Origin of the sequence: Psychrobacter sp. CCUG 69069, assembly GCF_021023115.1 — a bacterium.
GTDB classification, from domain to species: Bacteria; Pseudomonadota; Gammaproteobacteria; order Pseudomonadales; family Moraxellaceae; genus Psychrobacter; species Psychrobacter namhaensis.
On the sequence record NZ_QQAI01000006.1, the window covers coordinates 1 to 57,671 of the forward strand.

Annotated in this window: 47 protein-coding genes (1 of these 47 running past the window's edge); 25 read left to right on the forward strand and 22 right to left on the reverse strand. The window is 44.6% G+C overall.

Features of this window, described 5'->3' with window-relative positions:
* Window positions 1-492: 492 nt before the first annotated feature.
* The 3 genes from DVY93_RS05650 to DVY93_RS05660 form a co-directional block, all read right to left on the reverse strand.
* Complete coding sequence (locus tag DVY93_RS05650) at window positions 493-1,110, reverse strand: flavodoxin family protein (RefSeq protein ID WP_193004811.1); 618 nt, start codon at window positions 1,108-1,110, stop codon at window positions 493-495.
* 116 nt (window positions 1,111-1,226) lie between these two features.
* Window positions 1,227-2,201: a polyphenol oxidase family protein gene (locus tag DVY93_RS05655; RefSeq protein WP_193004812.1), complete on the reverse strand. Its 975-nt coding sequence runs from the start codon at window positions 2,199-2,201 to the stop codon at window positions 1,227-1,229.
* A 98-nt stretch (window positions 2,202-2,299) separates the two neighbouring features.
* On the reverse strand, window positions 2,300-3,523 hold the full coding sequence (locus DVY93_RS05660; protein ID WP_404671871.1) for an RluA family pseudouridine synthase: 1,224 nt from the start codon (window positions 3,521-3,523) through the stop codon (window positions 2,300-2,302).
* A gap of 735 nt (window positions 3,524-4,258) precedes the next feature.
* Between DVY93_RS05660 and DVY93_RS05665 the strand changes: the two genes are divergently transcribed.
* From DVY93_RS05665 to yfaE, 14 genes are all read left to right on the forward strand, one after another.
* Window positions 4,259-5,443: an outer membrane protein assembly factor BamD gene (locus DVY93_RS05665; RefSeq protein WP_198334711.1), complete on the forward strand. Its 1,185-nt coding sequence runs from the start codon at window positions 4,259-4,261 to the stop codon at window positions 5,441-5,443.
* Between the two features lie 191 nt (window positions 5,444-5,634).
* Window positions 5,635-7,803 (forward strand): DNA primase, encoded by a 2,169-nt coding sequence (locus DVY93_RS05670; protein ID WP_230709688.1) that lies wholly within the window; start codon window positions 5,635-5,637, stop codon window positions 7,801-7,803.
* Window positions 7,804-8,329: 526 nt separating this feature from the next.
* Window positions 8,330-10,252 (forward strand): RNA polymerase sigma factor RpoD, encoded by a 1,923-nt coding sequence (gene rpoD / locus DVY93_RS05675; RefSeq protein ID WP_193004815.1) that lies wholly within the window; start codon window positions 8,330-8,332, stop codon window positions 10,250-10,252.
* Between the two features lie 281 nt (window positions 10,253-10,533).
* Window positions 10,534-11,460, forward strand: coding sequence for a bestrophin family protein (locus DVY93_RS05680; protein ID WP_230709689.1), 927 nt, complete (start codon window positions 10,534-10,536; stop codon window positions 11,458-11,460).
* A gap of 262 nt (window positions 11,461-11,722) precedes the next feature.
* The gene (locus DVY93_RS05685) at window positions 11,723-12,100 is read left to right on the forward strand and encodes a YbeD family protein (RefSeq protein WP_193004817.1); all 378 of its coding nucleotides are present in this window, start codon (window positions 11,723-11,725) and stop codon (window positions 12,098-12,100) included.
* Window positions 12,101-12,614: 514 nt separating this feature from the next.
* On the forward strand, window positions 12,615-14,891 hold the full coding sequence (nrdA, locus tag DVY93_RS05690) for a class 1a ribonucleoside-diphosphate reductase subunit alpha (RefSeq protein WP_230709690.1): 2,277 nt from the start codon (window positions 12,615-12,617) through the stop codon (window positions 14,889-14,891).
* A 120-nt stretch (window positions 14,892-15,011) separates the two neighbouring features.
* On the forward strand, window positions 15,012-16,412 hold the full coding sequence (locus tag DVY93_RS05695; RefSeq protein ID WP_230709691.1) for an SIR2 family protein: 1,401 nt from the start codon (window positions 15,012-15,014) through the stop codon (window positions 16,410-16,412).
* On the forward strand, window positions 16,412-16,888 hold the full coding sequence (locus DVY93_RS05700; RefSeq protein WP_230709692.1) for a TIR domain-containing protein: 477 nt from the start codon (window positions 16,412-16,414) through the stop codon (window positions 16,886-16,888). The genes DVY93_RS05695 and DVY93_RS05700 overlap by 1 nt, the downstream gene beginning before the upstream one ends.
* A 35-nt stretch (window positions 16,889-16,923) precedes the next feature.
* Window positions 16,924-17,703 carry a toll/interleukin-1 receptor domain-containing protein gene (locus tag DVY93_RS05705; protein ID WP_230709694.1) on the forward strand — a complete coding sequence of 260 codons (780 nt, stop codon included), beginning with the start codon at window positions 16,924-16,926 and terminating at the stop codon, window positions 17,701-17,703.
* A gap of 273 nt (window positions 17,704-17,976) precedes the next feature.
* A complete protein-coding gene (locus DVY93_RS05710; protein WP_075102948.1) occupies window positions 17,977-18,228 on the forward strand; it encodes a type II toxin-antitoxin system Phd/YefM family antitoxin in 252 nt (83 codons plus the stop codon).
* On the forward strand, window positions 18,218-18,505 hold the full coding sequence (locus tag DVY93_RS05715; RefSeq protein WP_071001399.1) for a type II toxin-antitoxin system RelE family toxin: 288 nt from the start codon (window positions 18,218-18,220) through the stop codon (window positions 18,503-18,505). Before DVY93_RS05710 ends, DVY93_RS05715 begins: the two co-directional genes overlap by 11 nt.
* Window positions 18,506-18,541: 36 nt before the next feature.
* Entirely contained in the window at window positions 18,542-18,934 is a 393-nt protein-coding gene (locus DVY93_RS05720; protein WP_230709696.1) for a hypothetical protein, read from the forward strand.
* Window positions 18,935-19,021: 87 nt separating this feature from the next.
* Window positions 19,022-20,155, forward strand: coding sequence for a class Ia ribonucleoside-diphosphate reductase subunit beta (gene nrdB / locus DVY93_RS05725; protein WP_198334704.1), 1,134 nt, complete (start codon window positions 19,022-19,024; stop codon window positions 20,153-20,155).
* Window positions 20,156-20,205: 50 nt separating this feature from the next.
* The gene (gene yfaE / locus DVY93_RS05730; RefSeq protein ID WP_198334703.1) at window positions 20,206-20,472 is read left to right on the forward strand and encodes a class I ribonucleotide reductase maintenance protein YfaE; all 267 of its coding nucleotides are present in this window, start codon (window positions 20,206-20,208) and stop codon (window positions 20,470-20,472) included.
* Between the two features lie 89 nt (window positions 20,473-20,561).
* On the opposite strand, the gene DVY93_RS05735 is transcribed toward yfaE, so the two are convergent.
* Window positions 20,562-21,890: a S1C family serine protease gene (locus tag DVY93_RS05735; RefSeq protein WP_193004825.1), complete on the reverse strand. Its 1,329-nt coding sequence runs from the start codon at window positions 21,888-21,890 to the stop codon at window positions 20,562-20,564.
* Window positions 21,891-22,221: 331 nt separating this feature from the next.
* On the opposite strand from DVY93_RS05735, the gene DVY93_RS05740 reads away from it, so the two are divergent.
* Both DVY93_RS05740 and DVY93_RS05745 read left to right on the forward strand, forming a co-directional pair.
* Window positions 22,222-23,055, forward strand: coding sequence for a Nif3-like dinuclear metal center hexameric protein (locus tag DVY93_RS05740; protein WP_193004826.1), 834 nt, complete (start codon window positions 22,222-22,224; stop codon window positions 23,053-23,055).
* Window positions 23,056-24,084: 1,029 nt separating this feature from the next.
* A complete protein-coding gene (locus tag DVY93_RS05745) occupies window positions 24,085-25,293 on the forward strand; it encodes a transglycosylase SLT domain-containing protein (RefSeq protein ID WP_230709703.1) in 1,209 nt (402 codons plus the stop codon).
* Window positions 25,294-25,412: 119 nt separating this feature from the next.
* Here the strand turns inward: DVY93_RS05745 and DVY93_RS05750 are convergent, their stop codons facing one another.
* From DVY93_RS05750 to DVY93_RS05760, 3 genes are all read right to left on the reverse strand, one after another.
* Window positions 25,413-28,376: a LysM peptidoglycan-binding domain-containing protein gene (locus tag DVY93_RS05750; protein WP_230709705.1), complete on the reverse strand. Its 2,964-nt coding sequence runs from the start codon at window positions 28,374-28,376 to the stop codon at window positions 25,413-25,415.
* A gap of 279 nt (window positions 28,377-28,655) precedes the next feature.
* Window positions 28,656-29,150, reverse strand: a complete 495-nt coding sequence (locus DVY93_RS05755) for a nuclear transport factor 2 family protein (protein ID WP_193004829.1) — start codon at window positions 29,148-29,150, stop codon at window positions 28,656-28,658.
* A 429-nt stretch (window positions 29,151-29,579) separates the two neighbouring features.
* A complete protein-coding gene (locus tag DVY93_RS05760; protein ID WP_414706622.1) occupies window positions 29,580-30,758 on the reverse strand; it encodes a CNNM domain-containing protein in 1,179 nt (392 codons plus the stop codon).
* 468 nt (window positions 30,759-31,226) lie between these two features.
* Between DVY93_RS05760 and yajC the strand changes: the two genes are divergently transcribed.
* From yajC to DVY93_RS05790, 6 genes are all read left to right on the forward strand, one after another.
* Window positions 31,227-31,556, forward strand: a complete 330-nt coding sequence (gene yajC / locus DVY93_RS05765) for a preprotein translocase subunit YajC (protein ID WP_193004830.1) — start codon at window positions 31,227-31,229, stop codon at window positions 31,554-31,556.
* Between the two features lie 369 nt (window positions 31,557-31,925).
* Window positions 31,926-33,803: a protein translocase subunit SecD gene (gene secD, locus DVY93_RS05770; protein ID WP_193004831.1), complete on the forward strand. Its 1,878-nt coding sequence runs from the start codon at window positions 31,926-31,928 to the stop codon at window positions 33,801-33,803.
* 9 nt (window positions 33,804-33,812) lie between these two features.
* The gene (secF, locus tag DVY93_RS05775) at window positions 33,813-35,084 is read left to right on the forward strand and encodes a protein translocase subunit SecF (RefSeq protein WP_193004832.1); all 1,272 of its coding nucleotides are present in this window, start codon (window positions 33,813-33,815) and stop codon (window positions 35,082-35,084) included.
* 219 nt (window positions 35,085-35,303) lie between these two features.
* Window positions 35,304-36,716, forward strand: coding sequence for an MATE family efflux transporter (locus tag DVY93_RS05780; RefSeq protein WP_193004833.1), 1,413 nt, complete (start codon window positions 35,304-35,306; stop codon window positions 36,714-36,716).
* Window positions 36,717-36,734: 18 nt separating this feature from the next.
* Window positions 36,735-37,463 carry an AzlC family ABC transporter permease gene (locus tag DVY93_RS05785; RefSeq protein WP_227670173.1) on the forward strand — a complete coding sequence of 243 codons (729 nt, stop codon included), beginning with the start codon at window positions 36,735-36,737 and terminating at the stop codon, window positions 37,461-37,463.
* A complete protein-coding gene (locus DVY93_RS05790) occupies window positions 37,456-37,815 on the forward strand; it encodes an AzlD domain-containing protein (RefSeq protein ID WP_193004834.1) in 360 nt (119 codons plus the stop codon). The genes DVY93_RS05785 and DVY93_RS05790 overlap by 8 nt, the downstream gene beginning before the upstream one ends.
* 129 nt (window positions 37,816-37,944) lie before the next feature.
* Here DVY93_RS05790 and purF read toward each other — a convergent pair whose 3' ends face one another.
* The 11 genes from purF to DVY93_RS05845 all read right to left on the reverse strand — a co-directional run bounded on the left by purF (window position 37,945) and on the right by DVY93_RS05845 (window position 48,954).
* Window positions 37,945-39,480 carry an amidophosphoribosyltransferase gene (purF, locus tag DVY93_RS05795; RefSeq protein WP_193004835.1) on the reverse strand — a complete coding sequence of 512 codons (1,536 nt, stop codon included), beginning with the start codon at window positions 39,478-39,480 and terminating at the stop codon, window positions 37,945-37,947.
* Between the two features lie 321 nt (window positions 39,481-39,801).
* Entirely contained in the window at window positions 39,802-40,299 is a 498-nt protein-coding gene (locus tag DVY93_RS05800) for a CvpA family protein (protein WP_230709707.1), read from the reverse strand.
* A 140-nt stretch (window positions 40,300-40,439) separates the two neighbouring features.
* Window positions 40,440-41,474, reverse strand: a complete 1,035-nt coding sequence (locus DVY93_RS05805; RefSeq protein WP_193004837.1) for a quinone-dependent dihydroorotate dehydrogenase — start codon at window positions 41,472-41,474, stop codon at window positions 40,440-40,442.
* A 212-nt stretch (window positions 41,475-41,686) separates the two neighbouring features.
* Window positions 41,687-42,301 (reverse strand): DUF4870 family protein, encoded by a 615-nt coding sequence (locus tag DVY93_RS05810; RefSeq protein WP_226949364.1) that lies wholly within the window; start codon window positions 42,299-42,301, stop codon window positions 41,687-41,689.
* A 39-nt stretch (window positions 42,302-42,340) separates the two neighbouring features.
* A complete protein-coding gene (gspM, locus tag DVY93_RS05815) occupies window positions 42,341-42,910 on the reverse strand; it encodes a type II secretion system protein GspM (protein WP_230709709.1) in 570 nt (189 codons plus the stop codon).
* 48 nt (window positions 42,911-42,958) lie between these two features.
* The gene (gspL, locus tag DVY93_RS05820; RefSeq protein WP_193004839.1) at window positions 42,959-44,269 is read right to left on the reverse strand and encodes a type II secretion system protein GspL; all 1,311 of its coding nucleotides are present in this window, start codon (window positions 44,267-44,269) and stop codon (window positions 42,959-42,961) included.
* Between the two features lie 49 nt (window positions 44,270-44,318).
* Complete coding sequence (locus DVY93_RS05825) at window positions 44,319-44,777, reverse strand: SixA phosphatase family protein (RefSeq protein ID WP_193004840.1); 459 nt, start codon at window positions 44,775-44,777, stop codon at window positions 44,319-44,321.
* 131 nt (window positions 44,778-44,908) lie between these two features.
* Window positions 44,909-46,204, reverse strand: coding sequence for an NAD(P)H-dependent glycerol-3-phosphate dehydrogenase (locus tag DVY93_RS05830; protein WP_193004841.1), 1,296 nt, complete (start codon window positions 46,202-46,204; stop codon window positions 44,909-44,911).
* 113 nt (window positions 46,205-46,317) lie between these two features.
* Entirely contained in the window at window positions 46,318-46,977 is a 660-nt protein-coding gene (locus DVY93_RS05835; RefSeq protein ID WP_193004842.1) for a nitroreductase family protein, read from the reverse strand.
* A gap of 131 nt (window positions 46,978-47,108) precedes the next feature.
* On the reverse strand, window positions 47,109-48,209 hold the full coding sequence (gene zapE, locus DVY93_RS05840; RefSeq protein ID WP_198334044.1) for a cell division protein ZapE: 1,101 nt from the start codon (window positions 48,207-48,209) through the stop codon (window positions 47,109-47,111).
* 85 nt (window positions 48,210-48,294) lie between these two features.
* Window positions 48,295-48,954 carry an alpha/beta hydrolase gene (locus DVY93_RS05845; RefSeq protein WP_193004844.1) on the reverse strand — a complete coding sequence of 220 codons (660 nt, stop codon included), beginning with the start codon at window positions 48,952-48,954 and terminating at the stop codon, window positions 48,295-48,297.
* Window positions 48,955-49,226: 272 nt separating this feature from the next.
* On the opposite strand from DVY93_RS05845, the gene DVY93_RS05850 reads away from it, so the two are divergent.
* The 3 genes from DVY93_RS05850 (at window position 49,227) to xseB (ending at window position 51,818) form a co-directional block, all read left to right on the forward strand.
* Window positions 49,227-49,595 carry a hypothetical protein gene (locus tag DVY93_RS05850; RefSeq protein ID WP_193004845.1) on the forward strand — a complete coding sequence of 123 codons (369 nt, stop codon included), beginning with the start codon at window positions 49,227-49,229 and terminating at the stop codon, window positions 49,593-49,595.
* Window positions 49,596-49,824: 229 nt separating this feature from the next.
* A complete protein-coding gene (gene xseA / locus DVY93_RS05855; protein ID WP_230709711.1) occupies window positions 49,825-51,327 on the forward strand; it encodes an exodeoxyribonuclease VII large subunit in 1,503 nt (500 codons plus the stop codon).
* 245 nt (window positions 51,328-51,572) lie between these two features.
* A complete protein-coding gene (gene xseB, locus DVY93_RS05860; RefSeq protein WP_230709713.1) occupies window positions 51,573-51,818 on the forward strand; it encodes an exodeoxyribonuclease VII small subunit in 246 nt (81 codons plus the stop codon).
* Window positions 51,819-51,823: 5 nt separating this feature from the next.
* On the opposite strand, the gene pncB is transcribed toward xseB, so the two are convergent.
* The 4 genes from pncB to DVY93_RS05880 all read right to left on the reverse strand — a co-directional run.
* A complete protein-coding gene (gene pncB, locus DVY93_RS05865; RefSeq protein WP_198334047.1) occupies window positions 51,824-53,050 on the reverse strand; it encodes a nicotinate phosphoribosyltransferase in 1,227 nt (408 codons plus the stop codon).
* A gap of 288 nt (window positions 53,051-53,338) precedes the next feature.
* Entirely contained in the window at window positions 53,339-55,132 is a 1,794-nt protein-coding gene (msrAB, locus tag DVY93_RS05870; protein WP_230709715.1) for a bifunctional peptide-methionine (S)-S-oxide reductase MsrA/peptide-methionine (R)-S-oxide reductase MsrB, read from the reverse strand.
* 483 nt (window positions 55,133-55,615) lie between these two features.
* Window positions 55,616-56,548, reverse strand: a complete 933-nt coding sequence (locus DVY93_RS05875; RefSeq protein WP_193004850.1) for an ATP-binding cassette domain-containing protein — start codon at window positions 56,546-56,548, stop codon at window positions 55,616-55,618.
* 103 nt (window positions 56,549-56,651) lie between these two features.
* Window positions 56,652-57,671 carry the 3' portion of a glycine betaine ABC transporter substrate-binding protein gene (locus DVY93_RS05880; RefSeq protein WP_230709718.1) on the reverse strand. Its footprint extends 912 nt past the window's final position, so 1,020 of the gene's 1,932 nt are visible here — the last part of the coding sequence; its start codon lies off the right edge, out of view; its stop codon occupies window positions 56,652-56,654.

A 57,671-nucleotide genomic window follows, 5' to 3' on the forward strand; every position in this document is an offset into this window, starting at 1 on the left:
TTTGAGTTCGATTGAGTGACCACGGATCATAATGCTTTTTTAACTTCTTTTGGTTGATAGATGAATTGCTTATTTTAATTATAAATAATTAAGATTAGATAGGTTTTAGGTAACTGTTTAATAACCCTCTGCTACTGAGAGGTTTTTATATATAATGGTTCAAAACCCACTTTATTCCTTACCGTGATCGTGTTTGCTCATACGCAATAGCCACTATATTGGGTCAAACTGCCTTCTGAGACACCATTATGAAATCGTTAACCGTTATCTGTTTAGCTACCACAACCATGCTATTTACAGGCTGTCAATCATTTCAATTCGTTGAAAGTCCCATTCCTGTCAAAAATCTCCCTGCTACCACCATCGTGGTTCAAAGTGGCACTCCATAAAATAAGAAAAACAAAAAAGGCAGATATCGGTTTGATATCTGCCCTCTAACTTCTATAAAACATTGTTAATGACTTAATAACAGCAACTGAATCATAGGCTACGTTAGCTTTTTGAAGCGGCTGGCTGATGCTTAATAATGGTTTTGGCCAAATGATCACCAAACCAAATGGCCGTATCGATATCACCAGACCCAGGTGTTTCTTCAGGTGGCCCATCAAGTGACTGGGTCATTAAGCCCAAAAAGCTAGATAGACGGTTCAAATCATGTTCCTCATGACCTGTTGGCATCAGTGGTAAGCCAATCCAGTTCATGCCATGCTGCATAGCATATAGAGCAATCTGCTGTAATACCGCCAGTTTGTCACCGCTTAATCCACCTGAATTGGCAAAAGCGGCGGCCCACTTACCTTCCCATTTACGGTGATACCAGCGCTTTGAAGTCTCATCCATAAAAGTCTTAAATTCAGCCGTCACGCTACCCATATATACAGCACTGCCGAACACCAACAAATCGGCCTGATCGAGATAGTCCCAATCGACATCATGGACATCCACGGCTTTAGCTTGGGTTTCTGGCAGTTGCTGGTGTGCACCTTTGACTATTGCTTCGGCAACGCGCTTAGTATGACCATAGTTACTGTGGAAAATAACAGCAATCGATACATTGGGCACGTGGTCAGTGGTTGTGGACGTGAAAGACGGCTCGGTAGATTTATTCATACAAACTCTAATAATGGCTATAAATGATGGGATAAAAATAATACAAATGAATGGGCGAAGTCAGTTAGACAGGCTCAGCGTTTGCCTAAAACCTCTACACAACACATCGCATACTCTCATACAGAAGCAGCGCGTGCAATAACCAGCGCCATACGCCCCGTAGCAGGCTGCTGTAAGTGTGTCTGACGCCGATAGGAGTAATAACGGTCATCGGCATAACTACAGTGTATAAGTGACTCATGAGCTAACCTCACACCAGCGCTACTTAACTGATCTGCTGCCAACTTTGGTAAATTCAGCTTAATTTTTTTTGCGGCGCTTGTCGCGTGAATTGTCGCTTTATCAACTGTCTCAGGTAAATGCGGCGCCTTGCTACCATTCTTGCTGACATCATCCGAATGGATAGCATATCGCTGATCAAAACTATCAATGCTCGCTTTAGTCAGTGATGTATTTTCTATGCACCCTTTTAGTAGCTGATCGCGCACCTGAACACCAACTTCATAGTTATCCTGACTAATGCAAACGCCAATCCAAGCCTTGATCTCCCCAGACTCCTTAAAGCGTTTTACCGTTGCTGGAATAATTCCAGCAGCCAGCCCCTGCCAGCCTGCATGAATCGCTGCAATCTGTCCACTCGTAGGTTGATACAAGACAATGGGGACACAGTCCGCTGTCATAATCGCCAGTCCAAGACCTGTCTGTTGACTGATCATCGCATCTGCGGCCACTGGCTGCATACTGAGGGCAGTGGCATCGACATCATGGATTTGCTTACCATGAATCTGATTGACCCAGTGTAAGCGTTTGATAGGTATGTCTTGGAAGCGCTGCGATGATAGGGTGAAAAACTGCTCATTAATGGCAGCCAATAGGCGCATGCGATTGTCCAGCACCTTTGTTGCCTCATCACTAACATGCAACCCTAAGTTCAGCTCACCATAATTGGCGCCATTGTGCGGCTCTAACTGCTGATTTTTTAAGTCAAAATCGCTAGCACTCACAGTCTCAACATTAGTAAAAGCGGCCGTCTGAAAAACAGCCACATCATCAATTTGCGTGAGCAATGTTATTGGAAGTTTATTTATCATGCCAATTTACCACTTAGTGAGTCGTCTTTGTCTCATTGACAGCTGTCTACTGCTTTTCCTATCCGTGACGAGAGCTTTTACCGTACGGTTAAAGATGGCTACTCGTCATCATAGCCATCGCTAAGCACTGCTATTAATTGCAGCATATCTTCAGGGAGGGGCGTTGTCACTTCAATATCCTCACCTGTCGTCGGATGAACAAAGCCTAGGGTATAAGCGTGCAAGGCTTGACGGGGAAAGTTACTAATCGCTTGACGCTGCGCTTCTGTCAGACCTGCACGCAATTGGCGACGGCCACCATAGACACGGTCACCTACTATCGGATAAGTTACATGACTCAAATGCACACGAATCTGATGGGTACGCCCAGTCTCAAGTCCTACGTCTAATAGACAGTAGTTTTCGTTCAGAGGTGTGACGTTTAATAAATGCGTGACGGCCTCACGTCCTGCCGTCATTACGGTCATTTTGGTACGCTGATTGCGATGTCGACCAATCGGTGCATCAATGCGGCGATGACGTAATAAGCTTGCTGCATCCCCTGCCACCACACACTGGTAATGGCGATAGACTGACTTGTCTTTTAGCTGCTCCATCAGTGCCATTTGAGCAGGCTTGGTTTTACCAATCAGTAGTAGCCCTGAGGTGTCTTTGTCAATACGGTGCACCAGCCCTGCACGCGGCAAATGATGCTGCTGTGGATAGTGATACAGTAACGCATTGACCAAGGTGCCCGTCTGATTACCAGCGCCAGGATGTACGACCATACCAACAGGTTTATTAATCACCAATACATCATCATCTTCATAGACGACGTCGATATCTATATCTTCTGGCTGATCTTCGCTATGCTGCTCCAGCGTGGTCGATAGATGCAACACATCGTCTGCCTTGACGCGGACCTTAGGTCTTTGCACACTACCGTTATAGAGTAAACTGCCATCACTGATCCAGCCTTGTAGCTGTACACGCGAAAAGTCTGTAAACACCTGCGACGCTACCTTATCAATACGCAGACCTGACTGATCTTCTGTGACAGTGTGCGTCATATCCACAATCACCGGCACTGCTTGACCGGCTACTGTGGTCTCGTCATCATCGCTATCATCAACGTCTTCATTAATGTCATCGCTACCCTCTTCGAGCACGTCGTCATCATCGAGCACCTCATCTTGCCTTTGCTCATCAAGCGCTGTCTGATTATCGTCAGGTAACTCACTATTCTTTAAAACATCATTTGGCATTGGTGACTCTTGTGCTGATGAATCAATATCTAATGATTGATTCGGTGGTAAATGGGTAGTTATAGCATTATTATTCATAGCTAGATATATACATAAAAAAGCCCCTGAAATCGTTTGGTCAGGCAACTTTTGAGAAAATGGTTAAAGAAACTGTCATCGCAACTTTATAAAAAACACACTGCCCTTCGCGGCTTAATGGCACATGATAAACATAATCGTTGCCAAAAAAAGTGGAGCCAGTCCTGCGATAGTGTACCATGCTGAGCGCTTAAGCCCTATAGAAGCTGTGTGTTATCTGTCATTTTTTGATGATAACGTCATGTCTCAAACACTCATGGCTAAAATGACTAACTCTCTAAAATATGACATTGCTGTAATTTACTGTATATTTATCAGTGGCAATGACATTCGACATCGCTCATGATAGTCGCCCATGTTAAAATACCAAACGTAAATGAAATATGACTATCACGTAGCTTGCAAGCAGTAGTCTGTCGAGGCAAAAAATAGACGAAACAAACGTTATTCTATAAAGTTTCGCCATATTTTGCTGTATGCTATGGCATTGTATTTTTAAAACAACTGTATTTTAACGTTAGCTGTGGTGATGTGGTATTGACCCAAGGCCCGAGTAACATGAACGGGGGCAAAACCTCATTAGATAAAAATCACGTTGATGTCGCGTCCGCTTCATGATGAACGTACTCAATAATAGACAGTTAATTGATACCATAAGCATCGTTTTTTATTATTAACCTTTTATATAGCATAGTAGCGCTGCTGCTATTGTGCGTCTTGTGTCGGAGAAGAAGTATGCAAGCTGTTGGCAATACGTTTATCAAACTGTCCTCAATAACCCTACTAGCGCTAAGCGTCAATCTCGTGGGCTGTCAGACTTTTAAAAATTTAACCGGCGGTGCAGACGTCGATGCGGTAGAGACGGCCGAAAAGTCAGAGCAAGGTTATTATAACGATGCGATCGCCCAGATTGATAAAGGTCGCTATACCCAAGCCATCGAAGATCTGACCAATCTACGCACTTTCTACCCTACTGGACAATATGCCGAACAGGCGTTGCTTGATATAATGTATGCCCAATATGAAAGTGGTAAGTATGAAATGGCAGCGGCCAGCGCTGAGCAGTTCATCAATCTCTACCCTTCTAATCCACAAGTCAGCTATGCCTACTATGTGCGCGGCGTGGCCAATATGCAAGGCTCATCAGAGGGCCTAAAACTGTTTAAGCTAAACCAAGCTGAGCGTGATACAGCGTACTTACGCATTGCCTTTGCAAACTTCCAAGAGCTTATCAACAAATACCCTAATAGCCCTTACACACCAGATGCCGCTCAGCGCATGACCTTTATTTACAATCAGTTTGCTGAAAGTGAGATGAGCGCTGCCAATTGGTATATTGAGCGCGAAGCTTACGTGGCCGCTGTCAATCGTGCCAAATGGGTGTTTCAGTACTATCCACTCAGTGAATCTATTCCTGAAGCCATCGCTGTTCTCGCTTATAGCCATGACAAATTAGGTCTGACGGACTTGGCAAATGAGTACAAAACACTATTACAAATTAACTATCCAAATTGGCTAACCAGTGACGGCCGTGTGAGATTAGAGACCAAACGTGATCGCACTTGGCTTAACAAATTGACTTTTGGTCAGCTTGGCCGCTCAAGTATGCAAGACACCTCAGTCGCAACGGGCGAGTACAATGGTGCCACCAAGACGCAGATGATTCGTAACGTCAACCAATTAAGACTGCCTAGCGACAACACTACCAATGCGCCTGCGGTCAATACCTCGGCTGTACGTAACGCCGGCATCAATGTGGGCTTAGGTCTGCCGGAAGCGTCTACAGAACGAGTCACCAGCCAATCAAGCACTGGCTCTACTGCTCGAGAAGCGACCGTTGATCCGCAAAACATGAATCCTACGCGCCGTACAACGCTACCTGAAACGAATACGGATACAGATGTGGGTGATGAGGACTAGTTAAATCAGATTAAGTGACTTTTTTTGATTTTATACCGTCGATTGCACATCATAAATAATAAGGTCAACGCTCTGTTGGCCTTATTTTTCTGTTTTTACTCTACAATGAATTCAAAGTAAAAGAATGATGTAAAAAAGCACGGTACTGTCTATGCCCCAACATAATTGACCTATGGTAAACTGTTTTTTGTATGAGCATTCCTAATCATATCCTCGAGCAACTAAATAGCCAAGCTGATTTAATCAGCATTATTGGGCGACATACCACGCTTAAACGGGCGGGGAGTGAATTTAAGGGCTGCTGCCCTTTCCATGGGGAAAAATCGCCGTCTTTTTATGTCAATCCACAAAAAAATATCTACCATTGCTTTGGCTGTAGTGTCGGTGGCAACGCCATCAGCTTTTTGCGTGACTATGAAAACTTAACGTTCATCGAGGCGGTCAATGAGCTGTCAAAGCAGACTGGTATTGAGGTACCACAAGAAGAGCGACAAAATGTCAGTTATCAGCGTAGCGCCCCTAAACCCATTGTCCCACCTGTGCCTAGCCCAGCTATAGCTCAAGACAACGTCAATCAAAGCAGTGTCAATCAAGACAAGGTTAATCAAAGCAATATTGACCAAACTCCTCAAGCGTATGCAGACGCCCCTGCCTACAACGATAATGCAAGCTATGGGGAGTATCCACCGCTAGATAACTACGCCTCTGCGCCTTACCCCCCTGATACTTATGATGCAGACTATCAAAGCGGTAGTGACCACCACAGCGATAATGGGTATCCGCCACCATGGCTAACCGACACCAATGGAATGAGTGACCCACATGGTGTGAGTAGCCAGTCTGAAGAAGACGGCAACCTGTATGAGCTATTGGCGCAAATACAGCAGTTTTATCAGCACAATCTCACAACCCACCCTCATGCCAAGCATTATTTTTTATCGCGCGGTATTACCGAGGAGATTTTTGAGACTTTTGGTTTGGGTTATGCACCGTTTGGTTGGCAGCATCTTGAGCATCAGTTTCCGCAAGATATCGCGGGACTAAAGGCACTCGGTTTAGTGCGCCAATCAGAGTCTGGGCGAGACTATGATTTACTGCGTGATCGCGTCATTTTTCCTATTCGAGATAACCAAGGCCGTACTATTGGTTTCGGTGGTCGTGCGCTCGATGACGAGGTAAAGCCCAAATACATCAACTCCTCAGACTCGCCAGTTTTTCATAAGCAGCATGTGCTGTACGGTTATTATGAGTCGCGCCAGCAGCGTGCCGATAGCTGGCTTGTGGTCGAAGGCTATATGGATGTCATCGCCCTTTATCAAGCCGGCGTTTATGGCGCTGTCGCCTCTATGGGTACAGCGATTAATGAAAGTCAGATATCACGGCTATTAACGCTAAACCCTACTTTGACATTGAGTTTCGATGGCGATAGTGCGGGACAAAAAGCCGCTTGGCGTACGCTTGAGGTGGCCCTGCCTGTGCTGGCGGATGATAAAGAATTGCGGTTTTTAACCTTACCCAATAATCATGACCCTGATACTTTTATCAAAAGTCAGGGCGGCGATGCCATGCGCGAGCAAATCGCTAATGCCATGCCGTTGTCCCAGTACATTTTTGCCTATCTAAGTGAGCGTTATGATTTGACCTTGGCAGAAGGCAAAGCCAAGCTGATGTCGCAAGTGCGCGCCTTAACCACCGCCTTACCCAAAGGCAGTAGTTTTCGTTATTTGCTCAACAATGACATTTATCAAAAGCTTGGCGGCAAGCGCAGTCAAAACGTCGAGGCCAAAGATGCACTGTTAGATTTTGACGGTGACATGACCATCAGTCAGCAACTGCAACTTTGTTTTTTATTCCAGCCGCGCGCCCTCACCGAGGACCCGATTGAGTCTATTTGGCGACAGGCAGGTATCCATGATTTACACCTGCCTGCCCATATTAAACAAAAAGCGGCGCCCGACATCCTACGTCCACTTGCTTGGGAGGATCTGCAAGACACCGCCTTACTTGACATCGTCAGCACCATCAAACGTTGTCTTAACTATTTGCCAAAAGACGCCAATGCGTCCGCGCATTTTGTCTTATCGAATGTAAAGCCGCTTACCCAACAGATGCTTAGCCGTAGCTGGGGCGGATTTTATAAAACCTTGACGGCAAGAAATGTTTTAAGCTTGGATGAGCTCATTGAAAACTTAGTGATGCAGCTACTTAAACTACATTTGCAAAAAAAGATGCAAGAGCTGATAAAAAATCCCGATCATATTAAGCTGGCGATTGTCCGTAAGCAGTCGCAGTTATTAAATGACTGGTTACGCGCCCAGCAAGCCGAGCAGTCAGCACAAATGGTCACCGTTCAATCTTAGGTCTTACGCTTAATTTTTATTTCTCAAACGGTCGCCCTTTAAAAGTGTCAATGCTGCCCCCACTACTAGTGATTATACCCAGTAGTCATGGCCCCATTTAAAAGCGTGCCAAACAGGCAACTGATCGTAAATAAACCGCAAAAAACGGTCGGTAGCTATCACTACCTCGTGCTTGATTACGGTGGTCTGTGTTAAACTGTGTCGCTGTGTATTGACAGCACTGCTTAACGACGGTAAGCAGGCAGCATTAAGCGCAAGTTTTGGGTGTTATTTTTAAGTATCAGTTTTTAGATCCTATGATTTTTTAGATATTGTTATTTTGAAGACTTTTTAGCTTTTCTAATTTTTAGCTGTTTTTTAGCATTGTTATTGTAGTGTTTTGAGCCTTTATTCATATCAACTCATTTTTGATATTATTGACAACCTCTACGCCCCATTTTGATCAATCGATTGATAAGATCAACGCAGCCAGCAAGCGATAGCGAGTCACAATATAAAAATGTCCGATGCAAGTAAGCGAGTATTTATGAACGATAAGTCAGTTTCTAAGTCCACATCTCAACTGGCCACCTTAATCCAAATGGGTAAAGAGCAAGGGTATCTTACCTATGCTGAGGTGAATGACCAACTGCCCGACTCTATTACCGAAAGCGATCAGATCGAAGATATTGTGCAAATGCTGACGGATGTTGGTATTAAAATCTTTGAATCTGCTCCCGATGCCGATGACATCTTGATGAACGATGATTCAAGTGATGATGACATGGCAGCGGACGAGGCGGCAGCCGTTTTGGCGTCTGTTGAGACTGAGCCGGGTCGCACCACCGATCCTGTCCGTATGTATATGCGTGAAATGGGTACGGTTGACCTACTTACCCGTGAAGGTGAGATCGCCATTGCCAAGCGTATCGAAGAAGGTATTCGTGACGTGCAGCACGCCATGGCCTACTGGCCAGGTACGGTGCAGTTCGTCCTTGATGAGTATCAAAAAGTACAAGAGGGCGAAAAGAAACTTTCTGACGTCATCACAGGCTTTTTAGACCCTGAAACCGAAGAAGACAAGATTGCCGCGCAAGAAGCCAAAGAAGCGGCGAAAGAAGAGCGCGAGCGGATCAAAGAAGAGAAAGAAAACCCGCCTGTCATCAAAGCAAAAACCAATGCCAAAGCGGCCGTGCTTGACGATGATGACGAAGATGACGACGACGTTGAAGAAGAAGCCGAAGAAGAAACCAGCGGCCTTGATGCAGAAGAAGTGCGTTTGCGTTTAGAAGAAATCGAGAACCTATTTATCAAAGCCAAACAAGCCTTGCTAGATTATGGCCGTGGTAGCGTACAAGCTGACGACGCTTACGCCCTACTCGCAGAACGCTTTATGATGCTAAAGCTAAACAACCGCTTGTCTGACCAAGTAATGGCCATCATGCATGATGTCTATGATGATGTGCGTAAGCAAGAGCGTCAAATCATGCGTTTGGTCATTCGCCGTGGTCGCATGCCGCGCGAAGAGTTTCGTAAGACCTTCCCAAGTAACGAAACCAACGTTGATTGGCTCATTGAGCGCATCAAGGGTAAGCCCGCTTTTGCTGGTACACTAGAAAAAGTCACCGATGATGTTATTTTGCTACAACGCAGAATTCGTGATTACGAGCAACAGCTCGACATGAAAATCCACGACATGAAAGATGTGGCACGCCGTATGGCGGTTGGTGAAGCAAAAGCCCGCCGCGCGAAAAAAGAAATGGTTGAAGCCAACTTGCGTTTGGTGATCTCTATCGCCAAGAAATATACCAACCGTGGTCTACAGTTCTTAGATTTGATCCAAGAAGGTAATATTGGCCTGATGAAGGCGGTCGATAAGTTTGAATATCGCCGTGGTTATAAGTTCTCAACCTATGCCACGTGGTGGATTCGTCAGGCAATCACCCGCTCTATCGCTGACCAAGCCCGCACTATCCGTATTCCTGTGCATATGATTGAGACCATCAATAAGATAAACCGTGTCTCACGTCAGTTGCTACAAGAAATGGGACGCGAGCCAACCCCTGAGGAATTAGGCGAACGCTTAGAGATGGACGAAGTCAAAGTCCGTAAAGTGTTAAAAATTGCCAAAGAGCCTATCTCAATGGAGACACCAATTGGTGATGATGAAGACTCACATCTAGGCGATTTTATCGAAGACTCGACTATCTCAAGTCCTGTCGATGACGCAACGTCTGCTGGTCTACGCGAAGCCACGCGTGATGTGCTAGGTAACCTCACTGAGCGTGAAGCGCGTGTGCTAAAAATGCGCTTTGGTATCGACATGCCAACTGACCACACCCTAGAAGAAGTCGGTAAGCAGTTTGATGTAACGCGTGAGCGTATTCGTCAGATTGAAGCAAAGGCACTACGTAAATTACGTCATCCTTCACGCTCTGAGCATCTGCGCTCTTTCTTAGAGAATGACTAAATTTACTGGTCAGTTCTAAGCCTATAGAATGGGTTTTAAATACTAGACAGTAAACCCCATAAAAAAGCTGAGCCTGTCTCAGCTTTTTTTATGTCAACGACGCTTCTACTTTTAGACAATTACTTTTAAAATACAATCGTTTTTCACCCATAGTAATCTATAACAAATAGTAGTCACTAACAAATTGATGGCAGCTTAAGCTTTATAGGTTTTGACTGTCTCTTGGAAACCTACTATACACTTAACAGCGCATATATGTACTCCATCGCTAGGAAACTGACATGATTGTCCGGCAAAAACCCCATCCTTTTAAAATATTTTTCACATTCCGTGGCTCAATCATTCCAAAAATCTATCCACAAGTTTTGCTGATTACCCTGCTCAGTACTTTAATTACGATTATTCAGCACTGGATTCCCAACTCTTTCCCCTACTATGGTACGGCGACTTTTACTTTATTAGGGATCGCCCTTTCGTTGTTTCTCGGGTTTCGTAACAACGCGAGCTATCAGCGTTGGTGGGAGGCGCGCAGCTTATGGGGACAGCTGGTTTATGAGTGTCGCAGCCTAACCCGCCAAATGCTCTCTTTTATAGATGACGAGTCCGATAATGGACAGCGTACCCAGCAACGTATGGTGTACCTGACCATCGCCTTTACACACGCTGTGCGCCATCGCCTTCGTGATACTGAGCCTTGGCAAGACATCGAGCGTTTTGTTGACCCAAAGCATCATGCCAGCATGCGCCAATCGCATAACGTACCCAACTATCTGATGCGTATGATGGGTAAAGAGCTTGGAGAGATTCGACGTCAAGGGCTAGTGTCAGATCACATAATCCAGAATATGGACGAGCGCCTGACCTCTATGACGATTGTTTTGGCGGCCTGCGAACGTATTCATAACACGCCGCTGCCTTTTGCTTATATGCTATTGGTGCATCGCACAACCTACTTGTATTGCATCATGTTGCCTTTTGGCTTGGTGGCATCCCTAGGTTGGGCAACGCCTTTGATTTGTGCTGTGATTGCTTATACTTTTTTTGGTTTAGATGCCCTCAGTGAGGAGCTTGAAGAGCCTTTTGGCTTGGCTGCTAATAAACTGCCCCTGACTGCATTGTCACGCACGATCGAAATCAACTTATTAGAAGCGCTGGGAGAAACGGACATTCCGCCTGATATCGCGCCTATCAATGGTTATTTGCCATAATCGATTGACTTGATAGGGTTGGTCCTACATAAAAGAAAAGACACCCTCCCATTCTTGTCAACAATCTATTGCCATAGCCCTCACGGCCCTTGAATAATCGCCCATATGCCACTATAAACAGTGAATAAAGTGACTACCCTTAACAAAGATACTCGTCCAGAATTAAGTCCGTCCATTAAAGACTGAGCACGGCAGCGATTCTTAGTTGGGTTAAGCCCACTATTTCCATATTTAATATTTTCATAAAAATGAGGCACGCATCATGAGTGATGATCCAAAAGACAACAGCCAAAATCCAGTAAATAAAAAATCGGTCAACGTGACCGAACTGACCCCCAATGCAAGCGCGTTACGAGGCAAAAAGACCGACATTCAAAACCCTGAGCTTTGGGATTTCCCAATGAACTATCCGCTAAGCATCATTGGTCACGAAGGCGAGCATGACAACTTGCTCAATGAAGTGAAGCTTATCTTGGGTAGTCAGTTCCCAGATTTTGACTTGGCTTCCATCGAAGTCAAACCGTCTAGAACGGGCCGTTTTCACTCAGCACGTGTCAATTTATACCTCACCACTGCCGATCAGGTGAACACGCTTTATGCATCGCTTGATAATGCCAAAACCGTCCGCATGGTGGTTTAAATAAATAATGGTTTTTAAAAAATAACCAGCCCCTTTTTCGTCCAAATCGTCACTCGCTAGTAATAACATACGGGTGGCGATTTTTTGTGGTTTGCTGTACAATCTGCGCCCGCATTGTTACTCCGGCGACCTGTGTTATTAGCCAACAATAACTGAGAGAATAAAAACAAATCGTCACGATATTTTTACAAAAAATTTATTATTTGAGTCAATCGCGCCTAACCCTTGCCCCATCGTCCTTTGCCAAAATATGGGCCGTCTACAACCTCGCAGCAACATAGTTTTGGTCTAAAATCAATATAGCATTTTCAAAATTTTCCCGCTATATTGTGCCTACCTACTAACAAACACGCTATATGTAGTACTCAGTGATTTTAATCATTATTATGAGTAGCGGTCGCTTTTTGCCTAAAGAAAATCATCTACCGCAGCAGAACGTACTAGCGTTATAAAGCATGCCTGCCAATTATGAACCGTGCAGCATCATTATAAGCAATCCAATTAAGAGGACAACATGACACATATTGATAACATCCAAGTGACCAAACGTGATGGACGTTTAGAGCCTATTGATTTAGACAAAATTCACAAGGTAATAGCGTGGGCAGCTCACGGCTTGGACAACGTATCTGTGTCTCAAGTTGAGCTAAAGTCTCACATCCAGTTTTATGAAGGCATCAAGACTCGTGACATTCACGAAACCATCATCAAATCTGCCGCCGACCTAATCTCTGAAACCACGCCTGATTATCAATATCTGGCTGCGCGTTTGGCCATCTTCCATCTACGTAAGATTGCTTATAACAAATTTACCCCGCCGCACCTATATGACCATGTCAAAACTTTGACTGACGCTGGCAAATACGATCAGCACATCCTAGCTGACTATAGCCGTGCTGAATTTGATGAGTTAGAAGAGTATCTTGATCACTGGCGCGATATGAACCTTGCTTATGCCGCTGTTGAGCAAATGGCTGGTAAGTACTTGGTACAGGATCGTGTGAGCAAGACTGTCTATGAGAGCCCGCAGTTCTTGTATATGCTGGTCGGTATGTGCTTGTTTAGCCAATACGACAAGTCAGACCGTCTTGATTTCGTCAAACGCTTCTATGATGCGACTTCAGAATTCAAAATCTCACTACCAACGCCTATCATGTCAGGTGTGCGTACGCCATCGCGCCAGTTTAGCTCGTGCGTATTGATCGAATGTGGTGATAGCCTAGACTCTATCAACGCGACCACCAGCGCCATCGTACGCTATGTGTCACAGCGTGCTGGTATCGGCATCAACGCAGGTCGTATTCGCGCCCTTGGTAGCCCTATCCGTGGCGGCGAAGCGCAGCATACTGGCTGTATCCCATTCTACAAATTGTTCCAAACGGCAGTGAAATGCTGCTCGCAAGGCGGCGTCCGTGGCGGTGCTGCGACTCTATTTTACCCACTATGGCATTTAGAAGTTGAGTCATTACTGGTACTGAAAAACAACCGCGGCGTCGAAGACAACCGTGTCCGTCATATGGATTACGGCGTACAGTTAAACAAGACAATGTACACGCGCCTAATCAAAGGCCAAGACATCTCGCTATTCTCACCAGGCGATACGCCAGGCTTGTATGATGCGTTCTTTGAAGATCAAGACAAGTTCGAAGAGCTATATACCAAGTACGAAAATGACCCTGCTATTCGTAGCCGCCAAATCCCAGCAGCAGATTTGTTCAGCCTGATGATGCAAGAGCGTGCTAGTACTGGTCGTATCTATATCCAAAACGTCGATCATTGCAATACCCATAGCCCATTTGACGCGACGGTTGCTCCGATTCGCCAGTCAAACCTATGTATGGAAATCGCACTACCAACCAAGCCACTGGATAACATCAATGACGAAGAAGGCGAAATCGCCCTTTGTACGCTATCAGCGGTCAACTTGGGTAAAGTCGAAAATGTCAGCGACATCGAAGAGCCAGCTGAGCTAATCGTGCGTGCGCTTGACGCCCTGCTCGACTACCAAGACTATCCAGTAAAAGCCGCTCAAAACGGTAGCATGCGTCGCCGTACGCTAGGTGTGGGCGTGATTAACTATGCTTATTACCTTGCTAAGAATGGCGCACGCTACTCAGATGACAGCGCGCTTGGTCTGACGCATCAAACGTTTGAAGCATTGCAATTCTATCTCTTGAAAGCGTCAAACAAATTGGCAAAAGAGCAAGGCGCGTGCCCTGCATTCAATGAAACCACGTACTCGCAAGGCATCTTGCCAATTGATACGTACAAAGCCGACTTGGATAAAATCTGCCAAGAGCCGCTACATCTCGATTGGGAAACGCTACGCGGCGAGATCACTGAGCACGGTCTACGCAACTCTACCCTAACTGCCTTGATGCCGTCTGAGACCTCTAGTCAGATCGCCAACGCGACCAACGGTATCGAGCCACCACGTGGTCTGGTCTCTATCAAAGCGTCAAAAGATGGTATCTTAAAGCAAGTCGTGCCTGAGATTGACAAGCTAAAAGATCAGTACGAGCTACTATGGCAAATGCCAAACAATGACGGTTACCTAAAGCTGGTCGCTATCATGCAAAAATTCGTCGATCAAAGTATCTCTGCCAATACCAATTACGATCCCGTTCGTTATGCTGGTGGCCGTGTACCGATGAAGATATTGCTAAAAGACTTGCTAAACGCTTATAAAATGGGTGTGAAGACGTTGTACTACCATAACACGCGTGATGGTGCGAACGATGCCCAAGCGGATATGGAAGATGATTGTGCTGGTGGAGCTTGTAAGATTTAGGACTGCAAGAGGAATTCTTTAAATAGAATTTCTGACGGATGGCGGGTTTGGCTTTTGGGTTAAGTCCGCTGTTACTAATTCAATTTTCACCTCACGTACTACAAAAGGATTTGAAAGGTCATGATTAAAAAACAAACTTTAGTTAAAAAATTAGTAGAAGAAATAGAAAATAACAACCTAGCTATTTTTGCAGGTGCTGGATTATCTGTTGGTGCTGGATTTGTTGACTGGAGAAACTTACTAAGAGATTTAGCAGATGAAATTGGCTTAGACGTCGATAAAGAATACGATTTAATTTCTTTAGCTCAGTATCATACTAACGAAAAAGGAGGTAACCGTTCTGAAATTAACAAACTTATCCTTAACGAGTTCTCTCATAATAAAAACATCACAGAGAATCATAAAATACTTGCTAGATTACCGATAGATACTTATTGGACAACTAATTATGATTCATTAATTGAAAAATCATTAAAAGAATCTGGAAAAATAGTAGATATAAAACACAACGTAAATCAACTACCTATTTCTATAAGAAATAGAGATGCTGTACTCTATAAAATGCATGGTGATTATACAGATTCAACCAATGCAGTTTTAATAAAAGATGACTATGAAAAGTATCATCTAAATAGAGGGGAGTTCTTCACAGCCCTTAGAGGCGACTTAATTACTAAGAGATTTCTATTTTTAGGATTAAGCTTTTCTGATCCAAATATTGATTATATCTTAAGCCGTATTCGATCATCTTATAATGAAAACCAACCACAACATTACTGTATTTTAAAGAATACTAATAAACTAAAAGATGAGCAACAAGCAGATTTTGATTATAGAAAACGAAAACAAGAGTTGTTTATTGGAGACCTAAAACGTGTAGGAATACAAACTGTACTAGTAGATGATTATCAAGAGATTACTGAAATACTATTAGAAGTCGATAAATCGCAAAAACGAAAAACCATTTTTATTTCTGGCGCTGCCGAAGATTATGCTCCTTACTCTCAAAAAGAAGTAGAAAGTTTCGTTTCTTCTCTCACGCAGGAAATCCTTAAACTTGGCTATAGAGTTGTAACTGGTTTTGGACTTGGTATTGGTAGCTCTGTAATCTCTGGTGCAGTGAAGCATTTATTAGAGAATCGTTTAAAAATAAATGAAGATCATCTAATCCTTCGACCCTTTCCTCAAAATGAAGAAGGGAAGCAGTTATGGACACTATATCGAAAAGACATGATCAGTTATGCTGGTATTTCAATATTCCTTTTTGGTAATAAAATTGACTCTGAAGGTAAAGTGATAGATTCAAATGGTATGCAGGAAGAGTTTGATATTTCGAAAACCAATGGCAATACTTTGCTTCCAGTCGGGGGAACAGGTTTCATGTCGAGAAATCTATGGGAAAATGTGTCAGATAACAAAGATAATCATCAAACAATAGATATAAATAGTCTTGCACCTTCAATCACTGATCTAGAGACTATTAAAAACAATATTCTGACTATTTTAAAAGGAATAAAATAATGACTAGAAAAGTTTTTTATAGTTTCCATTATAAAACCGATGTCACAAGAGTACAAATGGTTAGGAATATTGGCGTACTTGACAAAAACCCTCTTGTTGCTCCTAATAAGTGGGAAGAATTAAAAAGAAAAGGTGATAAAGCTGTCAAAGACTGGATTGATAGTAATCTCAAAGGTAAGAGCTGTCTAATTGTTTTGATAGGTGAGGATACAGCAAATAGTAAGTGGGTAGATTATGAAATTCGACAAGCGTGGGATAGTGGTAAAGCTGTTGTTGGAATATACATTCATAACTTAAAAGACTTGAATGGTAATAGAGCTAATAAAGGACAAAGTCCTTTCGATAATATTGATCTTAAGAATGGAAATAAACTTTCAAGTTATATTACTTGCCATAGCCCTTCATTTACTAATACATATCAAGATATTGCCAATAATTTGGAGGACTGGATTGAAGAGGCTATTACTTCAAGATAATTAATTTTTTCTATAACAACTATGAGAGAAATACTATGTATAGAAGTATAGAAGTCACAGACTTTCATCTTTTTAATCCACCTGAAAATATTAATGATTTTGATGTAACGTTATATAAATCTCGAAAAAAAGAAGCTTTAAATGATTTAAAGGATTATTTACTAATTGATGGTAGTAGTTTAGATGGTAGTGAAATACAAAAATATTTATTCCCTGATGATGACGTTGATATATTTTTATCTCACTCGCATAGCGATGCTGATAAAGCTATAAGACTAGCAATTGCTTTGGAAAGGAAAGGTTTGAAGGTTTTCATTGATTCATGTATTTGGGGCAATGCGTTTGATTTATTAAAAGTTATAGATGACCAGTATTGTCGTAATTTCGACGATAGTATGTATGATTATAATAAGAGAAATCATTCAACATCTCATGCATATATGATGCTGAATACCGCTTTACATAAAATGATAGATAGATGTGAGATTTTCCTATTCTTAGGTACACCGAACTCTATATCAGTAAAAAATGGTATTGAAAATCAAGAATCGTTAAAATCACCATGGATTTTTTCGGAGCTTGCTTTTATACAACATGTTCGTAGAAAGAGTTCGTTAAAATCTACATCTCTAACAGAAAGTTTAGAAAGCAGAGAAAAAATGGCAATGGACTCGCTAGAAGTTCATTACGATAAACCTAGACTAGATTATAAAATTGAAAGTTATGTGTTGGAAAATCTATTAGCAGGATACTACTCCGGAAGTAAACTGGCATTGCAACATTTATATAATCACTTAAGTAGCAGATTTAATTAGAAAGACCATCAATACTATAACGAGGTCGTTTAGCCGCGACTATAGCGTATCCTGCTGACGACGATGGCGATGCAGTCCGTGACTGGACGTAGTATCGAGACAACAGGAATGCGGCCAGACACGATAGGCTGCACGCCAGCGGCAAGGCAGATACAAGCGGTAGGCGGGATTGGCTAACCCAATATTTAAATTTAATATAGTAGTAATTAAGACCTAATTTTCGTGCTAAAATTAGCCCTATATTTAGAGCTTAATTTTAACGGAGAATGCGTCATGCAACCAATATTTGCGACACAAACAGCCAGTATCTCAGAGCTAAAAAACAATCCTTCTGCATTGATCAAGCAGTCAGATGGTGAGTCGATTGCGATTTTGAACCACAACAAACCCGTGGCTTACTTGGTCTCATCAGACGTGTTTGAGCGCATGATGGAAGCGATGGACGATATGGCACTCAGCCAAACCGTAAACGCACGGATGAATGATGGGCAAACGCCTATCAAGGTCACGTTAGATGACTTATAGTCTTGAGTTTCACCCGTTAGCATTAAAAGAATGGAAAAAGATAGCGCCAAGTATCCAGCAGCAGTTTAAGAAAAAATTACAGCAGCGACTCTCAAATCCTCATGTGCCTGCGTCAAAACTCTCTGGACACACTGATACTTATAAAATTAAATTACGCACCATAGGCTATCGTCTGGTATATACCGTCAAAGATGACGTGGTGGTGGTTTATGTATTGGCAGTTGGTAAAAGAGAAAACAACAAGGTATATGACAGTCTGGCGACGCGTCAGCCATAATCAAAACCTAGACAAAACTAAAACGACGGAGGTCATGTGCAATATACCGCAATCATCAAAGACGGTGGTTTGTTTATCCCAAACGTATTTTCAGACCTAAACGATGGTGGCTCGCATATCGTACAAGTCGAGGTTGATATTGCAGAGGTGCGTGAGCAGTTAGACGCAAATGCTGACGCTAAGACAGACGCCGCAAAATCAGCTAAGAAGCCGCTAAAAAGACAGCCAAAAAAAGACACACAGAAGCTGTCCGCTAAACAAACGCCCAAGCCATCATCCAAGCAATCCCCAGACGTGGATTTGGATACGCTACGCCAGAGTGCTGTTGACGAGCTAGAGGGATTGGACGATAGTGAGCTGAGCGAAATTTTTAAAGCCTATATGAACGATGGACAAGCACCAACCCAGATATCACTAGAGAACCTCTAATCTAAAAAGCTATCAACCAAAAATTTGTAATATAATCACATCAAATCCATTTAAATCAATAACTGTAACAATGATAAAGGCAGTCCCATGACTTACTCGATTTTTTCTCAAACGCCAAACAATGCGCTAAAAGAGCCGATGTTCTTTGGTCAGCCCGTCAACGTGGCGCGCTATGACCAACAAAAGCACCCGATCTTTGAGCAATTGATTGAAAAGCAGCTGTCGTTTTTTTGGCGTCCAGAAGAAGTCGATGTGTCGCGCGACCGTATCGACTTTAGCAACCTGTCATCGCACGAGCAGCATATATTTTTGAGCAATCTTAAATACCAGACCCTACTCGACTCGATCCAAGGTCGTAGTCCCAACGTGGTGCTACTGCCGCTCGTGTCTATTCCTGAGCTTGAGACGTGGATTGAGACGTGGTCTTTTAGCGAGACCATTCACTCGCGCAGTTATACCCATATCATTCGTAATATCGTCAATGACCCCAATATTATCTTTGATGACATCATGCAAAACGAACACATTCTAGAGCGTGCCTCTGATATCGCTCAGTACTATGACGAGCTGTACCGTAACTCGCAGCTATATAGCTTGTACGGTGCGGGCACGCACAACATCAATGGCGAGCAAGTCACCGTCGATCTAAAGTCTCTGAAAAAACAGATGTATCTGTGCATCATGGCGGTCAACGTTTTAGAAGCCATCCGTTTTTATGTGTCGTTTGCTTGCTCGTTTGCCTTTGCCGAGCGTAAGCTGATGGAAGGCAATGCTAAGATCATCAAACTCATCGCGCGTGACGAAGCGCTGCATTTGACAGGCACGCAGCATATGCTGAATCTTATGCGCAACGGCCGTGACGATCCTGAGATGGTTGAGATTGCCAATGAGTGCTACGGAGAAAGTATTGAGATCTTCCGTAAGGCCGCCGAGCAAGAAAAAGAATGGGCAGGTTATCTATTCAAAGACGGCTCGATGATTGGTCTAAACAAAGACATTCTGTGCCAGTACATCGAATACATCACCAACTTGCGTATGGAAGCAGTTGGCTTGCCAGCGGCATTCCCGAACTCAAAATCAAACCCGATTCCGTGGATCAATACCTGGTTGTCGTCTGATAACGTGCAAGTGGCGCCGCAAGAGACAGAGATTAGCTCATACTTGGTGGGTCAGATTGACTCTGATTTATCAGACAGCGACTTTGATGACTTTGAATTATAAGAGCTTTGAATTATAAGAGCTTTGAATTATAAGAGCATAGGATTAACACTATGACTTGGGTAATGACCAGTAAAAAGCAATTTTACTTGCACGATGATGAAAGTCTGCTCGATGGGCTACTACGCACAGGCCACGAGGTCAATTATCAATGCCGCGAGGGCTACTGCGGTAGTTGCCGTGTCAAGCGTATTGCCAGCTCACACACCATTGATTATCCATTTGCGCCACTTGCCATGATTGAAGAAGATGAGATCCTTCCTTGCTGTTGCCGCGTGCGAGGGGTGATTTACATCAATCATGAGCCAATCATAAAATAAGGCTAAAAACAAAAGCGCGTTATCTCTTAGATAACGCGCTTTTTTCTTGTCTATAAAACGCTCAGCGTCCCTATTTATTAAAACAGTCCTTATAAGGGTGCGCCATTTCTTTCAAATAACTGTAGTAGCTCTTCGCGCATACGGTCACGCTCTGCTTCTGACATCATAGGCACCTCTTGTCTCTGATCTTGTAGATTTGGTTGACCTACGCCCCCAAGCGTTTCGTCATGAATCACCACTGGCCGCTCAACAGGCTCTTGCTCTGGTCGCTCTTCTAACAAAATAGTGACCTGCTTATTTTTACCATTACGCAATACCTGAGCATCAAGTTCAGTATCTGGTGATTTACGAGCAACGTATTGGATTAGCGTATTGGCATCCGTCATCTCAACACCATCAATAGTCAAAATGATATCGCCAACTCTCAGACCACTTTTGGCAGCAGGGCCTTGCTCAATCACGTGTAGCACCTCTACACCCGTTGACGTTTCAAGTTGTGTCGGATCGCGCAATTGTGACTGTATCTCGATACCCAACCAACCACGACTGACTCGGCCATCTTCAATTAAGGCGTTCATCACTTGTTCAACCAGTGCCGTTGGAATGGCAAAACCAATACCCATCGAGCCACCAGAGCGTGAGAATATGACGGTATTAATGCCGACCAATTCACCACGAGCATCAACCAGCGCCCCACCCGAATTACCTGGGTTAATCGCCGCATCGGTTTGAATGAAATCCTCAAACTTATTGACACCAAGTCCCGTACGCCCAGTCGCCGAGATAATACCTTGGGTCACCGTTTGACCCACACCGAAAGGATTACCAATCGCTAGGGCCAAATCACCCACACGAATAGGATTTTCACGGAAACCCAGCGGCGTTAGCCCCGTCATATCGACTTTGATGACGGCCAAATCACTATCAGGATCGGTACCAATAATACTGGCCCGGCTTTTACGGCCATCATTAAAGGCGACGGTAATCTCATCTGCCTTTTCGATGACATGAGCGTTGGTCACGATATACCCATCCTCTGACACAATCACACCAGAGCCTAAGTTAGTATTGCCCTGCTCTTGTGACGGACCACCATGAAATTCAAAAAAACGGCGTAAAACCGGATCATCCATATAAGGGTGCTCTGCCATCGTTTGCGTGGTATAGATATTCACGACCGACTGCGACGCACGGGCGACCGCATTATGATAAGAAGAGATAGGCGCTGGCGTATCAGCCACAGGCTTCGATGCTTGCTGTTCAGCAGTCGAGGTCCTCGGCGGCTCCCACGTGGCCTCCGATGTCGTCTTCATACTCGTAAACAACCAGATAAATGCTGCAACCAGTATCAGCAATAAAATCCAAGGTAACCATTTTAATAAAGACGCCTTGTTGCTGGTGTTCCGAGATGACGACATATAAAACCTCTATAAATTTGAGACAAACAGACGAAGATAAAGACGGCAAACAGCGTGTTATTGACTAAATATAACGCAACCAGTCTAACACTTAACTAAATACCTACGGTTTACCGATTTGACAGGCTCGCGCTCTTAAATTATAACGCCCCGCACGGCTAAGTGGTAACGTATCGTGTACCATTTCAGTTATTCGCTTTCTCTCCTCTTTTACAGCACCATGTTAAAATAGCGCTATAAAGACCATTCATTATGAGCAACCATCTATAATTTTTGATGTTTGCTCCAGTACCATCACAACAAGAACATAACGACAAAAAAAGGGAAAACCATGAGCGCCACTCGTATTTTAACCGAATCCACCCCTTCTACCATTAGCGTACAAGAATTAACGCGATTTTGCGACGATTACTTATCGGCTGATGCTTTTAGAGACTACGCGCCAAATGGTTTACAAGTCGATGGTGGACGCGCTATTCAGCGTATCGTCACTGGTGTCACTGCTTGTGAAGCGTTGATTGACGCGGCCATTGCCGACAAAGCAGACGCCATTATGGTGCATCATGGTTATTTTTGGAAAGGCGAACCTGCGCCCATCACCGGCATGAAAGGCCGGCGTATACGCAAACTCATGCAGCACGGTATCTCTATGATTGGCTACCACCTACCGCTTGATGCCCATCCGCTGATCGGTAACAATGCCAAACTGGCCGACATGCTAGGCATGACCATCACGGGTGCCCTATATCCTAATGAGGCGCATCCTGTTGGTAACATAGCCACTTGCCCACCGCAGAGCGCTCAAAATCTCATTGCCCACATCACCCAGGCCCTAGGACGTGTACCACTACATATTTCTGCTAACGATAGCGCCCACAACAGTACAGACGCTAACATGGAGCATAACAGACTGATCGAACGTGTGGGTATTTGTACTGGCGGGGCCCAAGACATGATTGAGCAAGCCGCATTGATGGGCTGTGATGCGTTTATCTCGGGTGAGATATCTGAGCGTACCACTCATATTGCACGAGAGCTTGGCATTGATTATTTTGCTTGTGGGCACCATGCAACAGAACGGGGCGGTATAAAGGCGCTAGGAGATCTTATTGCCCAGCAGTTTGGGTTGCCAGTGACTTTCATTGATATTGACAACCCCGCCTAACAGGACTCCCCCACACCGCTATTTTTGCCTTTATTGTTTAGATATTTACGCCAAACTTATTTAGTTTATTACCTATATTAGACAACTTTGACTGGTTTTTGCCATTTCTACTTATTAATAATAGCGCTATTTTTAACCGTCTATAGTGCTATTGTTAAGTTTTATCGCTAATTTCTTAACCACACTTGAATAATCTAGGGAGTATCCGCATATTATTACCTGAAGAAAGAAAGAATGTCTTGTCATGAGACTTCCCATTTATTACAGCCTCCGGTTATGGCGCTTAAATGATGGTAAATATCCAAAACGCCTTGTTTTAAAAGGTACAAGAGATTTTGGATTGTCTGCCAAATAGTGTGTTGTGTTTGCACAATATGTGGTTAATAGCATAGTACACCTTCGTTTTAGTGGCTCAATAACGGTATTGCATCACTTGATTGATAGCTTATTTTATAAGCATTTTTTCACTATCAAACAAGATTCCTTGCCTGCCCTTATTGCGGAACAATGCAGTGTTAGTACCTGTTTATTCAGTTATAAATGAATGAGTCGGCAGGTACTGACGTTAGCGTAGTAATGATTGAACGACTGTCTAACGAGTATGAATAAAAAATTACTGTGTCGCTCAATTTATCTACGGCTTTGTTTTGTTAACTTATTCATGACCTTACCTGTGTTTAATCTGACGTTGTTTTACTATTAGCAGTATCTACCATCGATGAAGGAATCATCTGATTTATACCCTTCGCGTTGTTTTGCACCCAAATTTTGGTATTGGTGCTTTGAGAGCCGTATTTTCGCCCTCTTAAGTGACACGCCAGTAGATAATGAGCTAATAAAATACGCCACCGCTGCCTTTTATAAAGGGTTTATGAGCGGCACTAGGGTTAAACAAAGGATGTCACGCTTTTATTATGAATGAAGCAGCGTGATGTTCTCTAAAATGTAACAGTGATGTGTGTGTCTCTAGTAAACGTACACTCATTCGCATTTTACGGTAAGCAGGATGGCTAAAATCAGGAGACATCCATGCAGCGTATTACTTATCGTGTAAAAGTATCTGCGCAAGGGGCAAAACGCCGTATTTCTTATTTACTGCGTCCATCTAAGCGCCTACTGAACACTAAAAGTAACATCGTTTCATCCGTTACCCCGACGACATCGTCGCGTTTTGCCCGAACCAAAAAGCTGGCGCAGGTCTCTAGTATCGCGCTGCTTTCTCTACCTGCCCAAAGTCTCACGACAATGGGAACGCAGGTGCGAACCTATGACAATGTCATGCTACAAAACACCTTAACCGTAGCCGCGGTTCCAGGCGACAGTACTTATTTTGCCACTGATGGTTTCCAACATGGTTTTGGCTTTGATTTGGTACGTACTTATGCGGACGAGCTTGGTGTTGATATCGATCTAAAAGCTTATGCCAATGAGGAAGCGGCCCTAAAAGCCATAAGATCAGGTGAAGCAGATATGGCTTTGACCACGGCCAGTACCAAATTAAAAAGCCAGCTTAATTTGTCGTCTATTAATGTCAGTTGTGGTTATGATGCCAGCTTAACAAAGAACGGCTTGCACCCAAAGGTTAGCTGGACATTTAGCTCATCCAATGACCCACTCTCAAAAAAAGCCAGTTATTTCTTGTGTGATAGCATCAAATTACAAAACACGCAAAAGCTGGCTGCCTTCTATAATCAAAACTTATTGAAAGACGCTTACAGTCAAGATCATTTCCAAAGAACACTGACAGAAAAGCTGCCTGATTATCAGTCATCTTTTGAAGAACAAGCCCGCAATTACAATCATGACTGGGAGCTACTGGTCGCCATGGGCTATCAAGAGTCTCATCTTGATGCCAATGCGGTATCACCCACTGGGGTACGCGGCTTAATGATGCTGACCAATAACACGGCCAAAGCGATGGGCGTCTCAGACCGCGTTGACCCTTATCAAAGCATCGGCGGCGGTGCGCGCTATTTAGAACAAATGAAAGGTGAGTTTGCTGATGTGCCAAAGACTGACCGTATTTGGTTTGCGCTTGCTGGCTACAATATGGGGCCAAACGCCGTAAAAAGCATTCAGCGGAAATTAAGAGATCAAGGTATCGATGATAAAAGCTGGGCCAACGTCTATGCCTATTTAGCTGACAATAGAGCCTCTAATAGCCGCTATGGTCAAGCGATGCATTATGTGAGTAATATCAGAAGCTACCTTGAGACGATAAAGACTCAAACCGTTTAATCAACAAACACTGTGACACGTTTTTAGCTAAAAAAAGCGGCTCTTATAAAGAGCCGCTTTTTTGTGCAGGTTGATTGACTATTGATCAGTTTACACTGACTATCCCCATCACGCGCTTATTAGCGATTGGGGACGGTGAGACGCTGACCACGTTGTAACATAGTATCAGCCGCTATATTGTTCATCTCAGCCAGCTCTTGCGTAGACACGCCATATTTACGCGCTAGACCAATCAGACTATCCCCTGAACCAACGGTATAGCTGACAGTCACTTTTGGCACTTTAAGCGTTTGTCCACGCTGTAACTGTGCATTGGTCGCCAAGTTGTTGGTCGCAGCCAAGTCTTCTACCGAAACACCAAATTGACGTGCTAGCGCTATCAAACCATCGCCTGATTGCACTTTGTAATTTTCCGTATTGCCCAGTTTTTTGCCATTGCTACTCGCTGTGCTAGCAGAGCTGCTACTGCTTTGAGTGGTACTAGAAGCCACAGCAGCGCTACCACTAGCGGGAATAGTAATGGTACGACCAAGTATCAGATTGGAGTTCGTTGTTAGATTGTTTGCGGTTGCTAAATCACTTAAGCCAATATTATAGCGTTTCGCAACACCTGTTAAAGTATCCCCTGATTTTACTTTATAACTGACTTCTTTGTCATTTAGTTGACGGTCTACCAACTCTTTAGAGGCTGGTACCTTGATGGTTTGTCCACGTTGCAAGCGAGCTTTGGCACCAAAGTTGCTATTCACTGCCGCAAGCTCTGTTGGGCTGACTCCCACACTATTCGCAATTCCGATTAAGGTATCGCCTGCTTTTACTTTATAGTTGGTCGTCGCCACCGAGCCTGAATTACTCGAGCTACTCGTGCTTGTCGCCGAATTAAAGTCAACGCTAGCAGGTACTTTTAGGGTTTGACCGACGTACAATGAGTCTGTGGCACCAATTCCATTTAGACTAGCTAACGTAGCTGTGGGAACATTAAACTGACGTGCTAACGCTATCAAACCATCGCCTGCTTTTACTTTATAGTTTTTAGTGGCCGTGGTCGATTTGCTTGGTTTAGTGGACGGTGCGGCAGGTGTCGTCGCAGGCGCCGTCACTTTGCCTGGTATTAACCATAGCTTTTGCCCTCTAAGTAAGTCGGCACGGCTGCTTAAATTATTGTAGCTGGCGAGCTGAGTGACGGACAAACCAAAGCGATTCGCCGTACCAATCAGCGTATCGCCGCCTTGTACGACATAGCTATCTGGCTGCTTTGCCGCTGCATTATTGGCATTACTTAATGGCTCAATAGTTTTGGCATTATACAAATACAAGGTGCTACCAGATAACAGCTTGGCACTGGCATCTATTTGGTTCCACTCTGCGATATCACGCCAATTCACACCCGCACGACTGGCTATATTAGACAACGTATCCCCACGTTTTACCGTGTAAGTGGTACGCGTACCTTGCGGTTTTGGCTTACTTACCGATGTCTTCGCAAAGCTAAGTCTCTTCTCTTCGCCACTGGCTTCTAGAATCGACTGCTGTGTCTGTACGGCTGATAAATTGATATTACCATCCGCATTGACCACGTTGGTCTCAGACGTGTTGTTTCGAATTTGGGTAGCAATAAAGTCGCGCTCTTCTTTGCTTAGCGGCGGTTCTTGGACAATGGTATTGTTCTGTGTGATCTGCGCAGAGGTAGTCGGTAGACTGTTGCTGCTTTTAAGTTCAGCGTTGATTTTACTCGTTTCCGCCGTCGTCAATGGTGGCTCAGTACGGACCGAGGCATTGTTGCTATAAACAGAGCTGCTCGTCTGTGTGGCGGATGGTGAGATATAACTTGTCGTTTGCTGAGGTACGCTAGCGTTAGCGGCATACTCAGCCAGAGCACTACCAGTCGTTGGCAATGACGAGCTACTGTACGGTTTGCTATTGTAACTTGGCGTTGTCGTTGGGCTGCTCGTGTTACTAGACGCGAGTACATTGCCTGTACCGTTCCCTCTTAATAAGCTCAGTTTGGCGTCAGCATTGAGGCTAACATCGTTAGGAATAATAACACGCTGCGGCCCTGAAGAATCGACGCGTCCTGATGTGAGCGCTGTGTTTAATCTTTCTAGCTCATCATAAGTCACGCCAGTGAGCTGTGCCACCTCAGACAAGCTGACACCATAGTTAACTGGTACGCTACGGAAATGCTGTCGGTTGGCAATGGCTGGTAGATACACGCCATACTGTTCAGGTTTGGCAACGATTTCGGCAACAGCCAAAAAGCGCGGCACATAGTTCATGGTTTCAGTCGGTAATCTAAGTGACCAATAGTCAGTGGGTAAGCCTTGGGCTTTGTTGGCATCAATCGCCCTTTGCACACGACCTGGGCCAGCATTATAGGCGGCTAATGCCAACTCCCAACTCCCAAACTGATTGTGTAGCGCAGTTAAAAAGTCATAAGCGGCACGCGTTGATTCAATCACATCACGGCGACCATCGTAGGTACTGCTTTGATTCAAACCATAAATTCGACCAGTACTTGGAATAAATTGCCACAAACCTGCGGCGGCAGCACTACTGGTACCACTTGGATCGTAAGAGCTCTCAATCACTGGTAACAAAGCCAGCTCTGTTGGAATATTACGACGTTCAGCTTCTCGTACAGTGTGATAGATATAGCGACTGGCACGCGCAGTCAAACGGTTGAGATAGTCCTGCCTGCTGGTAAACCAACTTTTTTGTCCCTCGATACGCTGATTATAAATCGGCTGACCACCATTCATACGATACCCAGCACGCAGACGATTCCATAAATCACCGTACTGCTGAATGGCAAGTTTATTGCCTTCTACCATCGTCATGTCAGTGGCTTCTAGTAAGTCGGCCAACTCGTCCAGACTGTCCGCATCCAAAAACGCAGTCGAGTAATCATTACTACTTGACGTAGTGGCTTGAGTAGCAGGACGTTTGGTAATGACAGATGAGCTATTGGTCGCACCCTTTTTTACCGCTGACGTGTTACTACAAGCACTGATAAGTAAAGTGGATACCGCAAGCGTCAACGGCAACGCAATAAATGAGCGAGAATTTGATAGCACAGTAGACATGATATTGAAAGTTTCCTAACGACAAGAAGTGATAAGATAAAAGTGTTTGATAGTACAGTACTCAATGTAAAGCAAAGCCCAATTTAATACAAACAGATAATCGCCATCAGTTGAGTCAGCATTCTAATTACTCACCTAAGAGAACTAACGGTTCGATATATTGAGCCGATAATAACTATTGAGAGCTGCTTATTGGCTTTACGACAAGCCTTGTTAAGGGATCAACCGTGTTTAATTAATAGAAGATAAATACCGTTTTGATTAGGGCTTGATTAATATTTAATTAATCGTTACTTGTGATACCGCACGCAGTAGCACGGCATTGCCCGTTGATGCCGACAGTGTCACTCTTGATGTGGTGATAAATGAGACTTTTTGGCCATCCTTGACCCAGCTTTCATTGGTTGTGACATTGGCTTTGGCCTGCGCCCCTGTAATGACGATGTTATCTACCGAGATATCATAGCGATAATTAGAAGTGTTACTCCAGCTGTTTTGCAACAATCTCAAATAAGCATCTTTATCTAAGCTGGTAGATTTCCCTTTTCTAGACATCGAAATGAGCGCATCATCAGCCACAAGACTAGCGACTTGGTTGATATTTTGGTTATTTGCTGATGTCTTCATGGCCGCGACATAATTTTGCACCAAAGCTTCGGTCATGGTTGCAGCTTGCGCACTGATACTGACAGTACTCGCCACGGCAACTACCGCAGCCACACTAGCACTTTTCACTAATAGCGCCAAAAGCCCTTTTCCCCACAATCGTTTCATGATTATCCTTAGTGATACTGTTTTCGTTATTGTCACTCATTGTTGACACGTGCATTGTTGACACATGGTCACATCGTGACGATTAGCGCGCTTTTCTCAGTTGAGCCAGTCAGTTGAGTCAGTAGTTTACATTTTGGCCGTCATGAGCAATCGATTGAATGCTTTTACGACCATGCTACCTTAATGCTACCTTCCGTTTAAACGACAGGTTTTTAACCATCACTCTTTTAACAGTCACGATAGCTTATGTGTATCATAGAGTGAGACTATCATTCAATTCTCACAGTTATGTGACACCCTGTGTAATTATTGCGTATACCGACCCATAAGTGGTGGAGGCTCCAAAGATAGCAATAATATCCTACTTTTCTATTTACTATGGGTCATCCACGCCATTCTAAAAGTAAATGACTCTAAAACCAAGCCTACCTAAAACTTAGTATCAGCACTATTATCTTCATAGTGCTCATCATCACTGAGCTTCATGCCCAGACGCTCTACCCGTCTGTCCATCATTTGTCGAGCTAAGGCCTGCATATCTTCAACGCGATCTATTTCATCGACAATCTCAAGGCCCAATAACGTTTCAAACACATCCTCTAAAGTCACCAAACCTTTGACCTCGCCATACTCACCAACCGTAATCGCAATATGAATGCGGTTTTTTAACATAAGCTCTAATAAGTCAAACAGTTTCATTTTTGAGAATACAAACGTAATGTCGCGCTTAAACTGGGTCAAAGGCTTATGCATCGCATGATTAACTTTTGCTAATAACATGTCTGTTTTTAACACAAAGCCTGTAATATTGTCTAAATCACCATCATAAATGGGCAACCGTGAAAACGTAAGTTTGGGGCGATCCACCAGTAATTCAGCAACGGTTTTGTTCTCTTCAAACGCTAGCATGACCGAACGCGGGGTCATGATGTCCTCGACCTTAATAGCGCCAAACGCCAGTAAGTTACGAATAATACGCGATTCTAATGGGTCGATTTGACCTGACTCTTCACCAATACTAGCAAGCGCCGCAAACTCACGACGGCTAAACGTTTGTGGTTCTTTGCCGCGCACAAGCAGCTTCGTTAGCCGCTCTGAGACCCAAATGAGCGGATACAGTAGTAGAATAATACCGCGAACGAAGTAGGCAACGATACCGCTAAGCTGACGCCAATACATAGTTCCGAGTGTCTTTGGAATAATCTCGGATAAGAATAAAATAGCCAACGTCATAATCGCAGAAAACAGCCCAAACCAAGCACTCCCAAATACAATCGTAGCTTGGGCGCCCGCGCCAATAGAACCTAAGGTATGAGCCACTGTATTCAAGGTCAAAATAGCCGCTAACGACTGATCGATGTTATCAACCTTTAATTGTCTTAGCATGTTTGCTTTTTTTGGATTTTGTTCTTGCACATCAGCGATATAAGACGGTGTCATACTGAGTAGTGAGGACTCTGCTAAAGAACAGACAAACGAGATGCCGATGGCGACCACCACAAACAATATCAGTAGCAGTACACTGATAGCCGTTGGCTCTGCGAGGGCTTCTGTGGTTGCTACGCCCCCCGCTGCAAAGGCAGGATAAGGCAATAGCGTCATGAGCATGGCAAACAATGCCGCTAGCCGCGAGACGGGACTCCTACGATCAAGACGCTTGCAATGGCGCGTTGTCGGAGGAGGTTTAGCAGACGCTTCTTTATGAGCGCGCGCACGACACAAACGAGGGAAAAGCATAAAAGTGGTGAACAAGTTCGGTAACCTAAACAAATAAGAGGAAAAAGGGACAGTAGTCTAATAAACAAAGACGACTAAACACAAATAACTACTGCCATTTGATAGTAGCACTGATGCTACTATTTCACAATAAGACACTGTTTTTATGTCTTTATTTTTTGATACCCTTTATTTCCCTACGATGACCTATCAGCCTGTTAATAGGTGAAGTTTGCTCCACTTTCAGCGCTTTGCCAGTAGAAAAACATTCTCAGCCTATTATTAACAGTTACCAAGTCTGGGATTTTTTGTTACTATGCGTTTAATTTTATTATTGTCCATGACTTACTGAGAGAAACTATGAGCTTATTTATCCAAGCTGCCCATGCTGCCCCAGAAACTGCAGGTGCTGCGTCCCTATTTGGTCAAATCCTACTGCCTGTCGCTTTTTTTGCAATTTTCTATTTTTTGGTGATTCGCCCGCAGTCTAAGCGTACCAAGGAGCACCGTGCCATGGTCAACTCACTGACTGTGGGTAGTGAAATCATCTTTGCTGGTGGTTTAATGGGTCGTATTAAAGACTTAGAAGGCGACTATGCAGTGGTTAGCCTAAATAACAACACAGATGTAAAGGTACAACGTGCTTCAGTTATTTCAGTATTGCCGGCTGGCACTATCGAAAGCGTTTAATTATTACTAGCTTTTTAGTAGTGATTTTTTAACAGTCGTATCCTTAATGGATATAACGACTAAAAAATGACCGTACATTGTTTACGGTCATTTTTCGCTATTAAAGCAGTGAGGGAAAGTGGCGATAGTCAGCTTACTTTTCCAACACACTGTCCTTATCAGTTTCCTCTATAAGATTTATGGTGACTAGATAAAGATACCTCTGTATTATTTGCTTTACTGTTTTACGCGTTACTATCATCGCGGATGATCGCAATGGTGCATTACCATGAGTGCTGAATACGGCATTCGACCATCGCTATCGCTAACTTCCCATCTGCTAACGTGTGGCCCACGTCGCCAGTCGTTTATCAACCTAAAGAAGTGATTATGCAATATCCCGCTTGGAAATACTTACTTATTGCCGTCGTGCTAATCATTGCCGGTCTATATGCTGCCCCGAACCTCTACCCTGACGAACCTGCCGTGCAGATTACTAGCGCAGCCGCAGGTACACAGCTGTCTGAAGGTATCTTGACCCAGTCTCAGAGCTTGCTTGAAGAGGCTGGACTGAACAATCATGATGGCACGTTTGAGGGCAACAGTGCGCTGGTACGCCTTGACAATCCAGTCGACCAGCTAAAAGCACAAGAAGTGCTACGTCAGAACTTAGGCGAAGACTATGTGGTCGCGCTTAACTTGGCGCAGACGACCCCGCAGTGGCTACGTGATATCGGGGCAAAACCGATGAAACTGGGTCTTGATTTACGGGGCGGTGTACGTTTTGTGCTAGAAGTCGATATGGATAAGGCGCTTGAGCAGCGTTTGACCAGTGCTAGCCGTGATATGCGTCGTGAGCTACGATCTGAGCGAATTGCGATTAAAGGCATTAAAACTGAAGAACGAAGTGTGGTACTACATTTTGCAGATACAGACACGCGTAACCGTGCACAGAACGTGCTACAAGGTTCGATGGGCAACACGTTTAGCTTGCAATCTTCAATAGATGCCCAAGGTCCTGCGTTAATTCTAGCCTACAACGATGCCACACTCGATGAAATCAACAGTTATGCGGTCAATCAAAACTTAACGACCTTACGTAACCGTATTGCCGAGCTCGGTGTGACTGAAGCTTTAGTACAATCACAAGGTGCTAGTCGTATCGTCGTTGAGCTACCAGGTGTACAAGATACCGCAGAAGCCAAGCGTGTCCTTGGACGTACTGCCAACCTTGAGTTCCGTATGGTCGCTGAAGACAGCGAAAACTACATGGGTGGTATTCCGCCTGCAGGGACTGAAGCCTTCCCATTTGAAACACTCGATGGCCCCCCTGTATTGCTTGAGCGCCAAGCGATTGTGACTGGTGATAAAGTGACCAATGCGCAAACTGGCGTTGACGAAAGCGGCTCTCCTGAAGTGAGTATTACCTTGGATAGTGCTGGCGGTAAGCTCATGCAGAACGCCACACGTACTGCTGTTGGTAAGCAGATGGCCGTATTGTTTATCGAAAACAAGCAAAGAATCACTTATGAAGAAGACCCAGCAACTGGCGAGACTGTTGAAGTTAGAACGCCTTATGCTGAAACCAAAGTCATCAACCGTGCCAACATTCAAGCGGTACTTGGCTCATCATTCCGCATTACTGGTCTTGACAGCAGTGCGGAAGCCGCCGAGCTTGCCCTTTTGTTACGCTCAGGCGCACTTGCTGCACCGATGTACTTTGTAGAAGAACGCACCATCGGCCCATCATTAGGTCAAGAAAATATTGATAAAGGCTTGTTCTCTACTCAGGTCGGTTATCTTTTAGTCTTTGTCTTTATGATTATTTTCTATCGTCTGTTTGGTGTTATTGCTAACGTGGCACTAGCTGTGAACGTTATTATTATCATTGCCATTATGTCCATCTTAGGTTCCTCACTGACCCTGCCTGGTATCGCTGGTATCGTCTTAACCATCGGTATGGCGGTCGATGCCAACGTGCTGATCTTTGAGCGAATACGGGAGGAGATTGCAAACGGGGTACGGCCAAAATCCGCTATCGTGGCAGGTTTTGACCGAGCATTTAGTAGTATTTTCGATGCCAACATTACCACCTTATTGGTCGCATTTATTCTATTTGCAATTGGTACTGGCCCGATTAAAGGCTTTGCGATTACGCTAGCTATTGGTATTGTCAGCTCACTATTTACCGCTATTTTGGTCACACGTGCGCTGGTACAAATTGCTTACGGTAAGCGTAAATCTATCAAACGTTTGAGCATCGGTTAGGAGAACACTATGGCGATCGATAAGAACAATCCTCTAGAACAGCAAAATACCCCAGATCGGAATGGTTCAGGTGGCTCAGACACTACTAATGCCAGCACGCGCCGACGCAAAAAACCACGCCGCGATGGTAAAGGCAGTAACACCCAAACCAATAACCCGGCCACGGCAAACACGAGTAAAAATAAGACTCGCCGTAGTGGTAAAGGTAGCGGAAAAACCAGTCAAGCATTGGCCACGCAAGCCCTTGATACCAACACCGCTATTGACCCTGATTTAGCACTGGGTGATGCAGCTGACGATGCAGCCGCACAAGCTGAAGGTGGTATCAAAGCCGTTGGTAACCAACGCATCATTCCATTTATGAAGATAGAAAAGCCAATGGCGATTTTGTCCTTACTGATGGTCATTGCTAGTATTATTGCTATCGCAGTAAACGGTCTGAACCTAGGGCTGGATTTTACTGGTGGTGTCTCCGCAGACGTGCGTTACGAGCAGCCTGTTGAGCAGGTTGAAGTCGTGCAAGCGTTGGCTGATAACGGTTTTGATGATGCGGTGGTGCAGTACCTTGGTACGCGAGAGGAGCTACTGGTACGTCTGCCGCCTCAGTCTGACAACATCGATGGACTTAGTGCCAGCCTGACTCAAGCTTTAGCCCTGCCTAATAATACTGCTGAGATCAGTAACGTTAATATTATCGGTAGCCAAGTTGGTAATGAAGTTTACTTAAACTCAGTCATGGCGTTAGCATTGGCACTCCTTTGTATGCTCGGTTACGTTGCCCTACGTTTTCAGTTTAAACTGTCTCTTGGCGCGGTTCTATCGCTGTTCCATGACGCTATCGTGACTATTGGCGTTTTTGCCTTATTTGGTTTCCCATTTGATTTGACCGTCTTAGCAGCTATTTTGGCGTTGATTGGTTACTCACTGAACGATACTATCGTCGTTTATGATCGTATTCGTGAAAACTTCCGCCGTGTCCGGGGTATCACACCGCGCCAGACCATTGATTTATCGTTAACAGAAACCCTGCGCCGTACGATTATGACCATCTCAACCGTCCTATTGGTTGTACTTGCTATGATGTTCTTAGGCGGTGATGGCCTGTATTGGTTCTCAGTGGCACTTTTCATTGGTTTACTTGCTGGTACTTACTCATCTACTTATATTGCAAGTTCAATCCCACTGCGTATGGGTCTATCGCGTGATGACTTTATCGTAAAAGTAAAACCAGAGTTTGAAGAAGAAATTGTCACTTTTAATGATCCAAAAATGTTTGAATAGAATAATGATCAATAATACCCAATCGTGATTCGTTAAACGGTTGATTGAACGGTAATGACGTTTAATAAAGGCACCTGACTCGTGAATAATGAGTCTAGGTGCTTTTGTCTTTGTAGCTGTTTTTTGCTGAATGAGCAAAAATGCTACGCTTGCCTCGTGGCGTCAATTAACGAACCGCACTCTCTTTATTGTTTAAGCATAAACGAGTCGAAAATACCAATGACTATCTCGCCGCCATCTAGTACGATGCCACCGATTGATACCCGATATACCCGTATCATTGCTATTGCTTTGCCCGTATTATTGGCCAACTTGGCCATGCCGTTACAAAGCGTTATCGATACAGCGATCGTGGGCAATATGAACGATACCGCCAAACTTGCGGGTATGGGCTTGGCCATACAGTTGTTGTCCTTGTTACTCGTCAGTTTTAACTTTTTACAGTACGCCTCGTCTGGGCTGTCGGCGCAAGCGCTGGGAGAGTTGGCCAACCACGGTGATAGTCCTATAAACGCCACGGCAACGTCATCACCTTTGACGCCATCCCCCCTACTGTCTATTTTGCAACGTGCCTTACTATTGGCCTTTGTTATCGGGGCTATTTTGCTACTCGCAAAGCCTTGGCTGATTGACGTCGGTTTACAAGCTTTATCAGCCAACCCTGCCAGTGGTCTTGCGGCAAAGACCTATTTAGACGTACGCTTTTGGGGGGTTATCGCTGAGCTGATGAACTTTGCCTTTATTGGTTGGTTTGCCGGTCAAGGCAAAACACGTTATATGCTCTATCAGCAGGGCTTTATTGCCATCCTTAACGTTGGACTAACTTTGTTCTTTGTCTTTGTGATGCAGATGGGGTTGGTTGGTGTGGCACTGGGCACCACCATCGCATTTTGGTTGGGTGTGTTATTGGCTTTATGGCTCAGTCGTCAACATCTGCAAATATCTTGGTTGGCACTGTTTGAGGCTGATCGGCAACATTTCACTAAAGAAAAGATGCTTAGGCTATTTTCACTTAATAAAGATATTTTTATCCGTACGCTTATCTTAACGTTAAGCTTTGCTTGGATTACGCGTCTTTCCGCCCAAGGTGGCGACGTCATACTGGCTGCCAATGCCATTTTACTGCAAGTACTTAGTATCTCAGCCTTTGCCCTTGATGGCGTGGCAGTATCCGCTGAAACCTTGAGCGGTCAAGCTGCGGGACGCCGCGATTGGACGCGTTTTCGTGTTATCGTGATGCGCACAGGTGTGGTCAGTTATGGGCTGGCCGTGTCGTTAAGTGCGACATGGTGGCTTGCCATGCCAACGTACTTGCAATTTATGACCAATATCGACTCCGTCTTTGCGCTTGCTTATGATTACCATCTTTATGCAGTACTGCTACCCATCGTCGGGGTCGGCGCCTATTGGTTGGACGGCATATTTTTTGGCTTAACTGCTGGTAGTGTGATCCGCAATGCTGCTCTGATACTAGCCGCTATATTTTTCCCCCTTAGCTGGCTGCTCTATCAGCAGTGGGACATGACAGGCATTTGGCTAAGTGTCTGGTGTTTATTGTTATTGAGAATGATTATTTTAGGTGGCTTCTTGTACCGCGCTCAGCAAACAGGTCGCTATGAAAAATTACAGTAATAAAGGTTAGGATATTACGTGACGACGCATTCAAATGAATTAAATCAGCAGTTTGAAGCCCGATATGACTGGGCTGAAGGCTTCAAAAAAAGCTTGCCAGTAGCCATGGGCTATTTACCGGCAGGCATTGCCTTTGGGGTGCTGGCACAAGTTGCTGGACTCCCTATATGGGCAGTCATTATGCTTAGTGTCATTCTATATGCAGGCGCTGCTCAATACGCTTGTTTGCCGATGCTAAGCGCTGGTTTACCGATTGGCAATATCGCAACTAACATTGCCGCTATTAATTTGCGCCATGTGTTTTATGGTATGCCATTACTGCAGTATCTACCAACACGCAAACTTGCCCGAACCTATTGCTTGTTTGCACTGACGGACGAGACCTTTTCGGTCATGACCAGTTTGCCGAATGAGGTACGGTCAGCTTTGATACTGCCGATCAGTCTTTTTAACCAAAGCTGGTGGGTGCTAGCAAGTGTGATTGGCGTAATGATCGGCAGTACACTCAGCGATTTGGTCCCACACTTGGATTTTGCCTTGGTTTGTCTGTTTGTCATTTTGGCTTATGAGCAGTTTCAAAGTATCAAACGTTATTTTCCCATTGGCATTGCTGTAATCTCTTTAGCCGTAGCTTCTATTTTCACTAGCAACTGGCTGTTGTTGGTAGCGATTACCATTTGTATGCTATTAATTTTAGCCCGTGGTTTTTGGACACAGCACAGCTTGCTAGGAGAAACCGATGAGTAGTAGCTATCTTATTTTTGCCACTTTTGCGATGGCCGCTGTTACCTTTATGATTCGCGCCCTTCCCGCTTTGATCCCTAAGCAGCTTTTGGACACGCCTTGGCTCCATCGACTGAATGAGAGCTTACCGCTATCAGTCATGGTCTTGCTTATGTTAACCAGCCTCTCTTATCAGGACTTGTCTGCGTCTACTGATCTAAATAGCGCAGATTTACATTTGCTAATGGCACAAGTTGGCGCGCTACTTTTGGTGTTATTAATTTATCATATCAGCCGTCAGCTACTGGTAAGTATGGTCGTCGGTATCGCTGCGATTAACGGCTTGCTGTGGATATTCACCAATTTTCTAAGCTAACAGCAGTACCAATCATTAAGACCAATCGATAGTGCCAATTCACCATCATAATCAATCGTCCTATCTAAAAAAGGCTGCATTCTAATAAGAATACAGCCTTTTTCTGAAAACGTAAGAAGGTTTAATTGGTTACATCTCTTCGACACCCATCATATCGACTGGGGTATCCGCAACGATTTGTACGCCTTTTTTGCCTGTCTTAGCGGTGTCATTACGCTGTTCTTGTAGATGATCAAGATAGGCTTCATTAATCTGACCAGTAATGTAGCAGCCATTAAATACTGCACAGTCAAAGCCTTCAACTTTGCTATGTTTGGTATCTTTTACGGCATCAATCAAATCGTCCAAGTCTTGGAAAATCAACCGATCAGCGCCGATAATGTCACGCACTTCTTCCACCGTATGACCAGAGGCAATAAGCTCACTACGCACTGGCATATCAATACCATAGACGTTTGGATATTTTACTGGTGGCGCCGCACTCGCAAAGAAGACTTTATTAGCCCCTGCATCGCGTGCCATTTGGATGATTTCATGACACGTCGTACCACGAACGATAGAATCATCAACCAACAACACGTTTTTGCCTTTAAACTCTAATGGTACAGCGCTGAGCTTTTGGCGCACCGATTTTTTACGTTGTTGCTGACCTGGCATGATGAAGGTACGACCGATATAGCGGTTTTTCATAAAACCTTCACGGTATTTAACATTCATCTTAAGGGCTAACTCCATCGCTGACGTCCGCGAGGTATCAGGAATAGGAATGACCACATCGATATCATGATCTTCGCCCCAGTCTGCAAGGATTTTATCTGCCAGTTTTTCACCCATCCGTAAGCGGGATTTGTACACTGAGATGTTATCCATGATTGAATCTGGACGGGCAAAATAGACATATTCAAAGATACAAGGCGTGTACTCTTGCTGTTCTACGCACTGGTGAGTGTGTAGATTATGATCCAAATCAATAAAAATAGCTTCGCCTGGTTTGACATCACGAACGATACTAAACCCTGACCCTGTCAATGCCACCGACTCTGACGCGACCATATATTCGGTGCCGCCGTTTTCTGCCATGCGTTTGCCAAAAATAAGCGGACGAATACCATTTGGGTCACGAAATGCAAGCAAACCATGGCCAGTAATCAAGGCAACCACACCATACGCACCTTCACAGCGACTATAGACAGCCGTGACGGCTTTAAAGATATCATCAGCTGTTGGATGGGTTTTGTCTAGATTCTGCATTTCATGAGCCAGTACGTTTAATAGTACTTCAGAATCTGAGTCGGTATTAAGATGGCGGCGATCTTCGATGTACAATGACTTAGCCAAGCTCTCAGCGTTGGTCAAGTTACCATTGTGCGCAAGCGTGATGCCGTAAGGCGAGTTGACATAAAAAGGCTGAGCCTCGGCGCTGCTAGAGGTACCAGCCGTTGGATAACGAACATGACCAATACCAAACTTGCCGACCAGCTTCATCATATGGCGATTCATGAAAACGTCACGTACCATACCGTTTTCTTTACGCAGATAGAGTCGTCCATCCTGTAAAGTGACAATACCAGCTGCATCTTGCCCGCGATGCTGTAGCATCGTCAAGCCATCATAAAGAATCTGATTGACTGGCTCATGAGCGGCAACCCCAATGACTCCACACATAGTTATATCCTATTTTGACCTACACATTAGTACTACAATGACGGTAAAATTTCTGGCAGTACTATTAAAAACACTAGCTACCACTCACCGCCTACCTGATGACGTTTGTTAGAGATTTAACGAATGATTGTCTTTTTGATATTGTTTTTTTGATGATGGGCAAACTAATCTGTTAATAATTCAGTGTTTGTCCTTTATCACCCCATACTGCTGCTCAATAAAATAATATCAAGGATGAATTACAAAGAAGATGCTATAAAAGTCAGACTCAAAAAATAAAAGTGACAAGAAGTGCCATATTAAGTTTAGAGGTATGAATATTTATGACTGGTTGACTTGATTCCATGCTACCCCTAACACATCTGAAACCAACTCTTTACCCATCGGTGCATAAGGCAGTAGTTCAGGGGCAAGTACTGACGTTTGCCACTGTGGTAGCTGCACCAATAACGGGGCACTGACACTCAGAACAACCAACACCATCAACACATTTTTGGCCGCACCCAGCACACCACCTGCCATCTTGTCCACGAGACCCAAACGAAGGGTTTTAAGCACGCCTGAGAAAACAAAAGCCACTAAGTGCATGACAGCCAATATGGCAATCACCACCAATAAAAAAGCCATGGCCATTTGCAACACAGGGTTTTGCACAATGCCGGATAACTGAGGCGAGACTGAGCCTGCCAAACGCGTAGCGGCAATCAGCGCAATAAACCAACCCACCAAGCCAACTGCTGTCTTAATCAGTCCTACTTGAAAGCCGCGCCATAAGCCAATTAAGACAACAACAGCAATCACGATATCCAGACCACTCATGTTTACGCCTCATACTCAATTCATTCTTAGCGAGTGTTTACTTCGGGTTTTATACTAAAGTTAATCATTGATTATTCAACTTATCACCACGCCCTTTTACTCATTTTGTGACAATTAATGGCAATGGTTTGACGGACGGGTTAGCTTTCCATCGCATCATAGTAGCCACCGATTGCCTGAATACAAGACTGTACCAGTCCAGGCCCACGGTAGATAAGCCCAGTATAGAGCTGCACCATGTCGGCACCCGCTTCAATTTTTTTAACCGCCTTAGCGCCACTATCAATGCCGCCTACTCCTATCAATGTTACTTTATCATCTAGCTGATCAGAGAACTGTTGTAAAATCTGAGTACTAATGTGGCTCACTGGTCGACCGGATAGACCGCCCATCTGATCACCATCGGGCAAGTCTTCGACACCCACGCGGCTCAATGTCGTATTGGTGGCAATCAAACCATCAATCTCAAAATCCAATAACTGCTGCGAGATATAGTCTACTTGTAGCGGTTCTAAATCAGGGGCAACTTTAAGTACCAATGGCACATAAAAACCATATTCAGTTGCCAATTGACTATGGCGGTTTTTAATCGTATCCAAGAGTTGTGTTAATGCGTCCCCACTCTGCAAATCACGTAAATTTTTGGTGTTTGGAGAGGAGATATTGACGGTGATATATGAGGCGTGCGGATAGGCACGCTCTAAACAGTAGACATAATCATCCGCGGCTTGTTCCACTGGCGTATCGGCATTTTTACCGATATTAATGCCAATATTGCCCTTATATTTACAGCGTTTGACGTTTTCAATCAGATAATCAATACCCTGATTATTAAAACCCATACGATTAATGATGGCATCTGCTTGTTTGATTCTAAACAATCTTGGCTTGTCATTACCGACTTGTGGCCTTGGGGTGACCGTGCCCACTTCTATAAAACCAAAGCCCAGCTCAGCGAGTGCATCAATATAGTCACCGTTTTTATCCAAACCTGCTGCTAGACCAACTGGATTAGAAAACTGCAACCCCATACAGTCTGTTGGCTGCATCGACTGACCGTATACCAAACCCAAAGCACGCGCTTTATGAGCTTTATCCAATAAGGATAAGGTCATCTCGTGAGCGTGTTCAGGATCCATTTTAAACAAAAAAGGGCGAAGTAAGGCATAAGACATAGTAATGGCAGACCCTGCTCGAAAGAAATAGTGAATGGAGAATGTGAATAAAATCAGGCGCTGCGATTATATCAGCTTAACTGAAATAAGAGCAAAGTTTCATGCGGTAAATTTTCACATCAAAACAGCAGCCAGCCTGTATAAACGAACCCTGAACTGCTGATATAAATCGCACTCCCACTTAGCTAAATGCCGCGATTTATAAGCAGTAATTACGGCACAGGACGACCATCAGTCAAGGCTATCCAGCCGCGAATGATACGATAAAGGTGCCAGACAAAAGTGAAGATCATAACCAGCAAGCCAAACCCAGCCAGTAGCACTGAGCCGATGGCGACATTTCCGCTATCAGCTAGCATACTGACGCCAAAACCGCCCAACGCAAAGGTAATAATGAGAAAACCTAAGAAAAACCAGACGATACTGTACCAAAAGGTCTTAATCTGCCAGTCAAAATGTGTGGCCAACCATGAGCCATCAGCGTCATGTCGTTTCGCATAGTTCATCACAATCGGCACAATCCACAGCAAACCAGCGGTAAAATAACTGATCACGTACAAGAAGTACGTAATGTGATTATAAGTGATTAAAGAACGGCGCTTATTGTCGCTCATCATACTATTCTGTCCTCGTTGGGCAACCTCAACTTCATAGTCAGCCATTGTATCAATAGAATCACGATCACGGCGGTCAGCAGTTTTGGTGTGATGCTGTACACGCTCATCAGGATTTTGATCAGTAGAGTGATCCATCATAAGTATCTCGGTCTGATAATGACTAATAACTGTTTGATTGTGCCAGACAAGCCGTTTTTCAATGAGGCTCATGCCAAATCATTATTTTAATAACTCGGTATAAGGTGTCGGCTATGACGTAACCGTCGCTTGTACTTGAATAGATTTGTTGGTTAGGTCTTGCTGCATAGACAGCTGAGTAAACTGCCAGCCCTGCTGTTCAAGTTTGCCAAGCGCTCCACTAACCACTGCTTGACTGGCATGACTAAAGCTCAATTGCACAGCATCACCAACCGCGACTACTTGAGCATTTGCGATACCTGCATCGTTTAACAACGCACTGACAGTAGTAGCAGGTGGCATTACCGTGTCATCACCGTTGGCCGCGTTCAGCTCACTGCGATCAATATTATCCGCTTGAGCACGCAACCAAAAATAATCAGCGACTTGCTCTTGATAGTTACTCTTACTATGATTTGCCGCTTGATGGAGACTATAGCCACCGTAGCCCCCAATAAATAACAATAAAAATATGGACAATATGGTCAAAGCCAATTGATCGCGTGAAGACAATGCTCGCCAGCGCGCTGATAACACACTTTGAAAACGGTTCATGTGTCCTGATAAGACAATGGAGCCATTGCTGGTCGTATTATCAGAGGTGACGGTATTACGTTTTGCGCGGCGCTGTAATGGTTTCATCTTCTGACCTTCTCTAAACTTACTGCTACTAAATAAATGGCTAATAGATTATGATGCCGCCATATTTGCTTGCTTATCGCTACTATCTACGACATTCACAGTAACTTGACCACTAAATTGTCCTTGCTCATTACCATTCACTTGCTCCAGTTTGGCATGTAAACCCTCTGCAGTCAGTGTACTTGCAAATTTATCAAGACTACCGCGGTCAGGCGCAATCAACGTAAAACTAAGGGTCGATGGCTGCATGACTAATGCTTGCGCGCGCAGTGAGGATTGTTTGATTAAAGGCGACACTCGAGCCAAGGCTGCCATATGAGAGGCCGTGGCTTGGCTATCGCTACGCAGCTTAGGCTGCAACTGTACCTGCAATTTTGTACGGCTGCTCAGTGGCTCATCCGCAAACCAAGATTGATATTGCCTAGCAATCTCGTTCTTGGTCGCCGCTGTCGCTTGATTATACTGATACCATTGCACACCATCGGTCGCCATCTGTAGTACCAACGCTGACAGTGCTACCATGATCGCCACACGCAAATATGGTGATAGCTGTGAATCCGTAGATTTAACAAAGAAATTAAGCGCATGACGGTCAGGGTTTTCAAGAGGCGTTGGCGTCGACGTAGGAGATTTGGTTAACAACAACTGATGCTCAGTAATAAGCCTTTCTGTTTGCGCCATAAAGTCAGCGCTCGTTGATAATTTCTGTAAATCGTTACCATCATCAGTTTCCATCCTGTCAGTAAAGCTGTCACTGATAGACTGGGTGAGCGAGAAACCAGAGGCGTCAATAGGCGACAAGACGCTAACTTCATTCAAACGCGAGAAGCGCTCAAAAATTAATGGCAAATAGCTGACAGCCATGCCCTGATGCAACGACTGGCGCAGTAGCGTTGTGTACGTATCTTGATAAAGTGTTACTTGCTGACCGGCGGGATCGTTTGGCGTTGGCAGTAATAAAAAGTCAGGAAGTAGTGCCACTATGCTCATACCAGCCAGCTTAGCACCTTGCTGCCATGACTCAATATCACTCTGCGCCAGTGCATACAGTTGGTGACTGTCAGCATGACTGATTTGACGAATGGCCAACTGCTCCACAGGGGTTAAGGAAGTCTCTTCAAACAGATACTGCTTGCCACTGTGGCCCAGCTGCTTAAGCTGAGCGGCACTCAGCTCAGTATCTACCTGTAGTACATGACTGGAAGGAAAGTATAGACACACCGTCTTTCGCGTATTGGATTTATAACTACCATAGATAGCTTGCAGCTGTTGCCAACCATCGACTGACTGCCATCTTTGTACATCTTCATGCCAGACAGCTAGCGGGCTATGCTGCGCTCGTAACCAAACGTGTAACACTAAGCGTGTCCTTAATTAAATAAAAGCGGTGATAAAAGAGCGACTAACCTCAATACGGCTGATCAGGAACGAAACGATCAATTTCACTGGCCATCCCGCTCATCACAAAGTCCATCTCAAGCACCCTTGCTTCTGCTAAAGAAAACGACTCAGGATACTCCCCTGTTAGCAGTCCAGCAAGGTGGGCAATAATAGACATATGGCAAACCACCACAATGCACTCTGCTTCTACATTAGCAAGGTCTACTAACGCCTTACGAGCCTCATCAGAGGGCGTAATATTGTCCTGTATAGTTACTGGCACCTCAGACGCTCGCGATTGAAACTCTGCTAGAGTTTGCTGCGCCCGCTCATAAGGACTCACGATGAAACGATCTGGATGATAGTGAGACGTCACATATTCTGCGGTTTGTGCGGCTTGCTGTTGCCCAAATTCCGTCAACTGACGCGCACTATCTGGACGCGTCTCATCTTCTGCTTGACCATGACGTACTAATATAATTTTCATAACCGTCCTTGTCCTATCTTTTTTGGTGCATTTTTTGGTATATTTTTTATTGTGACTTTGTATCATTACTACCCTATCGAGATCATTACTGCCCTGTAGGCTAATGACAGCATAGTATTGTCTGAGGTGCTTTATTTATGGTCAGCATCGTCTTTTTTATCGTCAGGGCTGTTATTTGACGTTTTCATGTGAGCAGTAAGCGCCGCATTACTATGATCATGAGCCATGACAAACTCAACATCACTGCGGAAGCCTGCTTCCATCAAGTGTAGCGCGACTCCTAGGGCAGCTTTATCTTCATAAATAACCGCATAAAGAGCGTGGGTAATTGGCATATATATGCCTTCTTTGGTGGCTTTTTCGTGCACCTGCTGAATGGTGTTCACCCCTTCAGCGGTCTGACCCAGCTTTTTCACTGCTGCATCGATACTCATACCACGACCAAGCATCGTACCGATACGGTAGTTGCGACTCAACTCTGAGCTACAGGTGGCGTATAAATCTCCAACACCAGACAGTCCTAAAAATGTGAGCGGATTCGCGCCTGCTTCCACGCCAAAACGACTCATCTCTGCTAGCGCACGCGTTAATATCATTGCCTTGGTATTTTCACCGACATCATAGGCTGATGCCATCCCCATGGCTATCGCGTAAATGTTTTTGAGGGCACCACCAAGCTCTACGCCTTTCACATCATCGCTGGCAAAAACTCTAAAGAAGGCACTGTGTAGTGCCGCTTGTACTGCATGACGCAGTGGCTCAGACTCACTAGCAATCACCGTCGCAGACGGCATGTTTTTCATAATTTCGATAGCCAGGTTTGGACCTGACATCACGCCAAAATTTACTTCTGGCAGCTCGTCTTTGATAATGTCACTCATCAAAGCAAAAGTATCTTTTTCCATCCCTTTGGTCAATGACACGATAGACTGACCGCTGATAAAAGGAGCGATATTTTTTAAAGTCTCACGAAAAGCCAAACCAGGTACAGCGATAAATACAATGTCCTTGTCTTTAACCGTGGCTGCTAAGTCATGGCTGTACTTTAAACGATCATCAAGCTTATAACTTGGCAGATATTTTTTATTGGTTTGGGTCTTTATCATGGCTTTTACCGTACGTTTGTTTCGTACCCACAGCGTGGTATCACAGCCATTACGAGCGGCTAAGTTTGCCATGGCAGTACCAAAACTACCACCCCCTAAAAATGCCAAACGCAGCTTGGTAGGCCTACTGTGTATCTCTGCCATGTTTTTTGCCACCGATGATTCTACCGCACTAGGATTCAATTTCTTACGGCCGATACCTGATTTGCTAGCACGTTCGATGATACCTGCCAGCAGGCTGTTTTGCTTTTCAGGAGCACTCTTACTCATCTCACTGTCATCATTGCCGATGTCTTTATTGCTATCATTAGGGCTGGTCATGTTCTTTTATCCGTGTTGACTGACTTATTATTAGTAGAATTTATCATGGTTGAATTTTGAGATTTTCTGGCTTTTTAACGACCATTTTATTGAACGGGCAGCGTTCAGCCATATTATGACTCAAATCTGACTAATGGCTCGATATCAATCGGTTTACGTGTGGGTTCATCTTTTGGACTGGTACCAGTATAAACAAAAGCCGTCACATAATCATCTGGACCGACGTCAAAATACGCTTTGACAGCAGGCTCATTACACAATAGACCCGTACGCCATACCGTACTAAAACCTTGAGCCTTTAGTGCTAAAATAAGATTTTGTACAGCAGCACCAGTACTGAGCAGTTGTTCAAAAGGAGGGACTTTTTTGTGGGCTTGTATTTTAGTGACCACCGTGATGATAAGGGGCGCCCGTAACGGCATGGTCTGGGCCTTTTTGATGTCTTTATCAGACAAGTCTTCTCCTTCTCGCACCGCTTTTGCTTGAGCAGCGTCGACCAAAGCACGACCCAAATCATGACGAGCATCACCCTGTGTTACGATGAAGCGCCACGGAGACAACTTTTTGTGGTCAGGTACCGTTGCTGCGCACTCAATCGCCGTTTCGATCTGGTCGCGTGTCGGTGCGGGGGTGTCCAAGTTGCCCATACTACGTCTTGAATTAATCCAACCAATCAACGCTTCAGCAGACAATGGCGGATACTCTGTTATCCTATCTTTAAGGGGCAGCTTGTTCCCATTTTTTGCTTTGTCATTTTCATCAAATGCCGTCATCGTCTATCCTTATTTATTATTGTCTCTTACTTTTTTCTCATGCAAAAAATCAAATTTTTTATGTGATACAGTGAATACAACATGAATCACCCGCTACCTGAGAGGTGGGGGTTTTCTATTAATACGAACTTTTACGCCGCATCCTCTACCCGATGTTCCATGCGCAAATAATCTTCTGACTGCATCTCAAGCAGGCGTGAGCGTGTACGCTCAATCTCAAACGCCAGCTTCTCTCCCTGATACAGATTTAAAATCGACTGTTCTGCTCGTACCAGAAGCTTTACGCGGCGATCATAGAACTCATCAACAAGGTAAATAAAACGGCGCGTCGGATCACGCAAATCATCGTCTAGCGCTGGTACGGCATTGACCAGCACTGTGTTAAACCGCTTAGCAATTTCAATAAAGTCAGAAGCTGAGCGCGGCTCCATACATAGATGGCGGAAATCACAAAATAGAATGTCTTCAGTGCGAGCGTTGATTCGAATTTCACGGCCATTAACCGTAATAGGCTCATTACTGATTTTTTGATTGTTAGATAAGCTAGCAAATCGGTTGGCGAGCCAGTGATGGTTTGCCTTTGTCAACGGCGATTCATATAACTCCGCTTGCTGCAAGACACGCAAACGATAGTCAATACCAGAATCGATATTCATTACCGTGGTATGGCGCTCAACTTCAGCAATAGCAGGCAAAAAACGGTCACGGTGCAACCCATCTTTATACAGTCCGGAGGGTTCAATGTTTGAGGTGGCAACCAAAGTGATACCGCGATTGAACAGCATGGTAAACAGATCACCTAAGATCATGGCATCAGAGACATTAGAGACAAAGAACTCATCAAAACAAATGATGACCGCTTCTTCATAGATGATATCAGCGACTTTCTCTAATGGGTCACTCTCACCTTGCAGCTTGTTTAGCTCTTGATGTACCCGCTGCATAAAATGATGAAAATGCAGACGCATCTTGCGCGGGGTAGTGAGAGAATCGTAAAACATATCCATCATCCACGTTTTACCGCGGCCCACACCTCCCCACATGTATAAGCCTTTTGGGGCGGTAGGCTTAGACTTTAAAAAGCTAAAAAAACCCTTTTTTTGTTCCACATGGTTGACGAGCTGATGATAAATCTCATCAAGATAGCTCATGGCCTTGAACTGCTGCTCATCTCGAGTAAAGTCGTCCGTACTGACGGCTTGCTCGTAACGTTGCAATGGAGATAAACTCATAATACGACTCATCGTTAGATAAATAAATGGTAAATAATGGACTGATATTGGCTTATCTTATCAGGACAAAACCTTATCCGTAACCTCAGCTCTGCCTATCAAAACTGTGTTTTTCTAATAAACCCTTCAGCTCTGACAATCGACCGTGAAAAAAATGCCCTGCCCCATCCACGACGCTGACCGCAAGTCCCAATCGCTCAGCAAATTCCTGCATGTTATCAGGGTCAATGACCTCATCCGCATTACCATAAATCTCAAAGGTTTTATCAGCGGGCAAGCTTAAATCACGACTGTCGTTTTTTTCGACTGATGGGGCGATAAGCGCAATTTTAGAGATCTCAAAATCGCTCAATCCCCATACATGAGAGGCCTCAAGCACCTGTTCAGCCACGCGTGCCGTCACGTAACCACCAAAAGAGAAACCACCCAGCCATAGCTTACGCGCATTGGTTTGTTCAGCAATCCATTGTAGCACGGTCATTGCATCCACGACTTCACCTTCAGCATAATCGTGCTCACCAGTTGACTGACCCACTCCGCGAAAGTTAAAACGCACCACATGCATACCGTTATCACGGGCAAAACGGTACATAGTCGTGACCACTTTATTATTCATCGTACCGTCAAACAACGGATTGGGGTGACAAAGCAATGCCACTGTATCGGTCTGCGGATCGTTAGGGTTGTCTTGTTGCCATAACGCGTCGACTTCGAGCACGCCAGCAGGAGCAGGAATCAATTGCATAAAGTTACTTACTAATTAAGAATGAATAGGTCAATTATCCTAGATATGGTTTATATTTCAAGTGATTTGCTGTGTCAATGTGGCAGATGAACGGGTAAGGTTGCGATAAGATAGAACACAATAACCGCCTAGACACCGAAGAGAGGAATGGGTTAGGTTTATAAAAGGATTGAGCGCCATATTCACTGACGCGATGCACTTGTAGCATATAGTAACGACTTAACTTTGATATTCAATTTTTATGTTCAATAGACAAAAATTAGGAATCACTTATGAATACTATGAATAAAACCGCCACATTAACAGCCACTTTAGCGGCGGCACTTGCCTTGAGTGCTTGCCAAAGTACGCCTTCATCACCAGTCATCCAACGTGCTAACTCTGTGTATGAAACGACTGGCATCGCAGACACCAAAGTTAAAGCACAACAAAATGCCATAGACAGCGCGCAAAAAACCTGCGGCCGTAAACAAGTGATTATCGTCGAGGACACGGTCAAATACAACGGAATCTTAGATGAGCGCACGGGCCGTATGGTTGGTCAAGTTGGTGCGGTGGTTGGTTCAATTTTCGGTACTGGCTCACCAGATTTATCACGTAGCGATGATTACGAATACACCATTAGTTTTCGCTGTCAGTAATTCGTTGTCAGTCACATGAATGAATAGTGTAAAAACTAGAAAACCAGCACGCTTCAAGTAGTCGATTTTATTTTTAACTGACTATATGTCGCCAACCAGTCGGTGGGAAGGATTCTCATGCAACTTGTTGGCTTCGCTTTTTGTGCATGTGCTTTTAAGGTAAACTACCCCATCTAGGGCTGCTTATGTCCCAACCAACCTCTCAGCTTTACTCACATGGTCTACTACTATGCGCAAACCCAATCTCTCACATGTAACCCAAGCTAAAGTATTGGCGCCTGCCAAAGACTTGGCCACCTTGGAAGCTGAATTGGCGGAACAAGAAGACCATTTGGAAGACACTGTCTTGCGTCTTAGTGATTACTTGTCAGCGGTTGAGATGGTCATCAAACAAACCTTTGACCACCGCGTATGGGTAAAGGCAGAGATTCGCAATCTATCTAGCAAAGGCGGCCACTATTACTTTGAGTTAGCGGAAAAAGATGACGACGGGAAAGTCGTTGCCAGCTGCCGTGGTAACCTTTGGCGCTTTAAAGCCACACGCGTTTTAGCGAAGTTTGAGCGCGCAACCGGTATGCCACTTGACCGCGACTTAACGGTACTACTAAAAGTGTCTGCAGGTTTTCATGCCCAGTATGGCTTTTCGCTGACCATTGAAGATATTGACCCCAGCTACACGTTAGGGGATTTGGCAAGACAATATGCGCAAATGGTCGACCGCTTGACAGGTGAAGGACTACTGAACCTCAATCAGCAACTACCTGCTCCCTTTGACATCGAGCATGTGCTGGTCATTGCACCCGAAAAGGCCGCTGGACTGGGAGATTTTCAAGCCGATGCGAATCGCTTAGCGCGCACAGGTGCTTGTCATTTTCATTACCATAATGCCACTTTTCAAGGCAATCATGCACCCGCTGAGATACGACACGCCATCATCAGCGCTCAGCAGCAGTTTCAAGACACCTACCAGCGTTTGCCAGATTTATTAGTCATTATTCGCGGTGGTGGTGCTGTCGGTGATTTGGCTTATCTAAACGACTATGAGCTTGCCGCCTTGGTGGCCGAGCAGCCCATCCCTGTCTGGGTCGGGATTGGACATGAACGTGACAAAGTTGTCCTAGATGAAGTCGCCCATACCAGCTTTGATACCCCGTCAAAAGTCATCGCCGCCATTAGTAGCCATTTAGCACAATTGATCGCTCAGACACTACAGTATCAAGCACAAATCAAGCAAGCCGCCCAGCGCCAACTCAACACGGTAGAGCAACAAACGGCGCGCCAACTAAGCCGCGTACAGTCGCAAACAACTGGCCAACTAACCGCCCTACAAAAAGACAGTGACTATGCGTGGCGCAGTATTCAGCAAAGTGCTCAACGTCAAGTAAAGCAAGCTGCCAGACTAACCCATGAGCTGGGCACACAGATGCAGGCCTCGGCTTATCAACAGTTATCTATGGCTTCTAATGATAGCCAAAATTATAAAAAGACGATTATGCAAAGTAGTCAGCAACAGCTGATTCAAGCCCAGCGAGACAGCGTACATCTGCGTGACATTGTGCTGTTACATCGACCCTCTCGTGTGCTGAAGCAAGGCTATGCCATACTTATGGATGAAACAGACAAACAAATACTCACCAGTAGCGCCCAGCTCCACCCTCAGCAAACGGTACATATTGTCTTAAAAGACGGTAAGGCCAAGGCGCAGATCATAGATATAGTTAACACACTTTAAAATAGGTACAGTGCTACGGGTATTAATTTCCCTTGCGTGCTGTGCCTACGCCGACAGAGGCTGCGCGAAATCAATACCCGTAGCATGGGGCATAGTGTGTGCTATTTTTATTTAGGATCGACTATATCAAAGCCACATAAGTGATTGACGACAAACCCCATTAAGATTGTGAGCTCAAAATATTTCACGTCTGTTTATTTACTTCATTTTTTACTCAACCATAATCTTGAACATTAGGACACGCTATGACCACCCCTACTCGCAAACGTAAAAAAGCCGCCCCAAAAACCTTTAAGACGGCTTATGATATTCTAAAAACCAATGCCGCTGAACTACAGCAGCAAGACGAGCCGGATATTGACAATCTCATGACCACGGTTGAAGAATCCATTGCTGCTTATCGCGTTTGCGAGACGCGCATTAATGCGGTACAACAAGCATTAGACGCCGCTTTCGCTGAAGAAAATAAAGTAGAAAATAGCGATAGTTAAGCACTTTATTCCAGCTCATCCACTTCAAAGACTTGGCGTAAATAGGCAAGATACGTGTCATTATTGATCATGGTCTTGCCTGGGCTGTCAGACAATTTAGCGACAGGCTGTCCATTACATTCAACCAGTTTTAGCACGATATTAATTGGCGTGATACCCATGTCATTGGTCAAATTGGTACCAATGCCAAAGCTGGTTTTAATACGGCCTCGAAAATACTGATGCAACTCCCACGCTTTCTCAAGATTCAGGCCATCACTAAAGGTCAGTACCTTTGTCTTGGGATCTATCTTTAATTTTTCATAATGGGCAATCGCCTTATCGCCCCAAATATAGGGGTCACCGCTATCATGACGCAGCCCATCAAACAGTTTGGCAAAATATAAATCAAAGTCACGTAAGAACGCATCCATCCCAACGACATCAGTCAGCGCAATACCTAAATCACCGCGATACTCGTGTACCCACGCTTCAAGCGCCGCTTTTTGTGAATCACGTAAACGCACATCCAACGCTTGGAAAGCTTGCATGAACTCATGCGCCATGGTGCCAATTGGCGTCATCCCCAGCTGCTTTGCCAAATAAACGTTAGACGTGCCGCCCACTATTTTTGGTTCAGCGTTGTGTAAGGTCTCAACCACATGCGCTTGCCACGCTTTACTAAAGCGCCTACGGGTACCAAAATCAGCGACAATAAACGGCGGCGTATCCCGTCCTTCTTTTGCTCTTTCGGCTGCATAGTGATGCAACAAAGCTACTTTTTCATCCAGTCTGCGCTGTCCTTCTTCGATGACACTCTCATTTGATAGAGCACTAAAGTAGAGCTCATTGACAATGGCCAAAACAAAGACCTCAAAGAACATGGCTTGAATCATTGGGCCTTCAATATCGATAAATAAGCGGCCTTTACTATCCGTACTGACAGTGATAAAACGGCGCTTAAGTTTAAACAACTCAAGGTAGTCAACGAAGTCTGAACGCATAAAGCGCAAACCACGCAAATACGCCAATTCATCTTCTAAAAAACGTAATTCGCATAGACTGTCTAGTTGTTTTTCAAGCGGCTCTTTGATATCAGCCAGCGGATAGAGCGCCTCTTTATTATTACGGCAGCGGAAACGATAGACACCATGCGTCTGCGGAAACTGGTGCAGCATCGCTTGTAACATTGTAAATTTGTACAAATCGTTATCAAGTAAGGAGGTAATAATAGGAACATGGGTAACGGTCATACTATGGCCTTAAAAAAACGCAAAAATAAAAAATAAACGTCACCCAATACTCAAAGCGACATCATATATGGACAAGCAAATGAGAGTACTCACTAATAATGAGTCATCAATAACCATTCAGTATAACGAAGTTTGTTGTTTATTTCACAGCTCGCTACTTGCCTGCCGCAAAATTACTAAGATTGATGGCCTTTTCTAAAAAATTACCGCCAAAAACGGATGATAAAAAAAGACGCTAAGAGCACTCTTAACGTCTTTTTAATCAATCATATGAAAACTTTAGAACCATTACGATTTTACCAATTTAACTAATGGCGCATAGCCTGACTGAGGCATTACATCGACTGGAATAAACTGCAAAGCCACGCCATTGATGCAGTAACGCAGGCCCCCACGATCTTTGGGACCATCAGGGAATACATGACCGAGATGCGAATCTGCGACGCGTGAGCGAACCTCCGTACGCACCATATTAAAGGCCTTATCTTCATGCTGGGTAATCACTTGCATGTCAATCGGCTTAGTGAAGCTTGGCCAGCCGCAACCAGACTGGTATTTATCGGTTGATAAAAAGAGTGGCTCTCCGCTCACCACATCGACATAAATTCCAGGCGCAAACAAATTATCATATTCGTGACTGAATGCACGCTCAGTACCTGCATCTTGGGTAATATTATACTGAGCTTTGGTCAGTGTATTCTTCAGCGCCCCTTTATCAAAACCCGCATAACGTTTAGGGTCTAATGTTTCAGCAATTGTGGAGACAGGAACAAGCTTAGCGCGCGCAGTGCCTTCAGGTTTATCATCCGCAAGACTTAAGTCAATGTGACAATAGCCATTTGGGTTTTTTGCCAAATAATCTTGATGATACATCTCAGCCAAGTAAAAATTGTCTAGCGGCTCGTTTTCCACCACGATTTTTTGCTCATATTGACTTTGTACACGCTTCAGGGCCGCCTCTATCACAGCTTTGTCTTCTTGATCGGTGTAATAGACGCCAGAGCGGTACTGCACGCCGCGATCGTTGCCTTGCTTATTTAGGCTGGTTGGATCAATCACGCGGAAGTAATATTTTAAGACCGTATCAAGATCGATTTTATCTGCATCGTAAGTAACCTTGACGGTTTCAGCATGTCCTGAACCGCGAATGACCTGCTCATAGCTTGGATTGGTGGTATCGCCATTGGCATAGCCCGATACGGCATCCACGACGCCATCAACCCGCTCCATATAAGCTTCTACGCCCCAAAAACAACCGCCCGCCAGATAGATTGAGCGCGTGTTGATCGCACGACCTTTATCATTGTAGTAAACGCCATTTTTTTGCTCAATGGACTCAATCTTGCTGTTGTTGTCTAAGCCTTGCGTGTTTGTAGGTTTGGCGCTGCCAGCTTTAAGCTCAGCAAAACCATTATCGGCATTCTCTGCGAGTGCATAGGCTTGCTCTACCGATATATTGCCTTTGACTAAATGTACCAAATTGCCATTTTTATCAAGTATTGCCCAGCTTGGATAAACTTGCACGCCAAGCTTATTAATCAATTCGCCCGAAGCGTCCGACAATACAGGCAACTGTGGGTAATCTGCTTGGACGCCAGCGTACCAATGACGAAACTCGCTATCGTCTTTTTCGTTCAAATGACTTGGGCTTACCACGGTAACAACATTCAAATCAGCAAATTTAGGGTCCGTACGCCATGCCTCTGTTTCCTCCAGCGTCCCCAAACATAGCGGACACCAGCTTGCCCAAAACTTTACCAAAGTTGGCTTGTTGGGGTCTATCACTGCTGCGCCTGTGTCACCCAAGCCTTTCGTCAATTGCGGCAACGCTTGCATCTGCTGGAGCATATCGGACGGCAACATGTCACGGGAGCTCGTCACTCCGCTGTTTTGCTTACCGACTTTAGTACTACTACTCGCGTCATTATCCGCGCTGCTCATTTGACCACAAGCAACCAATATACCCGCACTCAGTACTGTCGTGACACCAAAGGCACGGACATTTTTGAACCAACGCGATGGGCTAGCTGTGAGTACACTGGCACTTTTGTAATCACTCTTACGAATTTTTTTATGTGGCATGGTGTGTCCTTTTTACGAATTCTTGCGCTCATCATAAGCTGCGGTGGTATGGTCGCTTATGGTCTTATTACTCTGTTAGACAAAATAAAGACAGGGATATGTTAAGAAAAGCAGAGGTAGTACCTAGATCTTAGCTGCGGGGAAATAAATGGTTATAACATGATGAGGAGTTAGCTTGTTCATTAAAAGGCCTGCAATATCTTGAAGCTGTTATAAAGAACATCTTATCTATATTAGGCTACCTTAACAGTATACATCTAACATGGAGTCTATTTTAATAGTAATGAATGGGTTGCTACACTTTTTTAACAACGCAGTAAGAGTAGCGAGATAGAGACAACCCTACGCCATGGGCCCATGCTGGGACACCCATATATGAAGCTAGATTGGAGAAAAGATACCATATTGGGCACAAACAATGACCAGTAAGTACGAACCTATTCAAATATTAGAGCCAGTACGCCCATCACAAAATAGCCTGAATTAATTTTTAGCGCTCATAAATTGTGCCACATAATCATCAGCTGGATTGTGACGTAATTCTTGTGGCGTGCCCGTTTGCACCAAACGCCCCCCATTTAAGATACTAATGCGTTGGCCTACTTTGACTGCCTCGTCAATGTCGTGGGTAATAAAGACAATGGTTTTCTGCAGACGCTCTTGCAGTGCCAGCAGTTGGTCTTGTAATTGAGCACGAATGAGAGGATCAAGGGCAGAAAACGCCTCATCCATCAGCAAAATTGGATTGTCTGTTGCCAGCGCACGCGCCAACCCGACACGCTGCTGCATCCCACCTGACAGCTCATCCGGATAGCTGCGCTCCAAGTTTGACAAACCAACCTCATTGAGCCAGTGCCGGGCCAATTCACGACGCTCCTTTACACTCATTTTGCGCACACGCAAACCGTAAGCGACGTTTTGTATGACGGTCATATGTGGCACGAGACCAAAATGCTGAAACACCATACTGACCGTCTGCTGGCGATAATGTTGCAACTCTTTGTCGTTAAACTCTAATACATTGACAGCAGAGGATGGGAGTTTAGTATCTGCTACCTTTGTAGTGTCTATCGGCGCTTGGTTCACACTGGTCGTACTGATGATAGACTGTGTGTCATTGGTAGAGTTTGACCCATTCATAGATGTATCAACCCATATCTTGCCACTGGTGGGATCAATCAAGCGATTAATGTGACGTATCAATGTCGATTTGCCAGAGCCTGACAGTCCCATAATACAATGCAGCTCACCTGCCTTAACCGCGAGGTTAATATCATAAAGACCGACTGAGTAGCCCGTTTGTTCCTTGACCTTGATGCTGTCCATACCTTCTGCCAACAGTGTCAACGCAGACTGTGCTTGCGAGCTACTGGCATTATAGATTTTACTGATATTCTCTAGCTGAATATGATTCATCGTTGTTCTCGCTATTTACCTGACGTTATGGGCATCGTTATCATTATTGTCCATTCAATTGTCGTTCAGACTTTCATGATGAAGCAAATGATTAGACAAATTGCTATCCAATCGTATGTCTACCAGCATCGATGGTTTTTTGCCGTGCGCGTTTGCCTTGCCCAAACGCTTGAGTAATACGGTCAATAATAATCGCTACAATGACAATAGCCGTACCTGCTTGTAGTCCCTGCCCAATATTGAGGGTTTGTATAGACTGCAATACATCTTCACCCAGACCGGGCGCGCCAATCATAGAGGCCAGTACCACCATAGAGAGCGACATCATCACCGCTTGATTGACACCCGCCATGATACTGGGTAGCGCTTGTGGCAATTTGATCCAAATGAGCAACTGCAAATGTGTGCTGCCAAATGAGCGTCCTGCCTCCACCATTTCGTGATTCACTTGCGTGATACCTAACGTTGTCAGACGAATGAGGGGCGGCAAAGCATATATAATGGTGGCAAACAACGCAGGCACTTTACCAATACCAAATAGCATCAGCACTGGTATCAGATACACAAAGCTAGGCATGGTCTGCATCACATCCAATATAGGCGTCACAATCTGACGAAGCAGCTTACTACCTGACATAGCAATACCAATCGGTATACCAATAACCACCGTGACCAATACTGAGACGATGAGCAGCGCTAAGGTATCAACCAATGCACCCCAAAGCCCAAATGCACCAATTAAAAACAGCCCTGCGCCGCATGCCAGCGCAAACCAAATCTTGCGTACGCCAAACCACGCCAATACCGTGACCAGCGCAATAATCAACCAGGGAGGAATGACCGTTAATAGGCGCTCAATCGGTAGCAATAAGTACGTGAGTGCGAACGTACTGATAGTACGAAACACCTCACCATAATTTTGCACGGTGCTTGCTAGGGTTTTATTCAGCGGGGTCTCAAGTGACCATGACGGGAATTTAGAAGTTAGCGCTGTTTGATTAACGCTAGAGGCTACGGTATCAGCAGTGATGTTGGCACCAGTTAAGCCAATACCCAATTTATCAGCAAGGTTGGTCGCCGCTTCATCAGTCAGCCACGCTTGCCAAACGTTTGGATGTTCACG

Coding starts and splice junctions, on each gene's coding strand:
- xseA (WP_230709711.1), top strand. CDS start 49,825: ATGCGCAAACCCAATCTCTCACATGTAACCCAAGCTAAAGTATTGGCG.
- DVY93_RS05705 (WP_230709694.1), top strand. CDS start 16,924: ATGTATAGAAGTATAGAAGTCACAGACTTTCATCTTTTTAATCCACCT.
- DVY93_RS05695 (WP_230709691.1), top strand. CDS start 15,012: ATGATTAAAAAACAAACTTTAGTTAAAAAATTAGTAGAAGAAATAGAA.
- DVY93_RS05680 (WP_230709689.1), top strand. CDS start 10,534: ATGATTGTCCGGCAAAAACCCCATCCTTTTAAAATATTTTTCACATTC.
- DVY93_RS05875 (WP_193004850.1), bottom strand. CDS start 56,548: ATGAATCATATTCAGCTAGAGAATATCAGTAAAATCTATAATGCCAGT.
- yajC (WP_193004830.1), top strand. CDS start 31,227: ATGAGCTTATTTATCCAAGCTGCCCATGCTGCCCCAGAAACTGCAGGT.
- nrdB (WP_198334704.1), top strand. CDS start 19,022: ATGACTTACTCGATTTTTTCTCAAACGCCAAACAATGCGCTAAAAGAG.
- DVY93_RS05780 (WP_193004833.1), top strand. CDS start 35,304: ATGACTATCTCGCCGCCATCTAGTACGATGCCACCGATTGATACCCGA.
- DVY93_RS05830 (WP_193004841.1), bottom strand. CDS start 46,204: ATGACCAGCCCTAATGATAGCAATAAAGACATCGGCAATGATGACAGT.
- purF (WP_193004835.1), bottom strand. CDS start 39,480: ATGTGTGGAGTCATTGGGGTTGCCGCTCATGAGCCAGTCAATCAGATT.
- DVY93_RS05825 (WP_193004840.1), bottom strand. CDS start 44,777: ATGAAAATTATATTAGTACGTCATGGTCAAGCAGAAGATGAGACGCGT.
- DVY93_RS05750 (WP_230709705.1), bottom strand. CDS start 28,376: ATGTCTACTGTGCTATCAAATTCTCGCTCATTTATTGCGTTGCCGTTG.
- DVY93_RS05650 (WP_193004811.1), bottom strand. CDS start 1,110: ATGAATAAATCTACCGAGCCGTCTTTCACGTCCACAACCACTGACCAC.
- rpoD (WP_193004815.1), top strand. CDS start 8,330: ATGAACGATAAGTCAGTTTCTAAGTCCACATCTCAACTGGCCACCTTA.
- gspM (WP_230709709.1), bottom strand. CDS start 42,910: ATGAAACCATTACAGCGCCGCGCAAAACGTAATACCGTCACCTCTGAT.
- secD (WP_193004831.1), top strand. CDS start 31,926: ATGCAATATCCCGCTTGGAAATACTTACTTATTGCCGTCGTGCTAATC.
- pncB (WP_198334047.1), bottom strand. CDS start 53,050: ATGACCGTTACCCATGTTCCTATTATTACCTCCTTACTTGATAACGAT.
- xseB (WP_230709713.1), top strand. CDS start 51,573: ATGACCACCCCTACTCGCAAACGTAAAAAAGCCGCCCCAAAAACCTTT.
- DVY93_RS05845 (WP_193004844.1), bottom strand. CDS start 48,954: ATGCAATTGATTCCTGCTCCTGCTGGCGTGCTCGAAGTCGACGCGTTA.
- yfaE (WP_198334703.1), top strand. CDS start 20,206: ATGACTTGGGTAATGACCAGTAAAAAGCAATTTTACTTGCACGATGAT.
- DVY93_RS05810 (WP_226949364.1), bottom strand. CDS start 42,301: ATGAGCCTCATTGAAAAACGGCTTGTCTGGCACAATCAAACAGTTATT.
- DVY93_RS05755 (WP_193004829.1), bottom strand. CDS start 29,150: ATGAAACGATTGTGGGGAAAAGGGCTTTTGGCGCTATTAGTGAAAAGT.
- secF (WP_193004832.1), top strand. CDS start 33,813: ATGGCGATCGATAAGAACAATCCTCTAGAACAGCAAAATACCCCAGAT.
- DVY93_RS05715 (WP_071001399.1), top strand. CDS start 18,218: ATGACTTATAGTCTTGAGTTTCACCCGTTAGCATTAAAAGAATGGAAA.
- zapE (WP_198334044.1), bottom strand. CDS start 48,209: ATGAGTTTATCTCCATTGCAACGTTACGAGCAAGCCGTCAGTACGGAC.
- DVY93_RS05685 (WP_193004817.1), top strand. CDS start 11,723: ATGAGTGATGATCCAAAAGACAACAGCCAAAATCCAGTAAATAAAAAA.
- DVY93_RS05655 (WP_193004812.1), bottom strand. CDS start 2,201: ATGATAAATAAACTTCCAATAACATTGCTCACGCAAATTGATGATGTG.
- DVY93_RS05850 (WP_193004845.1), top strand. CDS start 49,227: ATGAATACTATGAATAAAACCGCCACATTAACAGCCACTTTAGCGGCG.
- DVY93_RS05660 (WP_404671871.1), bottom strand. CDS start 3,523: ATGAATAATAATGCTATAACTACCCATTTACCACCGAATCAATCATTA.
- DVY93_RS05665 (WP_198334711.1), top strand. CDS start 4,259: ATGCAAGCTGTTGGCAATACGTTTATCAAACTGTCCTCAATAACCCTA.
- DVY93_RS05710 (WP_075102948.1), top strand. CDS start 17,977: ATGCAACCAATATTTGCGACACAAACAGCCAGTATCTCAGAGCTAAAA.
- DVY93_RS05805 (WP_193004837.1), bottom strand. CDS start 41,474: ATGTCTTATGCCTTACTTCGCCCTTTTTTGTTTAAAATGGATCCTGAA.
- DVY93_RS05760 (WP_414706622.1), bottom strand. CDS start 30,758: ATGCTCATGACGCTATTGCCTTATCCTGCCTTTGCAGCGGGGGGCGTA.
- DVY93_RS05670 (WP_230709688.1), top strand. CDS start 5,635: ATGAGCATTCCTAATCATATCCTCGAGCAACTAAATAGCCAAGCTGAT.
- nrdA (WP_230709690.1), top strand. CDS start 12,615: ATGACACATATTGATAACATCCAAGTGACCAAACGTGATGGACGTTTA.
- msrAB (WP_230709715.1), bottom strand. CDS start 55,132: ATGCCACATAAAAAAATTCGTAAGAGTGATTACAAAAGTGCCAGTGTA.
- DVY93_RS05790 (WP_193004834.1), top strand. CDS start 37,456: ATGAGTAGTAGCTATCTTATTTTTGCCACTTTTGCGATGGCCGCTGTT.
- DVY93_RS05735 (WP_193004825.1), bottom strand. CDS start 21,890: ATGTCGTCATCTCGGAACACCAGCAACAAGGCGTCTTTATTAAAATGG.
- DVY93_RS05745 (WP_230709703.1), top strand. CDS start 24,085: ATGCAGCGTATTACTTATCGTGTAAAAGTATCTGCGCAAGGGGCAAAA.
- DVY93_RS05740 (WP_193004826.1), top strand. CDS start 22,222: ATGAGCGCCACTCGTATTTTAACCGAATCCACCCCTTCTACCATTAGC.
- DVY93_RS05700 (WP_230709692.1), top strand. CDS start 16,412: ATGACTAGAAAAGTTTTTTATAGTTTCCATTATAAAACCGATGTCACA.
- DVY93_RS05835 (WP_193004842.1), bottom strand. CDS start 46,977: ATGACGGCATTTGATGAAAATGACAAAGCAAAAAATGGGAACAAGCTG.
- DVY93_RS05800 (WP_230709707.1), bottom strand. CDS start 40,299: ATGAGTGGTCTGGATATCGTGATTGCTGTTGTTGTCTTAATTGGCTTA.